This window comes from Paenibacillus etheri (assembly GCF_001012825.1).
Lineage (GTDB): Bacteria > Bacillota > Bacilli > Paenibacillales > Paenibacillaceae > Paenibacillus_AQ > Paenibacillus_AQ etheri.
Genome location: NZ_LCZJ02000033.1, coordinates 102,518 through 160,188, shown reverse-complemented (window position 1 = coordinate 160,188; position 57,671 = coordinate 102,518). Strand labels below are relative to the sequence as shown.

The window sequence follows — 57,671 nt, the reverse complement described above, 5'->3', positions numbered from 1 at the left end:
GCGTACCGTCATGTGCTTGAAGAAACTGGGGAAGTACTTCCGCAAACGAAGCTGGTCTTGTGTGAGCCTTTTATTCTAAATACCGGAGCTCCGGCAGAACAATGGGATGAATGGAAAGAGCGGATTACTCATTATCAGGGTGTTGTTAAGCAGCTTGCAGAGGAATTTAATGCTGTGTTTGTTCCTTTACAGGAAGTATTCGATACGGCTACTCGTAGAACTGAAGCAGCCTACTGGCTGTGGGACGGCGTTCACCCGACAGCAGCTGGGCATGATCTGATTGCTGGGGAATGGTTGAAGAGTGTAGAGAAAAGCGGTCTTTTAAGCCATTAAGGTACTAAGGATCTTCTTATCTATGTACCTACTGATTACTCAGCGGGTGCATAGATAAGAGATACGTGATAGTTATTCAGAAACTCGATCCATTCCTCAGAAGGCTTCTCGTCTGTAACGATATAATCCACTCTATCGAAACTGAATAATTTGATGAATGCAGTCCTGTCGAACTTAGAGTGGTCTGCGAGCAGAACTACTTTATTCGCCTGCTGTTGCATGAGAATCTTCAGTTCACTTTCTTCTTCATTCGAATCACTGAGCCCACCAGTCATGGACAATGCTTTGCAGCTGAAAATGGCCACATCCACATTATATTTTTGAATGGTCTGCGAGGCGGTATGTCCAACGAAGGAGCTAGTCTCGGGTCCTAGGATTCCACCTGTAGAAATTAGCTTTTGCCCGGAGTGTTGAAATTCGGATAATATAACCAGTGAGTTCGTAATAATCGTCAGATTGTTTTTCTCCTCAATAATTCTCCGCAAGGCTTCAAAAACTGTTGAACTTGTATCCGTCACCAAGCTATCCCCATCATTAATTAATTGGAGAACATGATCGGCTATCGTTCTTTTGGCCTCAATATTAACTTGATGCCTGCTCACATAGGGAGGGTCCTCATTCGTGTGGGCATTTAGGATCGCTCCGCCATAATTTTTCTTGGCAAGTCCTTCCTTGTCCAGTTTGTCCAGATCCCGCCGAATGGTCTCTTCCGAGACATTGAATTTTTGCGCCAGCTGAGCGACATGGACTTTCTTTTGTCTATACAGCTCATTAATGATTAGATCCCGCCGTTCAAATGCTTTCATCCGTTCACTCACCTCTATCATCATCTACTTTCTAGTTTACTACATTGTTGTATATTTCAAAAAAAAACCTCATATTCACATAATACCACAGTATATTATTATTAATACCACATAAAACCACATAATTTATCTATAAATATGTTGTTTTATGTTGACTAAAGCGTTTCCGTATTTTATGATGAAGGAGAAAAGGTCCATTAACGATGATACTAAGATGATCTTGAGGAGGAACAGCTGTGATCGAAAACTATCCGAAAATTGGTATCCGCCCGACCATTGATGGCAGAAGAAGAGGGGTTCGCGAATCGCTAGAAGCTCAAACCATGGGTATGGCACAGCGGGTAGCTAAGTTTATTGAAGAGAACTTATTTTATCCGGATGGCCGCCCCGTAGAGTGCATCATTGCCGATTCTACGATTGGTGGTGTGAAAGAAGCTGCTGCTGCGGCTCAGAAATTTGCTGGGGCTAACGTTGGCGTATCGATTACTGTGACCCCTTGCTGGTGTTATGGTTCTGAAACGATGGATATGGACGCCTCGATCCCGCATGCGGTTTGGGGATTTAACGGAACGGAACGCCCTGGCGCAGTATATCTAGCTGCTGTTCTCTCAGCTTATGCACAAAAAGGAATTCCGGCGTTTGGTATCTATGGTGAGGATGTTCAGGAGTCTAGCAGTGAGGAGATTCCAGCGGATGTGCAGACTAAATTGCTGCAGTTCGCCAAAGCTGGGTTGGCGGTTGCTCTAATGAGAGGGAAATCCTATTTATCTATGGGTTCTGTTTCGATGGGGATTGCTGGATCGATTGTAAATGAACAGTTCTTCCAAGAGTATCTGGGGATGCGCAATGAATATATTGATATGTCAGAATATGTGCGCCGCTTTGAAGAGGGAATTTATGATAAAGAGGAATATGAGCGAGCACTCGCGTGGACCAAAGAGAACTGTCAAGTTGGTGCCGATAATAATCCGAAGCATCTGCAAATAAGTGATGATGAGAAAGAGAAGCAGTGGGAGACATGTGTGAAAATGACATTGATCGCCCGTGATCTGATGATCGGCAATCCTGTTCTCGCTAAGCTGGGCTTTGAGGAAGAGGCCAACGGCCATAATGCGATTGTGGGTGGCTTCCAAGGGCAGCGCCAATGGACAGATCATTTCCCTAATGGGGATTTCATGGAGACGATACTGAATTCCTCCTTTGACTGGAACGGCAAGCGTACCCCTTATATCGTAGCGACAGAGAATGATAGCCTGAACGGAGTAACGATGCTGTTCAATTATTTGCTTACGAATACTGCACAAATCTTTGCGGATGTCCGAACCTATTGGAGTCCGGATGCAGTTAAGCGAGTAACAGGTCATCAATTGGAAGGTGAAGCAGCACACGGAATACTACATTTGATCAACTCAGGTTCGGCAGCACTTGATGGTACGGGTGAGCAGACGATAGACGGTAAACCTGTGATTAAACCTTTTTGGGAAATTTCGGAGGATGAGGTAGAAGCTTGTTTGAGCCATACCCAATTCCGCCCTGCTTCTCAAGAATATTTCCGTGGGGGCGGCTTCTCTACAGATTATTTAACCAAAGGCGGGATGCCAGTTACTATGGCACGTATGAACTTGGTTAAAGGGCTTGGACCTGTTCTTCAGCTTGTAGAGGGTTACACGGTAGAGCTGCCTGAAGATGTTCACCATACCCTGGATCAAAGAACGGATCCGACTTGGCCAACGACCTGGTTTGCGCCTAAGTTAACCAATAGTGGTTCATTCCAATCAGTGTATGATGTTATGAATAATTGGGGTGCAAATCATGGGGCTATTAGTTATGGGCATATTGGTGCGGATTTGATTACGCTGGCGTCTATTCTGCGCATTCCGGTCAGCATGCATAACGTTGAGGAATCACGTATTTTTAGACCTCGGGTGTGGTCGTTATTTGGTACTGAAGATCTGGAGGGAGCAGATTACAGAGCATGTCAGAACTTTGGACCCCTCTACTAAAATCTTCCTGTGAAGCAGGTGTGGTGAACAATGGGTGATACGATTAAGCTTCTAGCCATAGATCTCGGCGCCAGTTCTGGAAGAGTTATGCTGGGGATATATGATGGCGACAGGCTACAAATGGAAGAAATTCATCGGTTTGATAATACGCCGGTACAGATCAACGGGCACTTATATTGGGATATTCTGAGGCTCTTTCACGAAATGAAGCAAGGTGTCCAAAAAGCTTTTAGGCAACATGGAGAATTGACGTCTTTAAGTGTGGATACATGGGGAGTCGACTACGGGTTTATTGATAAAAAAGGAATGATGCTCTATTCCCCACATCATTACAGGGATCGGAGGATGGAGGCTCACCGTCTCAAATTGGAAGCGTTACTGTCACCGGCAGAGCAATTCCGTATGACCGGTAATCAGCCAAGCATGATTAATACAGTCTATCAGTTGTTCTCTGATCTTCAGGATGATGATTCTCTGATAGAGACCGCGGATACGATCTTGATGATGCCAGATCTATTTCATTATCTATTTTCTGGTATAAAAGCAGCAGAAAGCACGATCTGGAGTACAAGCGGCTTAATGGATGCTGTCACGGGAGAGCTCTCCTCTGAAGTATTTAGTAGGCTTGGGATTCCGAGTCGTTTATTTCCACATCAGGTCCATGCCGGAACGGTTATTGGTTCTATCCTACCGATTATTCAAGAGGAGCTTAGTGTAGGCCCGATGAAAGTGATCGCCGGTGCTTCACATGACACGGCTTCAGCAGTAGCTTCAATTCCTTATACTCGCAAGGATGAAGCAGCATTTATAAGTTGTGGTACGTGGTCATTGGTGGGGATGGAGACGCCTGAGCCGGTCATTTCGGAGAAAAGCTATGAATATGGTTTCACCAATGAACGTTGCTTCGGTAATTCTAATCGTTTGCTAAAAAACACAACAGGACTATGGATATTGCAAGAGCTCCAAAGGAATTGGGCGAAAGCAGGAGAGCAGCTTAGTCAAAGTGAAATGGTTGAACTAGCCAAGACGATTAATGGAGCACCAGCGATCATTGATCCGAATGACCAGCTCTTCAGCACACCTGGTGAGATGGTGCAGCGGATTAAGGAATATTGTGAGCGAACGGGGCAGCAGACCCCTAATGCGAAAGCTGAGATCATACGCGTTATTCTCGAGAGCCTTGCGCTATCATACTGTAGAACGATTGATGAAATGGAAGAGATCACCGGCAAGACAATCTCTATCATTCATATGGTTGGCGGTGGGATTCAAAATGAACTATTATGCCAGCTTACCGCAGATGCTACGGGTAGAGAGGTCATTGCGGGGCCTGTGGAGGCAAGTGGAATTGGCAATATCATTGTCCAACTGGCTGCTCTGGGGAAATTGGAAGCTTCCGAGGGGAAAGAGTTCGTGGCACGATCTTTTACCTTTAAGACATACCAGCCTTCTTTGGTGAAGAACTCTAAAAAATAGGATACGAGGAGAGAACTTATGGATACTTTGGAACAAAAACTACGTTTGCAGATTTGTGATATCGGCAGAAATTTGTTCAATAAAGATTTCATCGCCGCCAATGACGGGAATATTTCAGCACGGTTATCAGAGAATGAAATTCTCACTACTCCCAGAGCGGTGAGTAAGGGATATTTAGAGCCTCATATGATTGTAAAAGTGAATCTACAAGGTGAAGTTCTTGAAGCAGCCGAAGGATACAGACCCTCAACAGAAACTAAAATGCATTTGAGAATTTATAATGAGCTACCTGAGATGAATGGTGTGGTCCATGCACATCCACCGTATGCCACCGCTTTTGCCATTAAAGGTGAAGCGCTCGATAAAATGATGATGCCAGAGTCGGTTATCATGATTGGTGATATTCCATTAGCGGAATACGGAACACCTTCGACAGAAGAAATTCCGGATTCATTGATGCCTTTCCTTGGCAAGAAGACAGCAGTCCTGCTCGAAAATCACGGAGCACTTACTTGGGGAACAGATGTTATGGAGGCTTATCTGAACATGGAGAGACTCGAATATACAGCCAAGATCACCTTTATTACGCGTATGATTGACGGGGAGAGAGAGCTGCCACAGCATCGGATTGATGAGCTGGTTGCGTTGAGATCTTTTTATGGTAAGTAATGAGGTGCTTGGATGTTAAAAAAAATTCCTAAGCTACTATCTCCGGAACTGGTACGTGTGATGATGGAAATGGGTCATGGAGATGAGCTTGTACTGGCAGATGCTAATTATCCAGGGCACTCCTTGAACTCAAAAGTACTAAGATATGATGGCATTGGAATACCTGATCTACTAGACGCAATATTGGAACTGCTGCCGCTTGATCATTATGTGGAACATCAGGTGGCGTTTATGGCTGTGGTTGAGGGAGATCCTACGGTGCCGGTGATCTGGTCCACCTACGAGTCGATTATCGCCAAACATGACGCTGAAGCGACGGTTAAATATGAGGAGCGGTTTGATTTCTACAATCGTTCTAAGCAAAGCTACGCTATTGTAGTAACGGGTGAAGAAGCACTCTATGGAAATATTATTATCAAAAAAGGTGTAATTAAGGCCTGATGATCAGCGATTCTGCTTGCGGTATTGCAGAGGGGAGCACTTCGCGATGTGCTTAAACACCCGCCCGAAGTGGGCGATGCTGTCAAAGCCAGTATTTTCTGCAATGGCAGTGACTTTAGTGTTAGTGCTCTGCAAGAGTCGTTGCGCTTCCTTGATCCGAATGTAGTTTAGGTATTCAACAATGGTGAAGCCAGTGGTCTGTTTGAATAAACGACAAAGATAGGTGCTGCTGATGAAAAAAGTTTCGGATAGCTGCTCCAATGTAAGCTTTTCAACATAATGTGCCTGTAAATAATCGATAATTTCGTAGACTTTAAGCTGCTTCTCACTGCTCTCAGGAGCGATGGGCTCGCGGCTTATTTCTTGTACTCTGTTCATTTCAATAAATAACTAAGCCCTTAGAAGTGGTGCGGTGGAGTTCATTTTTGTTAATAAATATCAAATCACCTTTGCGTAAGGTATAAATCAAATTGTTGATATAATAGCTGCGTTCACCCGCAAGTAAATAATAAATTTCATAGGTATCGTGATAATGATTGGAATCCATGCTGAATGGTCCGGCTCTTTTGATTTGTTCAATGATAAATGGAGGTTGAAGCATCTGTTCCATTTTACATCTGCCCCTTTCAGATAATGAAGCTAATATATGCAAAGTTTTCGCTATATCTGCTAATAATCGCTTAGATTTGGATGTATTTTATACTATAGACTATAAGAAGAAACGGCATCTAAATCAATAGCGATGGAGTGATCCTTGTGTCGAAGAAGAAATATGTATTCGTAGGTACCGGCGGTCGAGCGGAGTTCTTCTATGGTGAGATAACTACGAATTATCGTGAAACTTCGGAAATTGTAGGCTTTTGCGATGTGAATGGGGCAAGAATGGATTATGCGAATCGATTACTGGAAGCGAAATATCAGTATCATGCGGTTCCTACTTATAAAGCTCATGAGTTCGATCGTATGATAGAAGAGACTAAGCCGGATATGGTTATCGTTACGAGTATTGACCGCACACATCACCTTTATATTATCCGGGCGATGGAGCTTGGCTGTGATGTGATTTCGGAGAAACCAATGACGGTGGATGAAGAGAAATGTCAGGAAATCCTTGAAGTGATTGAGCGGACGGGGAAAAAACTGCGCGTTACGTTCAATTACCGCTATGCCCCGCACAATACCAAAATCCGTGAGCTGATCATGGATGGGGCGATTGGAGAAGTGTTATCCGTCAATTTTGAGTGGCTGTTAAATACACAACATGGAGCGGATTACTTCCGCAGATGGCATCGGGATAAGCGTAATAGTGGAGGTCTATTGGTCCATAAATCAACACATCATTTCGATTTGATGAATTTCTGGTTGGGCTCTCGTCCAGACACGATCTATGCAATGGGAGATTTAAGGTTCTATGGCAGAGAGAATGCGGAGAAGCGCGGGGTGACCGAGTTTTATCAGCGTGCCCATGGTAGTAGTGCTGCGGAGAATGATCCTTTTGCCCTTCACCTTAAAGACAACAAGCAGCTTAAGCAGATGTATCTGGATGCCGAGCATGAAGATGGGTACCTGCGAGATCAAAGTGTATTCGGTGATAATATCAGCATTGAGGATACGATGGCAGTCATGGTCAAATACAAAAATAAGACGATTATGAACTATTCACTTAATGCTTATTTGCCTTGGGAAGGCTTCACTGTAGTATTTAACGGGACGAAGGGGCGGATGGAAGGTAAGGTTGTTGAACAGTCCTATGTAAACGCCGGGGGGAAGAAAGAAGATGAAGGGGCACTAAAGAACAAGAAAATCATGGTGTTTCCTCATTTTGAAGCACCCTATGAAGTGGAGATTGAAGAAGGCGTTGGGGGACATGGTGGAGGAGATCCGGTCATGCTGCGTGATATTTTTGAACGACCTGTGGAGGATCGGTTTAATCGTGCGGCTTCCCATGTGGATGGGGCTTTGTCTATTATGACGGGGATTGCGGCTAATCGTTCGATCGCTACTGGACTTCCGGTGAAGGTAGATCAGTTAATTAAATTATAGAAGGTTATGCAAAACAAGGCTGCCTCCAAAGTCATCCAAGATGACTAAGTGACAGCCTTGTTTTATTGTGACATCAGTAATTATTGTTTGACGACGTTAAAGCCATCTTTTTGCAATTGGGTCACAATGCCATCATCACCTAGCATATGCAGCGCTCCAACGATGACTAAGTAAGTCGCCTTCTTATCACTGTTCAAATAATCTTTAACGTGCTTCACCATGTTAGTATTTCGATCCGAAACGAGACCCTTATAGTATTCTGGCTCCTTAGCGACCGATTGTGTCATCGCTACGAGTGATTGTTCATCCCCCTGCCTCCACATTTGGGATAATGCATCCAGCGAAGCTGTTGCTGCAGCATTGTCCGTTTGCTTGAGGCTGTCGAGTGTATCGAGGAGAAGCTTTTCTTGTAACCCATCTGAGAATTGATTGAACATATTCAGCTGCAATTGCATATTTTCCAATTCAATAATAGGTTTACTCAGTTTGCCTGCTTTCTGTGTGAAATATAGGTCGATTCCCGTATCCGGTGTATAATCTGTTGTTTGCATTTTCAGGCTTGAGATGCCTTGAGTAACGACCCATGGTTTAAAGGAATCGAATGCATCTCCTGCAAGACCATTCGCTTTCAGAAGCGCAACAACTTTGTTATAGGTATCAGCGGATACGTGATCTTTGAGCTTGGTTCCATCTGTATAGGAACCTTTCTCCGTAAGGAACTTTTGAATCTCCGTTTGATCAACCTTGGTTAAGTCAACTTCGACCCCAAGATATTGAGATGCCTCAAAGGCAGCTTCAATTTCCGGGCGAAGCGGGTACATTTTGTCGTTAGCTACATGGATAGAGCCAAGCAGATAGACAGTGTTACCGTTGTTCTCCACTTTCCATAAGAATCCGGTGCTGCCTGCAGCCTGATTATTGGCTACAAAGGTGATGGTGCGCTGCGCCGGACTCCATTCTACCTTATAGCCGATCGTTTCTCCTATAAAGCGGACAGGTACATAGGTGACATTGTTGATGGTTTTAGGAGCCACCTCTAGTTTTTTCTTCTCCCCGTTTACCGTTGCTGTGGTGCTGCCGATAGTCAGTGAGAGGGCCAGTCCATTTTTGGTCCCCGTTACGGTTTGCGTCTTTTTATTCCAATTCATATTTACATTAAGCTTCTCTAGAAGTGGACGCATAGGAACCAAGGTAGTTCCTTTTTCTACAATTGGGTTAGCATTGCCTAACTTTACTTCTGTTCCATCAATCCACACGCCGACAGGCTTTTCAGCCGCATGGGCTGTGGTAAATACAGACATAACCATGAAAATGGATAAAAATAATGCACCTAGCTTTTTCATTAATAGGACACTCCGTTTCTTAAAAGAATGAAAGCAGTAAGTCACTTTCTGATTTTAACGTATTTTTCCATAAGTAGTTATATATTTTGTTACGTCGTACAAAAGTCAAAATAATGCACATCAAAGCAAAAATCGCCCCTATTAGATTCTGTTCACTCTCCTTATCATGAAACGTAAGAAACGAAGAGCCCGAAGGGAGTAAGAAACTTATGTGGAACAGTGCGATTGAAGATGCGATAGAGAAGGTACGTAAGAACATTGACCGATTCGGGGGCAGATTCCCTCATGTCAGCATGAATGGAACTTACCAGCTTAATACCAACGATGATTGGACCAATGGATTCTGGAGCGGCATGTTGTGGTTGTGCTATGAATATACGCAGGATGATAACTTTCGTATTGCGGCATCTCATACCGTAGAGGATTTCCGCCGCCGTTTCGCGGCAAAGACGGTGCTTGATCATCATGACATCGGATTTTTGTATTCGTTATCCTCCAAGGCCCAGTGGATTATAGATAAAGACGAATCTGCACGTCAGTTGACACTGCAGGCGGCAGACTTACTACTAAAGCGCTGGCGCACAGGCGGCGGTTATATTCAGGCTTGGGGACCTGTGGGAGATGCCCAGGAAGGTGGACGCATCATTATTGATTGTCTGTTGAATCTTCCCCTTTTGTACTGGGCGGAACAACAGACTGGTGATTCACTATACCGTCAGGTGGCGGTCATGCAGGCGGATAAAACGAAACGTTATCTGGTGCGGGGAGATGACAGCTCCTACCATACGTTTTTCTTCGACCAGATGACCGGAGAGCCGATTGGTGGTGCTACGCACCAGGGCTATACTAATGGATCAACCTGGACGCGCGGGCAGGCCTGGGGCGTCTACGGTTTTGCATTATCCTACCGCTATACTAAGGATCCGTTGTATTTGGAAACGTCCAAGCGGATGGCCCACTATTTTCTGGAGCATTTGCCACAGGATCATGTCGCTTACTGGGACTTTAATGCTCCAGTGTCTGCGGATACGTACCGGGATAGCTCGGCCTCTGCAATTGTTGCGGCTGGACTACTGGAACTGCTGGAGCTAATGGATGAGGAAGATCCCGAACGGGCTTATTTTCAGCAGGGATTAATACAGTCGATGACTTCACTTGTGCAGAACTATTCCACGATCGGTGAAGACGCAGAGGGACTGCTAAAGCACGGCTCTTACCATGTACGCGGCGGTCTGTCTCCGGATGATTTCATGATCTGGGGAGATTATTTCTATCTCGAAGCTTTACTGCGGCTGCAAAAAGGTAGCAAGGGGTACTGGTATGAACGCTGATGGAAAGCATACTTCCCCTTATGCCGTCTTTGCGCTGCTCGACCTTGAGTTACCCGCTCTAGCAGCGGTGAAGGATGCGCTCAGCCAAGCACGGCAGGACGAAGCGCTGACTGAATTGCATCGGTATATGACTAGTCGGAGCACGCCGGGCTGGCAGGCAGAGGACAGTCGGAAACAGCAGCATATCGACTATATACAGCAATATTGCGCAGATGAGCTGAAAGCCGTATTGAAGACAGCGGATGAAGTTGTGGAGCAGACGTTTCTCTTCCGCTTTCCCTGGGACATGGAACGCAGCCGCATTCCGGTTTCCTTTGAGGAAGAAATTGACTGGGGCTATGTTCCGGACAAGGATGTAGAATGGGCTTATATGCTGAATCGCCACCGCTATTGGGTGGCATTAGGACAAGCGTATGCGATAACAGGTCATGAGGATTATGCGAGAACACTTTGCTGTCAGCTTGAAGATTGGATGGACCGTAATCCTGTTCCAGACATGCCTACGAATGATCCGCTGACATGGCGCACAATTGAAGCGGGCCTTCGCTGTGCTAATTGGATCAAAGCGCTGTCCTATATACAGGATAGTCCGCTGCTTACACCGACGCTTCTGGCGAAAGTGATGATATCCCTTCATGAACACAGCGAATATTTAGCTTTATCATTTACGGGCTGGAAGAATATCAGCAACTGGGGGGTTCTGGAGACTTGTGGTTTGCTCCAAACCGCGCTCTACTTCCCTGAGTTCACTAGCGCCAAAAACTGGCGACAGCTCAGTGAGGAGAGACTGGGGGAGACGGCTCGAATCCAGATTATGGCGGACGGTATTCACTGGGAGCAATCGCCCACCTATCACCATGAGGTTCTGGTCTGTTTTCTCGACTGCATCCGCTTGTCCCGCATGAATGGACTGGAGCTACAGGATGAATTTCAGCAAAAGGTTCATCAAATGGCCGCGGCCTCCTTGTATTGGGCCAAACCGAATCATCGGCAGCCGATGCTCGGTGATAGCGATGACAGCGATGTCCGTTCGATTTTGACTTATGCGGGTTGGTTGTTCCAGGATTCTGTGCTCCGCTTTGGCGGATACGATCAAATGGATTATGACAATGCCTGGTTGTTCGGGATGAATGGAGTTGAAGGCTACGAGCAGCTGATTGCGGAGGAACCGCCTTACTTGTCGCGCTCTTTCACACATTCCGGCCATTATGTGATGCGAACGGGTTGGGACGAGCAGGACTTGTACCTATATTTCCACTGCGGACCGCTTGGGGGTGGACATGGTCACGCGGATCTGCTACATTTCGATCTGTATGCCTATGGGCGGGATATGCTTACCGACCTGGGCAGATACAACTATAGTGATCACACACCACTCAGAAAAGCATTAAAAGAAAGCGCTGCCCATAATACGACTACTGTTGACGGAATTGGATTTACCGAAATCACGGATACATGGTCCTTCTCCCAAATTGCGAAGCCGACAGGCAGCAAATGGATCAGCAATCCGGACTTTGATTATGTTGAGGGCAGCCATGATGGCTATCGACATTTGGATGATCCGGTACACCTGCTAAGGAGGATCATATTCATCAAGCCTTATTACTGGCTTCTGGTCGACAGCTTTAGCTGCCGTCAGGAGCATACGTTTTCCCAGCATTTTCATTTTGCACCCGGAGCGGTTCAGATGGAAGACGAGACATTCATTTGCCGTACAAAAAATGAGCAGGAAGCCAATCTTTGCATCATTCCCGTTAATGTTGAAGGACTTCAGGGCAAGATTGATGACGGGGTAATCTCCCGCGAATATAATCTGCTGGAACCCAATCAGCATGCCGTTTACTCCCGAACGGGAAAAGGAACGGTATCGATCATGCAGATGCTGTACCCGCAGCCTTCCGGTGAGCCGTTCTGTCCGTTGGCTCTACAGGTGCCGATTTACCGCCATACGGGTGAACCTGTGGATGCTGCGCAGGCGGAGGCATGCCGCATCAGCCTCCCTGAAAGAAATGAGGAGCATATTATCGTGATCAGCCACGAGGTTCCATCCAGTCACTTGGATTCCTATGTAGTGGAAGGTATACAAATTTTTGGTGAGGTAGTGCTTATTGTTTTCGCAAACGGACAAAAGAAAGTTACGGTAATCAGATAATGCATGTATACTGGACAACGGACTGATAGAATAAAAGAAAGAGCATGAGAGAGGCGCGGAGAAAACATGTTCAAATTCACTTACTATAGACGTATCCAGGTTTCATTTCTTTTGCTGATTTTTATCCCGCTGATTGCAGTATCGATTATCTCCTTTGTGCTAATTCGGGATACGATGGTAGAAAAACTGCAGCTCAGCAACGATAACTTCCTGAATGTTATGATTGACGAACTAAACAAGACCATTGATGATGTGACGTTTGCTTCTCATTTTATTGTAAACGATACCAATTTCCGTGCCAATCTGAAGGTCTTTGCAGATACCGAGCGGCTGAACAACTATCAGGATTACGTACATTTTACGCAAATTCAGGATGTGTTTTCGCTCATCAACTCTAAGCCGCTGAATAATAACATTCGCATGTATTTGGTCAACCGGAAAAACTTTGTAATCTCCTCTGGGACTGAGAATTTATCCGTGATTAATGCCAACATGGACAAGCTGATGGCGCGTGTTAATATTCACGAACCGGAGAGCTTGCAATGGCTTGGAATGGCTGACAGCGGTTCCGGTAAAAGCAGCAGCTACTATATTGCCAGAGTAATCTATGACAGCCGGGAGAAACAGAAGGTATCCGTGCTTCTCATTTCTATTCCCGAAGCCTATTTCAACAAGTTACTCGGGCCAGTCGAATTCGGCAAGCTGGCGTTGTTTGATTCCGTAGGAGGACTAATTGCCGGAAACTCCGAGCTAGCTCCAGATGGTAAGGAAGCGAGAGGAAGCGTGCGTACCGCTAGAGCCATTGACAAATCCAATTGGGAGCTGGTCTATGAAGCTTCTGAGAAAGAATGGTCAGGCCAGATTTCGCGAACTTTTTATAGTGGTATTGGCTTGGTGCTTCTCTTATTTATTGTCTTTTCGGCTACCTCCATGCTGATTGCCAAAAGATTGCATAGTCCGATCATGAAACTACAGCGCGTTGTGCGCCAGTTCGGAATGGGGAATCTTGATGTCAGGCTGGAGATCAGGGGCAAGGACGAAATCGCTGAGCTGGGGCAGACGTTGAATACCATGCTGGACCAACTGCAAGGATTGATTCACGACATCGAGGTGGAGCAGGAACAGAAGCGAGTGATGGAACTTGAGGCGCTGTTTATGCAGATCCGTCCCCACTTTTTGATCAACACACTAAATTCGATCAAATGTAGCCTTATTTTGGCCAAAGATAAGCTACATAGCGGGATCATTGATTCACTAATGAGTCTGCTCCGGGCCTATTTGAAGGTCAATGAACCGGCTACCTTGCGGGAAGAATGCAGACTGCTTGGTCATTATATCGACATCATGAAGATCCGCAACGAAATCCCTCTTGAACTGGAGGTCGATCTGGAAGCGGATACAGAGAAACTCATCGTTCCTAAGCTTATTCTGCAGCCTCTCGTTGAGAATGCCATCGTTCACGGTCTAGTTGACCACCCGGCACCGCGTATTGTCGTCCGTGCGCGAACGATTCCTGATGGGATTATGATTGAAGTTGAAGACAATGGCTGCGGTGCGGGGGCAGAAATTCTGGCGGGACTGAACCGCAGGTTGCTCTACAAGGACGATGAACAGGATGGGACTTATCAAAGGGTCGGTTTAATTAACGTGGTTCAAAGGCTGAGGCTGACCTATGGGCAGGATACCCGCTTGTCGCTGCATAATCTGCCGCAGGGTGGGGTGTCCGTTTCTCTGTATTTGCCGCAAGGCAATCATCAGGTTAATCTGTCGGAGAGAGAGAGGGATATTGATGTATAAAGTGATGCTCATAGATGATGATGTTCCTATGCTCAAGGTGCTTCAGCAGATGATTGACTGGGAGGCACATAGCTTGCAGATTGTCGGCAGCACCTATTCCAGTGCCAAGGCGTTATTAATGTTTGAGGAAGTGCAGCCCGACATCGTGATCACGGATATTGGCCTGCCGCAAAAGAACGGGATTGAGCTGGCCGATTGCTTTACCCGCATGAAGCCGGAGGTCAGAATTATTTTCCTGACCTGTCATGAAGATTTCCATTATGCTCAGCAGGCGGTAAAGCTGAAAGTGGATGACTATTTAATCAAGGACCAGCTTACGGACGAGCAACTGGAGAAAAGCCTAGCCAAGTCCGTACGCTTGCTTAAATCGAAGATCGGGTTAATTAAGCATGGAGAGACGGGATACAACAGCCAGCTCTTCCGGCAGAATCTGCTGCAAAGGGTGATCGGCGGCGCTCCGCCCGAAACCACGCTGGGCTATGCGGCGCAAATCGGCATATCCTGGACGTACCCGTGGTTCATGCTGGGCACGGTCAGTATTCACTTTTCCAGTTTCGAGAAGCGGTACAAGCAGAGCGAGTATCCACTTATTTTATATGCCATCTACAATATAGCCTTAGAGCTGTCGGAAGCATGTGAGGGGATTACGCCTTTTTTGGAGCAGAAGAATATTGTGATCCTGTATAATTACCGTGTGAATCTGGCGCAGAATGCCAGTCTTTATTTTCATGATTATTTACAGCGACTGTGTTCCGAGTGCTCCCATCTCCTTAAGATTCAACCGGGCATCATCGCAGTCACTGAGAAAATAGAGCTACAGGCGATCGGACAGATCCATCGGCAAATTGTCCAAGATAAGTGCGAGTTCTACTCGAGTGCGGATTACACAGTTCTGGATACTCTGCAAATCGCTACCCCTCGCTTTCAGCCTGCTCCCCAAGGATTTCTGGATAGTTATATCCCGCAGATGGAACGGGCCGTGATTAAAAATGACCTTGAAGCCATCCGTGGCATTCTTCAGGAAATCGCTAGGACTGCAAAAGCAATGGCTATCCATCCGGGTGATTTCGTCCGGGATTTGTCCTTTATGCTCCGCGGTATCGAGTTGATGTTCACTAGCCTAACGTTCGATGAGGATCTGTTCGTCTATCTCGTGCAAACCCGCACACTGGAGGATACGATGGAACTGGTGGAAAGAAAGCTTGTGCAGATTACAGGCAACAAGCAGCAGGTGGCAGGAGCTCCCCCGCAGGAGCCCAAGCTGCAGCTTATCCAGCAATTTATCGACCAGCATCTTGGAGATAACATTACCTCAATAGATATGGCACGTTATCTGTTTCTGGATCCTAGCTATTTCTCGCGTTATTTCAAACGCATGACAGGTCTGACCTTTACAGACTATGTACATCAGCACAAGATGAAGGTTGCGACCAAAATGCTGAAAATCTCCAGCCAGAACCTGGAATCGTTAGCCGTCGGCTTGGGATATTCGGACAGAACCTATTTTTCAAAAGTGTTTAAAAAATATGTGGGAACAACACCGAGCGAATATAAATCCAAACACTCGGTACGCTGAGAAGCGCAATTCTCTACGTACCGAATAGACCCGCCGCCCATTTAGGGCGGTTTTTTTGTTGTCGACGGACAAAGGTCAAAATCTTGCACATCTCGGGTCATAATCACTCCTTCATGCGGAGGGTGGATATATTACTATAATGACAAATCAAATTGTCGAGGTGATACAACGTGGAGGCTGCAAAACAACCTGTGCCAAAAATTCTGCAGGAAAAGCGGAAGTTCTGGACTCCGCAGCGGAAAGAGGCTTTGACCGGGTGGCTGTTTCTAGCTCCGGAAATTGTCGGAATGCTTTTTCTTAATGTATTTGCACTTGGATTCTCACTTTATTTAAGCTTCTCGAAATGGGATCTATTGTCGGGGGTTCAAGGGATCGAGTTTATCGGATTGGATAACTATATCAAAATGTTCCATGATCCGAGCATCATTCAAGCTTTGAAGAACAATGCTATTTATATGATTATGACCGTGCCGATACCGATTGCGATTGCTTTGGTACTGGCAGCATTGATTCAAAACAGTGTATTTCTCAAAAATTATTTCAAAGTTGCTTTCTTTATCCCTTATATTTCTTCGATTATTGCAATTGCCGCCGTATGGAGCGCATTGTTCCATCCATCTCTTGGACCGATCAATCAGTTCTTGATGGAGCTTGGAATTTCCAGTCCTCCGAAATGGCTGGTCGATCCTAAGACTTCACTGTTATCGATTGCCATTATCAGTTCTTGGGCGAGTCTGGGTTACACCATTATTATTTATATGGCCGGCTTGACGAATATTTCCGATGAAATCTACGAAGCTGCCGAAATAGACGGAGCCAGCGCACTGAAAAAATTCTTTGCCATCACGGTTCCGATGCTGCGTCCAACCACGTTCTTCCTGCTTATAACCATGCTGATTGGCTCGTTTAAGGTGTTCGACATCATCGCCTTTTTGACCGAAGGTGGCCCGAACAATTCTTCTACCGTGCTTGTGTTCAGGATCTATGAGGAAGGGTTCAAATACTACAACATGGGCTACGCTTCTGCAATTTCCTGGCTGCTATTCGCCGTCATAGGCTTGATCACCGCAGCTACTTGGAAAATGAGAAATGAAGAATAAAGGGGGGAGATTAACATGCAACTGATTAGAAAAAATATGTCCAGAGTGATCACTACCTGCATCATGGGGGCTTTGTCCATTGTATTTCTTATTCCGCTGATCTGGATGATTTCCGCGGCCTTTAAATATGAGAAAGATGTTATGCGCTTCCCGATCCAATGGATTCCCGAGAAGATCAATGTAGCGTATAATTTCAAGATGGTTTGGATGGGACGAGTACCGTTTTCTCATTTCTATTTAAATTCCTTTAAAGTTGCGATTATTACAACCTTAATTACACTTATCATTTCATCTATGTCGGCGTACGCCTTAACCAAAATCAAGTTCAAAGGACGAAATATGGTGTTTCTGGCGCTGCTGTCGTTCATGATTATACCTGACCAGGCCACACTGATTCCGCGTTTTCTGCTGATTCGCTGGTTCGGTCTTTATGATACTCATGCTGCAATCATTTTAATGAGTATGTTCTCCATCTACTTCACGTTCCTGCTGCGGCAATTTATGATAGGTGTCAGCGACGAATACATTGAAGCGGCGCGAATTGACGGTGCAGGCCATTTACGGATATTCTGGTCTATCATTATTCCGCTCTGTAAGCCGGTGCTCGCTACGGTGGCGATTATCAAATTTATCTGGACCTGGAATGATTACCAGAATCCGCTGATCTTCTTACTAAATAAGAATTTGTACACTATTCCACTCGGTATGACACTGTTCCGGGACGATTATTCGAACAACTATGCGATTATGATGACGGCAGCTGTTTCCGCGATCATCCCGCTCGTCATCGTGTTCATTGCCTTGCAAAAGCAAGTCATTAACGGAATCTCCCTTGGCGGCGTAAAGGGCTGACCCTGCGGGTGTGCGAATAGATAGTAAAAGTCAAAAATGTGATCCTACAACAGCAAAATTGTGCACTTGGCCAGTAAAGCGGATGCCTATAATAAGAAATGAACAAGGCACTATACTTAAAATTCAGTGCGGGGGGAAGTAAAATGAAAACAAAGAGCAAAAAAAGATTATCCGTTGTACTGGGCTCCATGCTGGCGGTTTCCTTAACGCTAAGCGCCTGTGGAAATACCGGAAACTCGGAAAAGAACGGGAATGCTGAAGCTAGTACGAATGCCGGGAACACCAAGGTGGACAAGCAAGTCGCCATCAAGTATTACAACTGGGATAATGAAGCCCAGTCGGCTGGCACCGATGCTATGCTGCAGGAATTTATGGATCAGAACCCAGGCATCAAGGTAGAGCATGTGGCACTCGTTCCCGGTGATTCCGTAGAAATGCTGAAGAAACTCGATTTCCTGATTTCTTCCGGCGAAGCGATTGACGTTATCCAAGTGCCAAGCCTTGGAGGCGTGCTTGAACGGGCTACACGGGGAGCACTTGCTCCACTGAATGAATTCTATGAGAAGGATAACCTCGTTCCCGAGGATGAATATTATGTCAACGCTAAGGTCGACAACAACTATTATGGGCTGCAATATACCAAGAGCAACAACTATGTGATGCTGAACAAAGATGCACTGGATGAAGCTGGGCTGCCTGTACCTACCTTTGGCTGGACATGGGATGACTACCGCGACTATGCCAAAAAACTGACCAAAGGCGAAGGCGTGGATAAACGTTACGGCACTTACTTCCACACCTGGGAGCTGTACATGAATGCTCCAGCCCAAACGATGATGAAAGACCCGCTCGTATATAGTGATGGAACGACCATTTTCTCGGATCCGTCATATAAATACTTCTTCCAGCTGCGTAAAGATATGGAGACTGCTGACAAATCTGCAAAATATTATGCGGACGCTCTAGCTGCCAAACTCAACTATCGTACCGAATTTTTTAACGAAGAAGCTGCTATGATCCTGACTGGTAACTGGACGATTGCTGATCCAGGCAACACCGAACAGTATCCGCATGAATTCAAGACGGCCTTTGCTCCGGTACCGGTGCCTCCTGCAGGATCGGAACCGAAAGAATATGAGGGCAAATACTTCACTAACGGCAATATGCTGGCGATGGGCACAACCTCGAAGAACAAAGAGGCTTCGTTCAAACTGATGAGATTTATGTCGACGGCTGTTAGCGATAACAGACCGGAATTCTCCGGGTATAAAAAAGCTGACAATGAAGCTTTATTGACCAAATTGGTTGCTGGAAAAGAAGAAATGTATGATATTGATTCTCTCAAATATACACTCTTCGATAGCGAAATTCAGTTCCTCGACGGTGCCCAGGTAATGACAACAGCAACCTCCGAGTTGACCAAAGTTATCAATGACGGCTTCAGCAAATTCATGCTTGGAGATGAATCGATTGATAAGGTGCAGAAATGGATGGTTGATGAAGCCACGAAAATTATCAACGAAAAAGGCGTTATCAAATAAATAGGCAATAAGCGAGGTATCCCAAGTTGGGGACGGGGCTTTGGAAGGTCATCAACCGGCTTTCCAAAGCCTTATTTATACAATGGGCTTACACAAAATATACGGGAGAGTATAAAAATAATGGATAGCATTTCTTCACAGAACAAGCCAGAAAAGCAAGCAGCACTACCTTCTAAGGAGCAGATGGACTGGCAGGACCTGGAGCTGGGGATGTTCTGCCATTTTGGAATGAATACGTTTTGCGATCAGGAGTGGGGAGAAGGCAGCGACTCACCTACGGTTTTCAATCCGCTTCATCTGGATGCCCGACAATGGGTTAGTACAGCTAAAGAAGCCGGATTCCGTTATTTTGTATTGACAGCTAAGCATCATGACGGCTTTTGCCTGTGGCCGACTGGAACAAGCACTTATTCTGTTGCCTCCAGTCCGTGGAAGGAAGGACGCGGCGATGTCGTCAAGGAGTGTGCGGACGCTTGCCGCGAACTTGGGGTTGGCTTTGGCATTTATTTATCTCCATGGGACAGACATGAGCCCTGTTATGCGGATAAAGAAGCGTACGATAATTTCTATGCCCTGCAATTGCAAGAGCTTCTTACGGGCTATGGTCCGCTTACGGAGATTTGGTTTGACGGTGCAGGATCTGAGGGCCGCAATTACGATTGGCAGCGGATTATGGATCTGATCAGGCGCCATCAGCCAAGTGCCATGGTGTTTAATATGGGGGCACCAACAATTCGCTGGGTTGGAAATGAGGATGGCGTTGCCCCTTATCCTTGCTGGAACACTGCGGATTCCGCGCGAGGTAGCATGTTCAGTGAAGCGCCGTCACACTGGCTTCCCGGAACGCCGGGCTGGGTGCCTGCGGAATGCGATGTGCCTATCCGTAAAGACCGCTGGTTCTGGCATCCTCAGGAGGAGCATTTGCTGCTGTCTCTGGAGCAGCTAATGGATATTTATTATCGTTCAGTCGGACATGGGGCGACCTTGCTGCTCAATGTGGCCCCTGATAACCGCGGGCTGCTTCCGGAGGCCGATGTGCAGCGACTGCTGGAATTCGGCAAGGAGATCGGGCGCAGATTCGGTAAGGCTCTAGCGGTAACAGCAGGCACCGGAGAGCTTGTTGAGCTGGAGATGCCTGCAGCCGCTGTGATTGATCACGCCGAGATTATGGAGGACATTGCTTACGGCGAGAGAGTGGAAGAGTATGTGCTGGAAGCATATAGCAATGGAGCGTGGCTGGAGTTGAAGCGCGGTAGTGCAATAGGTCATAAGAAAATAGACGCCTTTCCTCCGGTATGCGTAAAGAAAATACGGTTACGGGTGCCCGTAGCTACGGCAAGCCCCAAGATCAGACGACTTGCCGTCTACTACTGTGGGGAATCGTCAAAATAAATGTTAAAAAAAGGTGGTTGTAGATCATGAGCCTGCTCACTTGGAAGAACGGTCACTATTTGCTGGACGGACAGCCTTATCGTATCGTATCGGGAGCCATTCATTATTTTCGGGTTGTGCCTGAATACTGGAAAGACCGGCTGCTGAAATTGAAAGCCTGCGGATTCAATACCGTGGAGACCTATATTGCTTGGAATATGCACGAACCCAAGGAAGGAGAGTACGTATTTGATGGCATGGCCGATGTGGTCTCTTTTATCGAACTGGCTGGAGAGCTTGGGCTACATGTTATTGTCAGACCGAGTCCGTTCATCTGCGCGGAATGGGAATTCGGTGGTCTGCCGGGCTGGCTGCTGGCTTACAGTGAACTTCAGCTTCGCTGCTGTGACCCTCTCTATTTAAGCAAGGTGGACCGTTATTACGATGCGCTGATTCCTCGGCTGGTTCCGCTGCTCTCCACACATGGCGGGCCGATTCTGGCCGTCCAGGTAGAAAATGAATATGGCAGTTATGGCAATGACAGTAGTTACCTGAGGTATATGCGTAATGGACTCCTCAGCAGAGGGGTCGATGTCTTGCTCTTTACCTCTGACGGACCAACCGATGAAATGTTGCTCGGCGGAACACTGGAAGATGTGCATGCTACAGTTAATTTTGGCTCCTGTGCAGAGGAATCCTTCCGCAAATACCGGGAGTACCGATCTGAAGAGCCGCTGATGGTGATGGAATATTGGAACGGCTGGTTCGATCATTGGATGGAGGATCATCATGTGCGCGATGCCGAAGATGTAGCTGGCGTTCTGGATGATATCCTGACGCACGGCTCCTCACTCAATATGTACATGTTCCACGGCGGGACCAATTTTGGCTTCTATAATGGGGCGAATCATATCGTGGCCTACGAGCCGACGACTACAAGCTATGATTATGATGCCCCGCTCACGGAATGGGGAGATACGACGGCGAAATTTGAAGCTGTTCGGTCGGTACTAGGCAAACATGGATTTGCACCGACTTGTCCGCTCCCTGAGCCGATTTCGAAGATTTCCTACGGGAAAGTTGCCTTAATGGAAAGAGCGGAACTATTCACAGCTTCCAATCTGGAGAAGTTATCCGAGCCGGTGAACAGTGTGTGTGTGCAGCCGATGGAAAAGCTCGGACAATCCTATGGTTTTATATTGTACAGCACTTATGTGCAGGGACCACGGTCCAGGCAGAAGCTTTACATCGAGGGTGTGCGTGATCGGGCGCAGGTCTTCCTGGATGGACAGGTACTTGGGGTCATTGAACGCTGGAATCCACAGCCTCTTGAACTTTCCATTCCTGCCGGGGGGGGCGCAGCTGGATATTCTCGTCGAGAATATGGGTCGGATTAATTATGGGCCGCTCATTCGTGATCCGAAAGGAATTCTGGACGGGGTTCGAATCGATAACCAGCTGCAATATAACTGGATGATCCGTACACTGCCGTTAGAACCGGGAACGCTGGCTTCACTTGAGTATAAGGAGCAGACGGTGGAGAAGCAAGAAGCTGCGGCACTTTCAGGTTTGCCTGGATTCTACCGGGGCTGCTTTGAGGCGGAGGAAATTGGCGATACTTTTCTGCGGTTCGATGGATGGAATAAAGGGGTTGCCTGGATCAACGGATTTAACCTGGGCCGCTACTGGAACGCAGGACCGCAAAGGGCCCTATATATCCCCGGTCCATTGCTGCGCAAAGGTCGTAATGAACTGATTCTTTTTGAACTGCACGGCTGTTTGGAGACTTGCGAAATTGAGCTTGTGAATTGCCCTGATCTGGGAAGAACTTCGGCCGTCGACGATGCCGTGCTGAATTTTGTGCAGGAAGATAACTTGTAGACATTTTTAGCTTTAAACAATTCAAAGATTGGGGTGAACAAATGCGGAAATCAAGTCTGATTTTAGTGTTAGTTCTCATTGTTGATCTTTTTTCTTCATGTGCAGGAATTCATTACAACGCTGATGGTAAAGCCTCAGCGGCTGCGTCTAATCTCATACTTAACGGAAGTTTTGAAAATACAACGTCAACCCTGGATGCAACTTGGACAGGGGTTACAGACTCGGCTCCAGTGGGTTGGAGCTTATGGGTTCCTACCGGCAGCGGGAAGGGCACGAATAAAACAGCAAATATTAAGGTCGACGCCGGGACAGCGCATGATGGAACCCGGTCCATGCTGTTCGATGCCTTTTCCACAAGCAGGATTTCTATCAATCAGGGTGTAACTTCGGTTATCCCCGGTAAATCCTACAGACTTAAAGTCTGGTTGAAGACTGACAATGTCACCGGCCAGGGTGCCTACTTTAGAACACAGTATTATAATACCGCCAAAGTGGGGGATGGACCTTCCTCTCCTAAAATAACAGGCACGCATGACTGGACCCTGCAGCAAGTACTTCTAACTATGCCAGCCAATGCGACGAAGCTTGTCATCGAGCCTTTTTTGGAAACTGGAAAAGGAAAGCTATGGATAGATGATATCGTATTGGAGGAATATGCGGGACTTACGGGGATTGCGCTGGATCGTACGGCCTTCTCGATGGTCAAAGGGGACACGGTTGCATTACTGCCGACGTTATCCCCCACAACGGCGGCAGACAAAACGGTAGTATGGACTTCGAGCAATCCCGAAGCTGCGACGGTGGACGCTTTCGGCAATGTGACGGGGACAGGTGTTGGCTCTTCGACCATCAAGATCGCCACACCAGATGGTATCCTTGCAGCTGAATGCCTTGTGAATGTCGAATCCTCTGACACGATGCAGGCTTATAATAAACTGCGGCTGAAATGGTATGACCGACTAAGCGGTGGCCAATACGATGCGGAAGATCCTGACATAGCTGCTAGTATAAGCGCACAGGCAGCTTCGGCGGCTACACTATGGGAGCGTATGGACAAATCATCCGGACGTACCTTCCTGTGGAGCGATGCCGCAAGCACTACGGATTCGCAATTTATTACAAGCGCATACAACCGCTTGAAGACTATGGCATTGGCCTATTCTGTGGAGGGGTCTGAACTATACGGCAACAGTTTTTTTGCCGATGATATTGTAAGCGCAATCAATTGGATGTATACAAACCGCTACAATCCGGGCAAGAGCGCTTATGGGAACTGGTGGGACTGGGAAATCGGCACTCCGCAGGTTGTGAATGATCTTATGGTGCTGATGTATGACCATCTGACACCGCAGCAAATCAATCAATATCTTGCGGCTATTGATGCCTTCTGTCCGGATCCGAAAACAGGGGCCGTGCTTGGTGTCAAGGGCACGAAGATGACGGGTGCCAACCTGCTTGATAAAGCGCTTGTGGTCACGGTAAGGGGCGTTATAGGCAACAACAGTGCGAAGATCATTCAGGGCCGTGATTCCATCGGTTCAGAGTATGTATACACTACTCATGGAGACGGTGTATACAAGGACGGTTCACTCGTTCAGCATAATAATATTGCCTATACGGGAGGTTATGGTTCGGTCTGGCTCAAAGGAACCGCGGATATGTCCTATCTGCTGACTGATTCACCATGGCCGATAACGGACCCGAATGTACTGAACATTTACGAATGGGTGGCCCAGACTTACGAGCCGGTGATCTACAACGGTCAATTTATGGACCCGGTTAATGGAAGGGGCATTTCCAGAAAAGGGAGCGGCAGCGCTAGGGGGTTGATTGTCACCCTGCTGCGGATGGCTGAAACTGCACCGGAGAATGTTGCATTATCTATCAAGCAAGCGGCGAAAGCATGGATCTCAGCGAATATGGCAGCCGGCAATTATTATGACGGATTGCCGCTTTCCGATATAACAATTGTCAAGAAGCTGATGAATGACGGGAAGATCCATCCAAGAGGATCACTGATTAAGAATCAGGTATTCGCCGGTATGGATCGTGTTGTTCATTTACGCGAAGGCTACGGCTTCGGCCTGAGCCTGTTCTCCAATCGTATCTCGGCCTTTGAGAAAGGGAACAACGAGAATCTGAAAGGGTGGTATACGGGGATTGGGATGACCTATTTATACGATCAGGATCTTTCCCAATACCGTAATGACTTCTGGCCTACCGTCAATGCTTATCGCTTGTCTGGCACGACAACGGATGGATCGGGGCAAGGGATGGTGCCTGTGGAATGGAAAAGCTACATGAATCCGAAGACCTGGGTGGGAGGCTCTTCGCAGGAAGGTCTGTACGGTGCAGCAGGGATGGATTTCTCGCTATCTCAAGTGACGGGCAGCGACTTGCAGGGCAAGAAATCTTGGTTCATGTTCGATGATGAGATTGTGGCACTTGGTTCGGGAATCTCAAAAACAACTGCCGGGCCACAGTCTGTTGAGACGATTATCGATAACCGGATGCTGAACGAAGTGGGGAACAACAAACTTCTAATCAACGGAGCTGTAGAACCGTCACAGCTCGGATGGTCAGCGACATTGAAGAACGTTCAATGGGCCCATCTGGAGGGTAATGTGCCAGGTTCCGACGTCGGCTACTATTTCCCTGAAGCTCCAAGTATTCTGGCTCAACGTGAAGCCAGAACCGGCAGTTGGAAAGAGATCAATGCCACTCAATCCGATGTTCCCATTACGCGCAACTATTTAAGTCTGGCAGTTGAGCATGGAGATACGCCTACGAATGGCTCATACTCCTATGTTTTGTTGCCTAATCGTGACATTTCAGGTACTGAGAATTACAGTGGCAACCCAGATATCGAAGTGCTGCGCAATACAGAGGATGTGCATGCGGTCAGAGAGAAGAAGCTGGGCATAACCGCCGCTAATTTTTGGAATCCAGGAACGGTAGATTCCATCAAGGCGCTCAATCCGGCTTCCGTGATGATTCGGCAGATCGATCAGGGGCTTGTCGTTTCGGTGTCTGATCCTACACAATCGCAAAACCAATTGTCCCTGGAACTGGATATACCGGGGTTGACACTGCTCAACAAAGACAGCATGACGGAAGTGGTGCAGGCTTCGGGAAATACAGTTATAACGGTGGATGTGAAGAATTCCATAGGGGCAACGCATGTATTGAAATTTAATATTACTGAAGGAGAGGCTCCAAAAGACGAATATGACGAGCTTCGTGGAAGATGGGTGGAGTATTTGACCGGAGGGCAATCCTTCGATCCGAATAATCCGGACATTGCCAAGTCCATAAAGACTTTATCCGATAAGATCAGCAATCAGGAGCAAACTGGATTCTGGGATACGATGAACAAGCAAATGAACCGTACTTATTTATGGAGCGATAAGCCGGGCAGCACAGCGAATGCTTTTGATACGGCAGCCTCTTATAATCGGTTGAAGGATATGGCTATTGCCTTTTCGACAACCGGCTCACCATTGTACGAGAATATGCAGTTGAAATCAGATATACTGGACGGTTTAGACTTCCTATACGCGAATTGGTATAACGAAACCAAACTGGAGAAAGGCAATTGGTTCGAATGGGAGATCGGCATTCCGCTTGCATTGGGAGATACGATGGCCTTGATGTTCGAGTATTTATCAGCCGATCAGATTAACAAGTATACCAAAGCCATTGATAAGTTCTGTCCGGACCCAACCAAACGGACCAATCAACCCTCTTTGATGGAAACCGGCGCGAATCGGTTGGATAAAGCTCTGGCAGTGGTCCTGAGGGGCATTCACAATCGTGACAGCGGGAAGATCAAACAGGGGCGGGATGCCGTTAGCCAGGTATTGCCCTATGTAACCCGCGGAGACGGCTTTTATGAGGACGGCTCCTTTATCCAGCATAATAATATTGCTTATACCGGCAGTTATGGGGCTGTATTGCTTGGCGATATGATGAAAATGATGACTTTGCTGACAGGGTCCTCCTGGCCGCTGACTGATGCCAATCTGAAGAATGTATATAACTGGGTAACGGATTCTTATGAACCTCTTGTCTACAGAAAACAAATGATGGATATGGTGTTCGGCAGATCGATAGCCCGGGGGAACAGACAACTCGTGCCTTGGTCGCATATTCTGCGGCTGGCTTCCTCCGCGCCACCGGAGCAAGCGGCCCGATTTAAATCGATGGTGAAGTATTGGTTCGAAGCCGATACGGTAGTAGAAAGTTATTACGACGGTCTAAGAGTAGCCGATATTGTCCTGCTCCAGACGCTTATGAACGATCAAGAGGTGCAGTCATCGGGAGACCTTACTGTGCATAAGCAGTTTGCGGCTATGGACCGAATTGTCCACCACCGGCCTGGATATGCCCTTGGGATCAGCATGTCTTCGGCCCGAATTGCCAACTATGAAGCTGGAACTGAGAACCTGAAGGGCTGGTATACAGGCGAAGGCATGACCTATCTGTATAACCAGGATCTGAATCAATATGCAGATGCATTCTGGCCGACCGTGAACGCTTACCGTTTGCCTGGGGTTACATCGGATGGAGCAACACGCGGTGCAGCTAAGACTACATCCAAAACATGGGTGGGAGGATCATCTATAGACGGTCTTTACGGAGCGGCGGGCATGGATCTGGATCCGGATAACAGCACATTGTCCGGTAAAAAGTCCTGGTTCATGTTCGATGATGAAATCGTTGCGCTTGGGGCAGGCATTACAACCACGGATAACCGCAAGGTGGAGACAATCGTAGATAACCGGAAGCTCAAGGAGAGCGGTGACAATGTACTTACGATCAACGGCGACGTTAAGCCTTCTGCGCTGGGTTGGTCAGAGTCGATGAATCAGGTACATTGGGCACATCTGGAAGGAAATATTCCCGGCTCGGGGATCGGTTATTATTTCCCTGATGCACCAACGATAGACGGTCTGCGGGAGGCCCGGACTGGCGCTTGGAAGGATATTAATCAAGGGGGATCAACGGAGCCGATCACTAGAAATTATGCCAGCCTGTCAATTGCTCAGGGAACGAAGCCTGTGGATCAATCGTATTCGTACGTGCTGCTGCCGAATCAGGATGAAGCGGCGACAGCGCGTTATAGCGGCAATCCCGACATCGAAATTATTGCTAATACGGATAGTGTTCAAGCCGTAAAGGAACAGAAGCTGGGACTTACGGCTATGAACTTCTGGGTTCCGGGAATGATCGAATCCGTGCGTGCTAATCATCCAGCTTCCATCATCATCAAGGAGTCTGGAGATGAACTGACGATAGCTATTTCGGACCCGACCCAATCCCAATCTGTTGTGAAGGTGGATGTCGGTAAAGCCGCGCTGGAAGAACTAATGAAAGATCCAACCGTGACCGTAATGCAACTCTCACCGAGGATCGAACTGGCAATCGATACAAGCGGCTCCAAAGGGAAAAGCCATGTTATCAAGTTCAGGATTGATCCGAATGCCGAGCCCTCTGAGCCCTCTGATTCGGAACCGGACGAAGCGGCCAAAACGAAGTTGTATGTGACTGAAGATGCATATGTCAACGGAGGATCGAAAGCCGCAGTAAATTATAGTTCGGTGAATTACTTGCAAATCAGAAACGGCAGCGGGGACACGGACAGAAGAGCTTATCTGAAATTCGATCTGAGTCCATTTGTCGGCGAAGTGGGTTCAGTCAAGCTGAACGTATACGGAAAGACGAATGATGGGGCTGGCACATTGTCCGATATCGGTGTTTTTGGAATCAGTGATGATTCATGGACAGAGGCAACGCTGAATTACAATAATGCTCCGAAAATCGGCAATCAGGTCTCGCTACAGACCTTTTCCGGGCCAGAGCAGTGGCGGCAGTTCGATATCACCTCATGGGTTGGTTCGGAGTTTCCTTCCGATCCGGTTGTAAGCCTGGCTCTTAGACAGGTAGGCTATAATCTCGCCACAGACATAAGAAGCCGCAAGAATGAGAACGGCAGATATGCCGCCTATCTGGAAATCCTGCCAAAAGATACGACGCCTCCGGTCACGAAGGCCATCGTTCTTGGAGAGAGTGGAGAAGGGGGCACGTATAAGGGCAAAGTGAATATCATTTTCGATGCGACCGACCAATCCAATGGGGGAGCTGTCGGTTGGGGAGTTAAGCGGACGGAATACCGGCTCAACGGCGGTGCATGGAATACGGTCACTGAAAGCGTATATATCGAGAACCCAGGAACCTTCGGCATTGATTACCGTTCGGTAGACAAGGCTGGCAATGTGGAGCCATTCCGGCAGCTTCAGGTGAAGGTCATGGAGCCAACTGAAAGAGCTTCAGTGGCAATCAGCGGCCCGGAAATCCTGACTATCGGGGAGACCGGAACGGCGGTTACTTCGGTTGTATACAGCGATGGCAGCCATTATATAGTAACCGAAGGCATAATCTATGAAAGTAGCGATCCTAATGTTGCAAGTATAGGCGAAGATGGCCATATTGAAGCAAAAGGCCCAGGAATTTCGGTTATTTCGTCCGTATATGATAACATGACCGCTTCCTATCCGTTAAAAGTGTATGATTCGCTACCGGAGCTCGTCTCCATTTCGTTAAGTGGTCCGACATCCTTGGAAACAGGTCAGAGCGGTAAGGTAATCACAACGGCGGTATACAGCGACAATGTTCGCCATGTGGTAACCGAGGGTGTGATCTACGAGAGCAGTAACAGGAAGGTAGCCACAGTAACGGCAGCTGGGCAGCTGCAGGCGCTCGATCCGGGTATGACTGTGATTACTGCAAGTTACGGAGGACGGCAGAGCAGTCTGACGCTTCAGATTCTACAAGCGGAAGACACTTCTTCAACTGTTCCGAGTCCGCAACCACAAGTGCCTTCCGTACCGGAGGAAACGGCAGGGCGGCTGCAACTAAACGCAGCTTCGTTGAACGATCTTTCGGCAGCCATTGTCTACGAGGGTAAATTGAGAATGATAGTATTGCCGGGGATGGCAGCAGAAATGCTCAAGCAGAAGCCGCTTCGGGTAGAGGCTTCTAACTTCAATGTGATCCTTCCGGCAGCGGTGCTTCAACAATTGCGGGCTTTGATTCCTGCGGAGCAATTGGCCGGTAGCCAGATTATTCTGGAGGCTTCCGAAGTGAATGGGGAAGCGGCGCAGCGAATACTAGCTAGCGCGGAGCGGCAATCCGGTGCCGCGCTGAACCAGGCAGGGGAGTTCCTTCTCTTTAACCTGTATAGTGTTGCTGGAGACGGTACAAGGAGCATACTTCATCAATTTGTTGAGCCTGTTACATTGGAGCTTAACACTTACCCTGAGGCGAAAAGAAATTTGCTCGGCGGCTATTATCTGCCGAATTCCGGAAATATGGAGTATGCGGGCGGTTCCTGGCTGAAGGGCAAGGTGGCTCTACGCACCGAACACTTCGGCACATATGCCGTGCTGGAATACAACAAATCGTATGACGATGTTCCTTCTGGACATTGGGCGGCGGCGGTTGTGCAAGAGCTGTCGGCCAAACATCTGATTCAAGGTGTCGGACTTCGAAATTTCGAGCCGAACCGGTCAGTGACCCGTGCAGAATTTACAGCTATGCTGGTCCGCTTGCTAGGACTTGAAGGGAAATCATCTACAACATTTGCGGATGTATCTGCGGATCAGTGGTATGCGGAGGAAGTGGCGCAGGCTGTAGAGGCAGGGATAGTCCATGGGGTGAGTGAAACCCACTTTGCTCCGGAGGCCCTTATTTCCCGCCAAGAGATGGCGGTCATGGTGATGCGAGCCTACGAATATGTCAGCGGGAAAAAGGTGGAACCAAAGCCTGTAATCCAATTCGGTGACTTGCGTGCGGCTGCCCCATGGGCCCGAGAATCGATCATTTCTGCCCAAGCGCTTGGACTTATCCAGGGTCGAAGTGACCAGCAATTCGCTCCGGGAGGCTCAGCAACCCGAGCCGAAAGCGCAAGAGTTCTGCATAATCTGCTTGAAATCAAGAATGAAAAGTAACTTTTCGAAGCCAGGGCTTTGGGACGGTTCATTAGAACCATTCCAGAGCCCTTTTATCGTTAATAGAAATTTCCGAATACCTCATAAAATTTAGCCGATTGTAATGATGTTTCATTTCACCTTGGTTTGTGAATAATAGAGGATTGAATAGAAAGGAGCATTAGTGATGCAGGTGCATATAGATATTGTGCTTCGAACTATAGTTGCTATGATCATGCTGCTATTGATAGCTAAAATATTGGGTAAACAAACGATTTCTAGTTTGACGTTTCTCGATTTCGTGACAGGCATTATATTGGGATCGCTTGCTGCGAACTTGGCTTTTAATAAAGATCTGAAATCGTCATATATGATTGTGGCGCTCATTGTTATAACAGCTACGTCATTTCTGCTGTCTGTCATCGCTATAAAGAGTCGTAGAATGAGAAGTTGGATATCAGGGTCACCCACGGTACTTATCGAAAATGGGAAAATACTTGAAGAGAATATGAAAAAGGTAAGGTATTCACTGGACTCCTTGGATCAAGCACTGAGGGAGAAGGAGATTTTTAATCTAGAGGTAGTAGAGTACGCCGTATTAGAAGATAACGGAATGTTATCCGTCTTAAAGAAACAAGAGTATCAATATGTTACTCGAAAAGATTTGAAGCTTCTTTCGGTCTCTCAGAGCTTTCCCGTTGAGTTAATTATGGATGGCATTCTCATTGAAGAAAATCTTGAGAATAATGCTTTAACCAAAGAATGGTTGGAGAACGAGTTAAGACGGAAGGGGAAACGGATCTCCGACGTGTTTTACGGGGTGAGAGGAACGCAGAAGCAGCTCGTATTTGATTATTATGAAGACAAGATAAACAAACCCATTGATAAAGAATAGTGAATATTCATATTGGAGATTGACGGATCGCTGAAGACCGCTCTATAATGTTTGTATAATTATTAATTAGTTAATAAAAATATAAACGTTGAAGGGCGGTATTTATTCATGGCAGAGCGCGCAATCCTTAACACAGACATTCGCAAAGGTACGATAAACAAAAATATTTATGGACACTTCTCTGAGCATCTGGGACGTTGTATTTATGAAGGCATCTGGGTTGGAGAAGATTCACCGATTCCTAACACTAACGGTATTCGTAATGATGTTGTGAAAGCGCTTAAAGAAATTCGGATTCCAGTGCTTCGCTGGCCAGGTGGATGTTTCGCAGATGAATATCATTGGAAAGATGGTATTGGTGATCGCGAAGTTCGTAAACGGATGATCAATACTCATTGGGGCGGAACGGTTGAGAACAATCATTTTGGTACACATGAATTTATGAAATTATGTGAGATGCTGGAATGTGAACCTTATATCAATGGTAATGTGGGAAGTGGTACGGTTCAAGAGATGTCCGAATGGGTAGAGTATTTAACCTTTGGCGGTGTCTCACCGATGTCTGAGCTTCGCCAGCAGAACGGTCATCAAGAGCCTTGGGCTGTGACTTATTTTGGCGTTGGTAATGAGAACTGGGGCTGCGGCGGGAATATGCGTCCAGAATATTATGCAGATCTTTATCGCCAATATCAGACGTATGTTCGCAATTATGGGGACAACCGGATTCACCGGATTGCTTGTGGTCCAAACGTGGATGATTATCACTGGATGGAAGTTCTGATGCGTGAAGCTACACGCTTTATGGACTCGATTACCCTTCATTATTATACGATTCCTGGTCCAGCTTGGGAGAATAAAGGGGCAGCAACTGGCTTTGAGACTGGTGAATGGTTTAGCACTTTAGAGAAGGCCCTTCGCATGGATGAGCTGATTACTAAACATGGCGTTATTATGGACAAATATGACCCAGATAAAAGAGTAGGCCTTATCGTAGACGAATGGGGAACTTGGTATGATGTTGAGCCAGGTACGAACCCGGGATTCTTATATCAACAAAATTCGATTCGGGATGCTCTTGTAGCTGGCGTGACTCTGAATATTTTCCATAAACACAGTGACCGGGTACGGATGGCAAATATTGCGCAGACCATTAACGTGCTTCAAGCGGTGATTTTAACCGAAGGAGAAAAAATGCTGCTAACGCCTACCTATCATGTATTCAATATGTTTAAAGTCCATCAGGATGCTGAGTTGCTGGATTTAACAATCGATAGTGGGACTTATAGCTTTGAAGGGCGCGAGATTCCTGAAGTATCTGCTTCAGCTTCTGTAACAGATGCTGGAATCATTCATGTCAGTCTTTGCAACTTGAATCACGCTGCATCAGCTACTGTACCCCTCGAGCTACGTGGTCTTTCCGGGCAGAAGGTAGAAGTGAAGGGCACTACGCTCACAGGTAACAAGATAGATGCTCATAATACATTTAGTCAGCCAGATGCTGTTGTACCGCAAGCTTTTACAGCCTTTACACTTGAAGGCGATCTTCTTAATGTAGAGCTGGCTCCAATGTCAGTAACTGTGCTGGAGATTACGCCGAAGGCATAAGGTGGTGTTATCATGTCAACAACATCTGCATGCAAGGGGTGTCACGACGATTATAAGGTTACCGAAGCACAGATAGAGCGGATCCTGTCATCATCCATGTTTAAGACAGAGCTTTGTGTTCCAGATGAGGTTTATGCTGAACGGATTTCTCTTTGCGGGACTTGTCCTATGCTGCATGAGGGTGTGACTTGCGTCGCTTGTGGCTGCATTATTCCTGTTGTAGCTAAGCTTAAGGAACGTGGCTGTCCACTGCCTGGCAGCGGATTATGGGGACCCTTCATTTAACATGAAATAAGGTAAAATAAGAGCCGCATTCGACTCTCCAATGGGAGATGAATGCGGCTTTATTCATGGGTATCTGTGTAGAACAGCTCAACGATTAGATCATCATTATAGTTGCCAAAGCCTTTGCCAAAAAGAGTAATGCCGCCAATATGCTCGGCCTCCTCATCGACGGAAAGCTTGAAAGTCCATTGCTTGTTGCGGATGTTCACTTGATCCAGCGTAACGTCGGATAGTTTCAGGCCGTCCATAAACGTGCCTTTAGGTGTGATGCGCAGCTGTTTAAGTAGGCCGTATTGGTTTGTGAGTGCTGGCCACCAAGCCGGCGTGTATTTGCCGCGTCTATCTCCGTAGTCACCGGGACTTGTCCAGAATCCAAGCTGTACTCCGTTCAGTGTGAAAGTGATGTCGGAGGGCCAATTATTATTAATCGAAGGCGCTTCGGAGGCGATTTCCATCGTAATGATTAATTCCTCGGGCTGTTGACTGGAGAGAAGGAAGTTAGGAATTTTATATTCGATATATCCTTTACCAAACCAGAGAATGCCAGCATTCATACGTTCGAGATCCCAGAAATAACGGGGATCATCAAAGCTGCCAATCACCTGCTCCGTAGTGGCAAGACCGCAAGTAGGCTCGATTAGGAAGTCTGAATAATGTCCAACAGGAATTTCCTTGCGGTAGCTTTTACGCTCATTGATTTGTCTGCCTGGAAAGGTGATTTCGGCACTTTCAGCAGCAAGTGTACAGATCTTTTGCAGACCACTTCGTCCAGGTGCCATATGTGTCTGGATAAGTCCTGCAGCTTCCAGCTTACGTACATGCATAGTCATAATGGCACTGCTCAAATTTACCGCTGCGGCCAATTCCTTGACATTCATTGGATTCTCGGCAAGCAAGCGCAGCAAGTGCAGACGAACTGAACTGGCTAAAGCTTCGTAGACGGGAAGGGATTCTTCCGACAGGTCAAGTTTCATAGATGGCCTCCAATTTAGTTCAAGACGTATAGTTAATGATTATATTATTTAAATGCTTGTTTTACAATACGAAGGTGAGAAGTTTTCTAAACGTCTTTCACATGGAGAGCATGATTCGAGAAAAAAAGAACGGAGCCGAGGCTCCGCTCTCTTTCCAAATGTTGATTCTCTTAATTTACAATCGAGTTATATTCGGTCAGTATTTCGTCTGATTTGAGTGCTCTGCTGAAAATCTTCAGTTCATCAATCATTCCCTTAAAAGGTACGTCCCAATAGTTTACGCCTAGAGCGAACACACCATTCTTGTTCTTAAACACATTCGGGAAGCCCTCACCAGAGAATTGCTCAACTCCATCGAGGAATACCTTCACGGTACCGTTGTTGACCGTAAACGCTACATAAGTCCATTTATTTTCTGGTATCTTCATAGCGGAAACAGCATCATACCATGCCTCGCCAGACCATAGCAGTGTTTTACCTCCGCCGTTCTGTGGAACGAAGCTAATCCAGCTGTTTATCGAAGCAGCACCGAAGAAAGTTGTCGTTGCATCAGTAAGCTGCTCAGGATTTAACCACATAGATATAGTATAGGTATTGCTGTCAATTAATCCATTAGGTAACCGGATACCGGAAACACCGTTAAATATAGCGGCTTGATCAGTGATACCGTTTCCGTAAGTGATGTTACCTACAGTTGGAGCCTCGATTTTTATCCCCGTAATCTGGCCAGTACCTACCAATTGGAGGGAGTCATCAAGGTTTCCATTAAAAGCATAATAGGCTACTTTTCCATCCGTAACTTTTACCTTATAGTCTGCTGAAACACCACTACCATCAGTCGCAGTGGCAGTAATCACTGCTTCGCCACCTACCGTTAGTGCTGTTACGGTTCCGGTTGTAGCATCAACAGAAACGGCGCTAGGATCACTGGAACTCCAAGTTAGTTTTTTATTTCCGGCATTGGTAGGCATTATTTTTACTTGAGGAGTAAAGGTATTCCCCACAGCCACATCCATTTCAGCATCACTGATGGTTATCGTACTTACTTTAACATTGCTGTCAGGCTGACCGTGTACTAGCAAGTCTACAGCTTCTGCAGAAAGTGCATTTTCGTAGATACGCAGATTATCGATCAATCCTTTGTATGGGATATCCCAATAGTTTACACCTAAGGAGAATACCGCATCCTCGCTGTCAAAAACATCCGTAAATCCTTTTCCTGTGTACTTCAATTCTCCATTAACATACAGTTTCACAGCTCCAGCATCGTAAGTGAAAGCTATATGCGACCATTGGTTAACTGGAATCTGCATGCCTGCTTCTGCATCGTGGAAGGTTTGGCTACCAAACCACATCCGGGTTGTAGCTCCACCGTTTCCATAAGGCAATAGGCTAATCCAATTCGTATCTGTTGTAGCACCAAAGAAGGCAGTGGTGAATGGAGACAATTCTTGTGGGTTAAGCCACATGCCTATTGTGTAGGTGTTGCCTTTAATCAAACTATTTGGCAGGCGAATACCTGAGTTACCGTCGAATTTAGCTGCAAGACCAACTTCACCTGTCTCATAGGTGATGTTCCCACCAGTATTGTTAATCCGATTGCCGGTAATTGTACCCTTATCAGTACGATCTCCGTTCTCTGAAAGATCTCCTTCAAAATCATACGCTGCCACCAAACCGTCTTCCAGTATATTTCCAGTCAGTTCCATTACAACGATAGTAAAGGTCTTAGTTGCAGTAGACTCACCCAGCGCAATCGTAGCAGTAAGTTCAATCGTTGCGTTTCCGAGTCCTTTTTCAGGACGAACTACTGAACCATTGTTTCCAACCACGGCTTCATTGGAAGATGACCATGTAATTACTGTTCCTCTTACAGCTTCAGTTGGGAGCGTAAGATCTTTGTATACCTTACTTGTGTTGCCCAGACTTAAATTATCTTTAACATTGGATACAATTTGATCAGTGCTCAGCAGTTCAATTTGGCTACCCCAGACAGTAACACCTTTATTGGACATGGCTGTGAAAGTCATAACATTGCTCTGGCGGGAAGAATCCCATTGCTTCACGAATACACCTTTGTAGAGATTTTGTACGTTAGCTCCGTTTTCAGTTTCATTGAGAAGTAGGTCTGCATAATACTCTTCTTTTAGCTCCCAAGTACCGGTTACGGATCCTGTAATGGTTCCATCACTGCGCAGTTCGATATCTGTTGTTGATTTGACTTTAGCGGAAGTATCTTTCCCGTGATTCACAAACTGATAGGCTCCAACAACATTTTCCTGCTTAACAGCTGTGATAGTTTCACCTGTGTAACGATGAGGTGAAGTGACTGGCCATCCGTCTTCATTCGTGAACATTTGATGCACACGAAGCTCATGTGTTTCACCGCGTTGCGGGAAACGAGTATGGAAGAAGTTGAAGATTTTACCGGTCTCTTCGTCGTAATTCACTGAATTATGACCTGATGCTACATAGCCGTAGGTTTGCAAGTCAGGGTCACTATTCAGATTCGTGAACATGAAGTTTCCGAGTACTTTGTTGCCGATCGCTGAATGATCATTGCTCGTTTCCAGCACTGCGCTTTGTCCGGCAGCATCCACATAAGGGCCATCCGGATTCGCTGAACGGAATTGACGCATGTTGTAACCACCGTCGGACGCTAGTCCTCCATAAGTTACATACAAGAAGTAGTAACCTGTATTTTTGTCGTAAACGATATACGGACCTTCACCCGATTTGGTCATACCGCCAGAAATATGGGTACCGAAATACCGGTCGATTAAACGTCCATCAGCGGTCGTTCCATCTTTACCCGGATATTTAGGCTCGCCGGTAGCTGGATCGATTTCTAGAATAAATATGCCGCCTGACCATGATCCATAAGTCATCCACAGCTTGCCATCTTTATCGTAGAACAAGGTAGGGTCAATTGCGTTTGTATATGTTTTGTTCTTATAAGAACCACCTGCGTCAAACCAATCGGGGTTGACGCCTTCTAATGTTCCGTTATCAATAAGTTTCTGAATATTAGTGTTTATCCATTTTTTATTGATCTTGCTGTTAGTATCGTAATCTTCTTCCTTGGTGAAACCGGAATAAATTACGGTATTTCCGTAGGTGTAAGGACCTTCAATATTTTGCGAAGTGGCAAAACCAATCGCTGAGCGGATGTAAGTGGAAGAAGCACTGTAATACATCATATAAGCGCCAGTGGTTCCGTCCGCATTCTTATAATCCTCATTCCAGAAAACGTCTGGAGCCCATATGGAGAATCCGCCTTTACTGTCAGAATCGTTCTCTCCAGCCCATTCAAAGGATTCTGCCAGATTGGCGGAAAGATCACCAAAGAGTACGTTGCCCGGTGTTGTATAACCATTTGTGAAATGAGTCCAGTTCAGCAGATCGTCCGATTTGGCCGCATCGATATGGGACCCAAACACGTAATACGTTCCTTTGTCTACAGCCACCGACGGATCATGTACAGAAACATTGGTGAGTGCTGGTGCCGTAACTGACGGACCCGGCGTAGTAGTAGGAGTCGGTATAGCCGTTGGAACTGGTGTAACAACAGCGCCGTCGTCCGATCCGGCAGAACCTGAACCTCCAGAACCAGACGTTACCGTAGCTGTCGGAGTAGGTGTTTCAAATTTGATTTGGTGACTATATTTACTGTCAAAGCCAACCTTCCCAGTGCCTTGGATAGTAATCATATCGTTTATGCCAAGGATAAGATTCTTGATTGCTGCACCTGCATCTACACGCAGCTTGGCTAATTGGTTCATTCTAACTTCAGTAATATTGCCTGCAGCTAGATGTAGTGTAGGCACTCCTGACGCTTGAACCTCTGCAGAATCAAAGTTTCCTCTCAGCCTGATGATTGAATCGTTCGGGAGCGTATTCTCGATAACAACCCGACCGAAGCCTGCTCCTGTCAAAGAAATATCTTCCTCAAGTGTTACACCGGAATGTACACGTACGTTTGGTACGGCACTCGTTCCTTTAGTAACGACGCGGAATTTCCCATTATACTTATCTACGATCATGTCGGCTGCATTAGAGTTGCTAAGTATGATACTATTTTCGCCGCCGCCAGATACGTATACTGTTCCTTTAACGGTGACGTTATTCAGCGTAATATCGCCTTCTGCAATACCTTCGGTAAGGTACAGGTTTCCGGAGATGGTGGAGTTGTTCAACGCAACACCCGGGCTACTAATAACCATATTCCGAGTAGTGATACCTGTATAACTCCCACTCTTAGAAGTGATTTCCCCGGCTAACTTCTCAATCATGCGCAGTGCTTCTGCTCTTGTTACTGCTTTTTCACCTTTAAAGCTGCCGTCACTATAGCCATTCAAATAACCGTCACCAAATAAAGATAATACGGCTTCTTGGCTCCATGAAGGTAAAGCTTCAACGTCTTTTGGTGCAGAGGTATTTGCAGAAGAATTAAGCTGGAATAGTCTATGCAGCATAACCGCGGCTTCTTGACGACTTACTACCTGTGTTGGTCGGAAAGTGCCGTCGCTATATCCTGATACATATCCTGCAGCCGAAGCTTTCTGTATATCGCTGTAATAAGCGCCTGACTCCAATACATCCGTGAAGGCAATTTCTGATTTTCCCTGCAAATTAAAGACCCGATTGATCAATGTGACCCATTCAGCACGGGTGATCTCTTGATTCGGTTTGTAAACTCCATTTCCATACCCTGAAATCAAGCCCTTATCCACCCAGGATTGAAAATCTTTCTGTGCCCAGTGGCCCGAATAATCGACAGCCTGTTGTTGCGTGGATAGTGCGATTGTTTTGGAATCGCTTGCAGAAGCCGCTGAAATAAAAGGTGCAGGTACTAGCAGCGTGAGTGCAAGAAGTGAAGCGGTTAGTCTACGAGTTGTTTTCCTCAAATTCATGATCCTCCGATTCTATTGATTAGAGATTGCGGCGGTACAAAAAATGTAAAACGCTTACAATAGAACTACTAAAAAAACGTTTTTCACAAATGGGAATGGATTTGTTTTATATTTATACAAACCATAATGTGGAAAACGGTTTATGTTGATCTCATTTTAAGCATGATATTAGCATATAGTCAAATAGAAATTTAGGAAATAATAAATCTATTTATGTTTTTATTAACAAAAGGGAGTTGGATTTGGATAGCAGATTAAAAGTACTGGAGATTACCACTGGAGTTGTGGAAAGTGAAATAAGGTGGGGGATGAGGGCGATAAGAGATGGATAGGAGAAAGTGATAACTGGTTCATATCACATTACAGATAGGGGGGAGCTAAGGAAGAATAAATACTAATTAGTTGTTCGCCCCCATGAAAGAACCAACCTTGATACATGTATATACTAGAAGATTTTAAAGGTAATACATTTTGAACATGATATCTTGATCATGATTTCCGAATTTTTTTCCGAAAATTGTTGCGCCTCCAACATGTTTTGCATCTTCCTTCACTTCAATCCGAAAGGTCCATCGGTCACAGGTCGTATCTAAATCCTCGATCGAAACGGAAGACATAGGGTCACCGTCAATGTATGTTCCATTGTGATTAGTGATTCTAATCGTTTTTAGTAATCCATACTGGTTAATATTGTGCGGCCACCATTCAGGTGTGAATTTACCCCTTGCATCAGCGAAATCCCCCGGGCTTGTCCAAGTACCTAATTCCAAACCATTCAAGGAAAAGGTGATGTCTGAAGGCCATACGTCATTGGCAAATGGAAATTCGGAAGAAAGCTCTAAGCTAATTTCAAATTGCTGTAGGGTTTCATCTTTTTTTAGGAAATTGGCAATATTGTATTGAACATAACCTTGGGTAAACCATAGGATCTCTGCATCGACTCTTTTAGAATCCATGAAATACTTAGGTTCGTCTACTCTACCAATGAACTCTTTTTCTGTGGCAAGTCCGCATGTAGGCTTCAGATCATAATCCGTATAATGACCAATCGGCACCGAAGTCTCATAGGAGGCAAAGGAATGAAAGATTTTCTTAGGGAAGTTAATCTCAATATGATCGACTCTAAGAATTGAAATTTTTTGCATTCCTGATTTACCAGGAACTTTTTCTGTTTTTATGATTCCTGCGTCTTCTAACTTTTTAATGTGTTTTGTTACGATGGGACTGCTTATTTTAAGTTCTTCTGCCAAATCTTTGATGTTCATCTTATTTTTGGAGAGCAACTGAATGATTTTTATTCTTACTTCACTGGCCAAGGCTTCGTAAACAATGAGAGAGGACTTGTCTATTTCCAATTGCATTTTATCCACTTCTTTCAAAGTAATTTCATATACTGTAAAGTTTATTAATCTCTATATAAAGTAACACGAAAGGTAACTGAAGTAAATAATATATCGATTTCACATCCACTTAATGAACCAAAAGGTTAATTAAGTTTCAAAAAAATCTATTAAGTTTATTTAAAAGTTATTGACTACGCTTTCAAAGCGACTGTATACTAATCTTAAGTTAATCGTTTCCAACAAAGTTAACGTGAATGATTATCTTAACATTACAGCTGCAGGGGGAGAGAGTAATGAAAAAGAAATTCGGAGTAGTATTAGCAACGGTTATGATGTTAACGACAGTGTTAGCAGGATGTGGTGGTAAAGATGATAGTAGTAAGACGATTACGTTCTGGACACCACTGACCGGTGATGATGGTGCTTATATGGATCAAATCGTTAAAGACTACAATGCAACGAATCCAGAGATTAAAGTGAAGCACGTTATTACAGCTGATATGTACACAAAAATTTCTACCGTTTTGGCTTCCAGCAAAGGTGTTCCTGATTTAGCAATTATCCACGCTGACCGTGTTCCTGGGTTTGTTAAGCAAGGTGTCTTAGAATCAATGCAAGATACCGTATTGCCAGCACAACCTGAACTAAAAGCTGAGAATTACTTACCACAAGCTTGGAACACTGGTAATATCGACGGAACACAATACACAGTACCTCTTGATATCCACAGTAACGTAATGTATTACAATAAAGATTTGCTCAAGAAATATAATGCTGAATCTTTCTTGGATGATAACGTTGTTACGATTGATGAAATGCTTTCCTTACAAGGTAAATTGGATGAAGGCGACTATGTAGTTAATGATGCCTTGCTCGGATGGGTTATTCTGGCTCAAATTCAAAACTTGGGTGGAGATATTCAGGCAGATGGCAAACCGGCTGTTAACTCCCCAGTATTTAAACAAGCCTTTGAAGACGTTAAGAAAATTGCTGATGCTGGCTTGATGACTCCATTTGGTGAAGACGGTTACTTGATGTTCCAATCCCAAAACGTACTCTTCTCCACAGACGGAACTTGGAGTTCTACAGCACATGCTGGAGTTGAAGGCTTGAACTTTGGTGTGACTAACATTTATTCTCCAACCGCTGATAAATTCACGAATAGATCCTCTTCTCACTTGTTCGCTATGCTCAAGAACGACAAGAGAACAGACGAAAAAGAAGTGGGTATTGCTAACTTCTTGGAATATGTACGTACAAACTCAATGGAATGGGCCAAAGCTGGTCAAAACGTAGCAAGTAACGTAGTTAACCAAAGTCCGGAATACCAAAGTTACATGCAATCCTTCTTTACTTCTAATGAAAAAGAAATTGAATCCCTTTACATTTACACATATGAGTACTATCCATACATTGCAGAAGCAGTAGATACTTATTGCGCAGATATCGTCCGCGGTAACGTTGATCTAGATGAAACCTTGGCAACCATGCAGAAGTTCGTAGAAGATAAGATCGCAGAAAGCAGCAGTGCAGCGAAATAAAGCGAAATAGAATAGATTGTACGAAGTAATGTGCCATCAAGTGGTGCATTACTTTGTGTAAAAGGAGAAATGAATTCCTATGAAAAAGAAAATAAATTGGGCACCTGCCTTCTTTGTAGGTCCGCATGTCATTTTGTTTGCTGTCTTCATTTTACTGCCAACGATTTATGGGATTTATGCTTCCTTTACAAAGTGGAATCTAATGAGTGACCCGGTATGGGTCGGTTTTGATAATTATAAGGCGATTCTTTTTGATGGCAAATCAACGTTTCATACTCAATTTTTCAGAGGTCTGAAAAATACGTTGATCTTTGTAGGTCTCTCTGTTCCATTATTAATAGTTATCCCATTAATGGTTGCTGTTGCACTAGAACATAAAAAAGTTAAAATGAAGAGCTTAATTCAATCTATTCTCTATATTCCGGGCTTGATTTCGATTTCTGCGGCCGCGCTAATCTGGCTTTTGATCTTTAATAAACAACTGGGGATCACGGGAAATCTGTTTGGATCACAAATTGCTTGGCCTGCAAATCAGCCGTATGCGTGGATTATTATCATTGTAATCACACTATGGGGTGGGATTGGGGGCAACATGATTATTTATCGTGCTTCCTTAAGCGGAGTTGCGCAAGAGTTATATGAATCAGCCGAGCTTGATGGTGCGGGTTCAATTAAAAGATTCACAAGTATCACCTTGCCATCTATTCGTTTTCCATTAATTTATACCTTTGTTATGACAACTGCGGGTGCCTTCAATGTATTCGGCCAACCGTTAATGATGACCGATGGCGGGCCTCGACAAAGTACACACGTCCTCATGATGTATATTCGTCAATTAGCTTTCGGTAATGGTGAATCCATCGCAGGGATGGCATCCGCTATGGCAGTGTTATTGGGGTTAGTGATCTTGGTAATCTCAGCACTGCAATATTATGTAATGAACCGAAATGCTACTTAGGGTTCTCTGAAACTAATTGATTAACAAGGAAATGGAAAAGGTAGGTGTACCAAAATGTCAAATCAGGCGGTAAATGGCCTAGATAATCGTCCAGTTGTAAATAGACCAGGCAAAGTAAAAGGATCCTCCAATATCAGCATTTCAAAATATGTATCCTATACATTTCTAATTATTCTTTGTGTAATTTGGATCATTCCTGTTATATTCGGAATTTCTACGTCTTTTAGATCACAAACGGAAGTGGTTTCCTCGGGTTTTAGACTATTTCCTGAAACATGGGTCTTTGAGAACTATGTTACGATTCTGAACAATACTTCTACAGCTCCGATTCTGCGTTGGTTAGGCAATTCATTGTTTATCGCGACATCCCACACTATTCTGGTGGTTATTGTGATTTCGATTACAGGCTTTGGTTATACTCGTATTAACTTTAAAGGAAGGGACACACTGTTCTTTACTTTGTTAGGGATTTCCTTCTTCCCCGGAGTTGTTAACTTGATTCCTTCTTATAAAATTATTGATTCCTTTGGTTGGGTGAATACTTCCTGGGCAATGATCATTCCTGGTCTTGCGGGTATGGGGAATATCTTCTTGGTCAGACAGTTTATGAACGGTATCCCAAAAGAATTAGATGAGTCTGCAAAAGTTGATGGTGCTAGTGATTTTAGAATTTTTGCGCAAATTATATTACCGTTAGTGAAGCCGATTTTGATTGTTTGTGGATTGTTCTCCTTTACGGGATCTTGGAATGACTTCCTCTGGCCGGTTATCGTATACACAGATGTAGACAAAATGCCGGTTACAGCTGGTTTGCTCTTGCTACAAGATATCTATGGAAACTATCGTATGATCGGACAATTAATGGGGTCGGCGATCTTGGCGATCATTCCAACCTTACTGCTATTTATATTTGCTCAAAAATACTTCGTTCAATCTATTAACTTGAATTCAGGTATTAAAGGGTAGATCAAATGAACATAAACTTAAATACACCTTGCCTTCTTACAAGGAAGGGTGTGTTTTGGTCACCCATAAAATTAAAAATAAAGAGAGATATAGGAGTTGTCATCATGAGAGAATTCAAAGCGAAAAATCCACTTATTGAGCAAAGAGCAGATCCATGGATTTATAAACATACTGATGGTTATTATTATTTCATAGCTTCGGTTCCGGAGTTTGATAGAATCGAGCTTCGCCGTTCTGAATCCATTCAGGGATTAGCAGAGGCTGAGGGCAAGACGATTTGGGTTAAGCATGAAACTGGCTTAATGAGCGCCAATATTTGGGCGCCTGAGATTCACTATATTGGTGGGAAATGGTACGTGTATTTTGCAGCTGCACATACCTCCGATACGAAAGATGGCTTGTTTGATCATCGTATGTTTGCCATAGAAAATTCATCCGTAAATCCTTTGGAAGGTGAGTGGGTGGAAAAGGGCCAAATCAAAACGAAATGGGAATCCTTTGCCTTGGATGCAACCACTTTTGAACACAGAGGGGTCAGATACTACGTTTGGGCACAAAAGGATCCTGATGTTCCTGGTAATTCTAATATGTATATCTCTGAAATGGAGAATCCTTGGACATTAAAAGGAGAGCAGGTGTGCATCACCACGCCTGAATATGAATGGGAAAAAATCGGATTCTTGGTGAATGAGGGTGCGGCGGTTCTTAAGCGCAATGGACGTATTTTCATGACTTTCTCGGCAAGTGCAACAGATCATAACTACTGTATGGGATTGTTAACCGCTGATGAGAATAGTGATTTAATGGATCCGAAATCATGGGTCAAAACACCAGAACCCGTGTTTACGACTTCTGAAGAAAACGGTCAATATGGTCCGGGACATAATAGCTTTACAGTCTCAGAGGATGGCACACAGGATATCCTAGTGTTCCATGCCAGAAGCTATAAGGAGATTGTAGGAGACCCATTATATGATCCTAATCGTCACGCGCGTGTGCAAGTGATCCAGTGGAATGAAGATGGAACGCCAAACTTTGGTGTCCCTAGACCGGATACGAATCACAAGCATAAACGCCTTCGGCGTCTAAATTCTTATATTTTAAAATAATGCTTCTCTAGTGTGAAGGAGCTTATTATATTCTTCTATTTATTAAAGGGGACGCTTCAGTAGCCACATGCTATTGGAGCGCCTCTTTTCTTATAATGGAAGATCCCGTCGTCTGAACAGTTCGATCCCTATGGCAAAAGCGAGAATACCGATCAACAGTAACCAACTAGAAACCTGAACAATTTCCACGTTTCCTTGAACGATTTTGCCAGGCTGATAGAAGGAGAATAAGGTTAGGTAACGTAACCCCTCCAGTTTATCGCTTATTTTACCGAGCAGATCTAGAGTGAAGAATCCAAAAGTGATAGCGCCGGAAATTCCAAGCGCTTTTTTCTCATCATTACATACCGAAGATATAAGAAAAGTAAGTCCCCCAACGGCAAAGAACAATAAAAAGGCCACGGTATTCAATTGAACAAATCGGCCACTGTTAAATTCAAATTCACTGCCGAGAAACCATGCTTTGCCTAATAATCCTGCTAGTGTGGTTACACCCATAATCAGGAGCAAAGCTGTTGTGAGTACAAGCGCCTGCGTGGTAGCTACTTTTCTCCGCGTAGTTGGTGCTATGAGCAGATAAGCCATAGAGCCACGATCCACGAGTCGAGCCATGAGCTGCGTTGACATTTGTACACATACAATGGATAGAATCAGTACCAGAATAAGCCCGTAATATTCCCCTGAGATAAAAGCTTCAGCACTGGTGAATCCGCTATTTAACCCAAAAGCTTTACCCACACCTTCCGGCATAGCTTTAATGAGGTCATCAATGGCTTGTGTACTTCCGGCGATCCCTGGATATAGCCAGATCATAAACAGAATATAGAAGGCAGAACCGAAGGCGTAATTCATAATGCCTTTGAGGTTCACCCTCATCATTTCTTTATAGAGTGGAAGATTCATTGCACGGCCCCCTCACGGTCATAATAGTCCATGAAAATGTCCTCTAGATTCTGCGTGAACACATCCATACTGCGGATATTATATTTACCGGTCTCCTGAATGAATCGATCGTAATTGCCTTGAACGGCAATGCGGACCATATTCCCTTCATGAGCTTCCACTTGTAGACCGGAGGCGGCAAATTGTTCTGCATCTTCGCGATTCGCGAAAACAACCTCAAACAGCTTCCGCTGCATCGATTGCAATTCGTGGATATTTTTCACAGTGATGATACGTCCGTCTTTAATGATTGCAGCTCGGTCACAGGTACGCTCAATTTCTTGAAAGCTGTGAGAGGACATTAGAAATGTGGTTCCGGCTGCTTTTTCCTCTAATACGAGATCTATAAATACCTTTTGCATAAGCGGGTCGAGTCCCGAGGTGGGTTCATCCAGAATAATAACTTCAGGATTGTGCATAAAAGCTGCGACAATACCGACTTTTTGCTTCATTCCCTTTGACATTTTGCGGATCGGAGTTGCGGCGTCAAATTGCAGTCTTTCAATCAGGTGGTCGCGTTTGGTAGTGTTCCTCATCCCTTGCATACCAGACATGAACTTAAGGAAGGAGATGCCCGTCATCCCGTCAAAAAAGTTGATTTCACCGGGTAGATAGCCGATATGCTTCTGGACTGTGCCTTGTGCTTTCCATACATCGAGTCCATGAATGCTCGCATATCCTTGATCCGGCAACATAAATCCCATGATATGTCTTATGGTCGTAGATTTACCCGCGCCATTAGGTCCCAGAAACCCAAATACCTCACCTTTATTAACGGTAAACGTAACATCTTCGATTCCTTTGCCATTCGAAAAACGTTTGGTTAAGCCTTCAACTACAAGCATGCCGCCACCCCCACTGCAAAATAATGAACTATTACTAATTGGATATTTCATATGTTATATTATTCCTAGTGAATAACGAAGTCAATCTAATTATGAAATAATTAATCCTAAATATTTCATTAAATTTAAATGAGCGCTCTATATAATGAAGTTAAGGGTGGATAGCATGAACGGATTTGAGAAAAGAGCAGCACAGAAAAAACTTAAAATTATGAAGACTACTATGGAGATGCTCAAGAGCTGGGAACCCAAACGTCTCCGGATCGCAGACATCGCGAAAGAAGCAGGGGTCTCACAGGTAACGATTTATAATTATTTTGGCAGTAAGGAGGCACTGCTTAGTGAGTCCTTTAAGGACTTTATAGAGAAGGCCATTCGTGAATTTGAAGATTACATTCATGGAGCGCATTCTCTAAAAGAGATCATTGAATACATTATGACGATGGAGAGAGAAACCTACAGTTCATTGTCTCCCGTGACTGTAAAGGAGCTCATGATTGAGGACCAGGAAATGTTTCATTATATTGAAGAACGGTATACGAACGACGTTTTACCATTGATGGTCAAGATGGTGGAGGATGGAAAAGCGCGAGGAGAAATTTCAAATAAAGTGTCCACCAAAGGGATACTTTCATTTATAGGAATGTATATGCGAAGTTCAGGAGAAATGCTGGATGAAGCCAGCAAACAAGAAGATATAGATGCTTTCCTTGAGGAAGCCATCCATCTCTTCTTCTATGGCATTTGCGGGCGTGAGCAGGAGTAGCGTAAGGTTTGCAACCTGTTCCCTCTAATTCATCATGGAAAGAGCGGATTCCCTGTCATCCCTACCCACAGCTCGGATTGTTCAAGATGGGCTGCAAGCTGAAGCAGTAAATCTTCCCGGCCTTTAGCAGCCATTACCTGTACCCCCATCGGCAGACCCTCTCGCGACAGATGGACGGGAACGCTCATAGCTGGCTGACCCGTCAAATTGGCGAGCTGGGTGAACGGTGTGTAGGTTAGGCTTGGTTTAAACATAGCGTAAATCATTCGCTCTTGTTCCTCTTTCGGCAACTCATGTACATGCAGCAATTTTTCGATTTCAGCAGAGCTATGCGTTAACTCGCCAATCTTAGGAGCTGAATCTGCATTTGTTGGTGTGATATACAGATCGTAGCGGTTAAGCAGACCTGCCATTTGAGCGGCTGCAATATCCCATTCATCCAGACTATGCACAAATTCTGCCGCAGAGACTTTTCTTCCGGCTTCCCCAAGGACCCAAGTAACGATATCGACTTCACTGGAAGAAATGGAACGTCCCATCATTTTTTCCAGCGATACGAACATCGCTGCCACTTCCCCGGTATTCATCGTATAGTAATTCTCCATCAGCCTTACACCATTTACTGGACTCAGCTTTTCTTCAACTTCATACCCCTCAGCTTCGAGCCATTTCACAGTCTTGAGCACAGCAATTACTGCTTCATTCGTTACAGGAGTACCTACTGGAGATGCTGTTGTGAACGCTATGCGTAGTTTTCGCTGTGTTGGCTTGAATAGATCATCCAGATAGACGCCCGGATATAGCGGTGTTTGAAAAGCAGCCTCTGGCTGCACAACCTGTAGTAGATCCAGCATAGCCGCACTATCACGTACGGACCTTGTCAATGCAAAATCAATAGAAGCTCCTTGCCATTGACGGCCTACACCTGGTCCTACTGGGGTGCGTCCACGGGTTGGCTTCAGTCCGAACAAGCCGGTGAAGGAGGCAGGGATACGGATCGAGCCGCCGCCATCACTAGCTCCCGCTGCCGGAACAATACCAGAAGCTACCGCAGCTGCTGCGCCACCACTCGAACCTCCAGGGGAATATTCGGGATTCCACGGATTACGTGCCGGGCCGTGAATGACGTTCTCGGTTATATTTTTGAGGCCGAATTCTGGCGTATTCGTATGTCCAAGCGGAATAAAACCGCTGTTTCTGATTCGTGCTACGTAGTTCGAGTCGCGTCTAGCAATATTGTCTTTCATTAGCATGGCACCCGAAGTAAGCGGTTCTCCAGCGATAGCTTGGGAGATATCCTTGAGCAGAAAAGGAACGCCAGCAAACGGGCGAGAGCTATCATGAACAGGCATTTCGTCAGCTTCCTTAAGAGCAGCTTCTCTACGAGTGCGTACAACCGCATTAAGGACTGGATTGACTTCATCTAGCCGAGCGAAGGCGGCTTCGATAAGCTCACGAGGGGAGACTTCACGTGCTTTGACAAGCGAAGCAAGCCCTAGAGCATCATATGTAGAATAAGAAAAGGACATGATAGGTAACCTCTTTCGAATAGGCAGGAACTGCCTGTATTTTAAATATAACGATTTAACAGTTATCGTCGGTAAAGGACGACAAAGCCCATTCTTCTTATCTCATTATACATCTCGCTAGTAATGATTTGAAAATAGAGCTGACATCTATCAATTCTTTTTTATGCCCGATTAGGCTATACTTAGTATTAAATGGATCTTATGGGGTGTACTAATGAACGAAGATAAATATCAGAATGTGGATGGACTAAGGGAAGCTTTTCAGCAATTTTCCAGGATGAACTGGCGTAAAACTACGGTCTGGGGATTGAAGCCTAGTGAGGTTCGGATGTTGGTCTCTTTAAAGCTTGGCAAGGAACGGGAAGGGAAGAAGGGCCAGACGGTTTCAGATATCAGCAAGTTTCTTAAAGTCACTTCTCCTACGGTTACACAGATGGTCAATAGCCTGATTGCACAGGGATATGTAGTACGTTCTGCCGATGCTCAGGATCGCCGAATCAGTGAGATCACGCTTACGGAAAAAGGAGAGCATTTGGCCGAAATGGCCGTGACGAAATCCCGAAATACCTTTAAAGGTATGATTGATTATATGGGCAAAGATAAGACAGATTCGTTAATGGAGCTGTTAAACGAAGTCTATGATTATTTCGAAGAATTGAACGATCAACCAACCGAATCCTAATCCTTCACATAAAAAAGAGATGCCGCACAGCCTAAGCTGTTTACGGACATCTCTAATGTATATTTATTTGTGATTAATGTGCAGCAGGTACAGACTTTTCAAGGTTTTTGCTTTCGCTTTTCCCCTCTGCAGTTACCTCTATTTTTTTCTCGCCACTTCGTAATGGAATCTCTTTAAGGAACAGGACAAGCAGTGCTGCGACTACTAACAGTGCCGTGCCGCTTAAGAATACAACCGTCAAGGAATCGCTTAGTGCGTTCCGCAGCATCTCAATCAATTGATTGAAGAGCGGCTGGATCTGCTCTGGCAGCGTTGCGTGCAGTTCCTTCAGTTTAGGCTGATCTAGCAGCATTTGCGGGTTCATAAATGCGGAAAGCTGCTTAGCGGATTCAGGGTCAAGTTTGGTTAAATCCGGACTCTTGCCAGAGGATACCACTGCCTCTAGTTTATTCGTTAATGAAGTGTTCATGATGGTACCCATAATAGCGATACCGATGGTTCCACCTAAATTACGGAACAAAGTATTTGTAGCAGTAGCAACTCCTAGCATGGAAGGAGCTACAGCATTTTGCACGGTTAAGGTAAATACAGGCATCGATAGTCCTAAACCAATCCCGAAGACAATCATGCTGACTACTGCCATAGCTATGTTGCTCATAAAGGCCATTATGATCATGGCTACAACCATAAATGGCATACCCATCAGTGCATAACGCTTGTATTTACCTGATTTGGAGATCCATCTTCCCACAAGCGTACTAAGTACAATCATTGCTAATGACATCGGCATATTAATGAATCCGGAGTTGGTCGGGGAGACACCTTCTACACCTTGGACAAAGAATGGCAGATAGATCATTGCGCCCATCATACCGGCATTCATCAGGAAGCCGACAACCATAGAGATGGTTACGATGGAATTCTTAAATAAGGATAATGGCAATACTGGACTTTTAGCTTTTCGTTCAATCAGAATCAGAATAATAACTCCGAGAATAGATGCCCCGAACAAGCTGAGAATCTCTGGTGAACCCCATTCATATTTTGTACCCGCCCATGAAAAGCCGAGCAAGAGGGCAACAATGGTAAGGGAAAGGAAAATGGAACCTAAGTAGTCAATGGATTCTGAGGTGGAGCGTGCAGTTTTAGGGAACATTTTCCAAATCATAAAGAAAGCCACGATACCGAAAGGCAAGAAGATCCAGAAGATCCATTTCCAAGCCATGTGATCCACCATGAAGCCTCCAAGGGTAGGACCAATTACGCTAGAGAATCCAAATATGGCCATCATAATTCCAGTCCACTTGGCTCTCTCTCTAGGAGCGAACAAATCACCTACGGCAGTTACGGTAGCCGACATTAGAATCCCGCCGCCAAGACCTTGAATCCCGCGATAAGTGATCATTTGGAAAATATCTGTCGACAATCCGGACAGGAAAGCACCTATAATAAAAATAACGATCCCCGCTAAGAGGAATGGCTTTCTTCCATAGATATCGGATAATTTACCGACAAGTACGGTAGCGATTGTAGAGGTGAGCATATAGATGGTGATTACCCAAGTATAATGTTCAATGCCTCCTAACATTGCAATAATTCGGGGCATTGCAGTACCCACAATGGTCTGGTTGATTGCTGCGAAAAACATAGCCGCCATTAAAGCAATCATAATTGTAACTTTTTTCTTTTGCGTGAGATGCTCCAGAGCTGTTCCTCTCCTTTAACTTCTATATATTGTAGTTTGGGAATTCACGTCTTAATAATTAGGTAGCCAAACTATCATTTATGTATAATACACAAATTCATCATTTAGCACAACTGTTTAATTATTTAATTTTTATGGAAACAGAATGTGATTTGGACTTGATTTTTTGGAAATAGGTAAGTAATCTAATTAGATTGAGTTAAATTGGAGGTGCCCTATGGATACTCAAAATAGCCAAGAGCAAAAGCTAATCATAGCCTTTGAGAATATTAAACGTTTGACCTCTCGTCCGTCCTCGAAGGAGGCTATTTCGTATAGAGAATTTATGATGATGTATGTCATAAACAATTTAATGAAGCGAAAGAAGCTTTCAGACGAAGTTGAAGAGCAGCAGGGAGTCATGATTTCCAGATTAAGCGACTTGCTCCAAATTAGCAGACCTACTGCGACACAAATGGTTAATAGTTTGGAGGAGAAGGGTTACGTGGTGCGAACAACGTCCGATACCGATCGGCGGGTTGTATATATTGGTCTGACGAATAAAGGGGAGAAGATTTATGATTCCCAGATGGCTACTTTTTCAGGTATTCTAAGTGAAGTTACGGAAAAAGTAGGTAAGAAAGAGATCGACCAGTTGATTTTTCTGTGTGATCGTTTTCAAGAAGCGGTGCATGAAGTCAGAAGCCGCCAGCTTTTTACTCAATCGGATGAAGATCCGCTCGTTATGGATTCCGTATAGCGAACATAACCAAAAGATATTTCGGTGCCTTTGGCCGGAACGTCTTTTTTTTAATTATAAGAAAGTATAAGTTTCACGATATACTTTATCCTTATAATTCTCGCATAAACGCTCACCGTCCTTTAAAGGACGCCGAAGGCGTTTTAGCTTGCAGCATCCAGAGCAAGGAGGAATTACAATCAGAATACTAGCGATTAGCGACATTCACGGAAGCTATTCCGAATTCAACGCATTGTTAAAAAAGGTAAACTATCGTCCATCCGAGGACAAGCTTATCCTGATGGGAGATTATGTGGATAGAGGTCCCAATAGTAAAGGGATTGTGGATCAAGTCATGACTCTGAAGCGGGAATGGGGCGTCACAGTTCTAAAAGGCAATCATGATAAAATGGCCTATGATGCGCTCACCAGCGAATTTGATAAACTGGATACCCATTGGCTTAGCAACGGCGGATTGTATACATTGATGAGCTATTGTGAGGCAGATTCGGTCTTTTTTAATAAGGATTTTGGCTGGAACGATTATATGTTACTGAAAGAAGAGATTAGACAGAAATACAAGCATCATTTGGATTTTCTAAGTTCATTGCCACTTTATCATGAGACAGAAGAGCATATCTTTGTCCACGCAGGGATTAATCCATTAATAGAGGATTGGAAGCGGCAGGAGCCGTACGATTTCATTTGGATCAGAGAATCATTTTATACGAATCCGGTAGTTAGTACTAACAAAACGGTTATTTTCGGTCATACCTCGACGATGGATCTACATGATTCTGAAGAAATCTGGTTTAGTCCGCAGGGGGATAAGATTGGTGTAGATGGTGGATGCGCATATGGTCAACGTCTGAACTGCTTGGAGATTTCTGGAGGGGAATACATCACACATTTTGTTCGGAATGGGAAGAAGCCTTGAGCGGTCTCTCTTTTTTATATAGATCTTCTTACATAAGTCATGAAATGAACTTAAGAAATTGTAGAATAGCACTGATTTAAATGCCAACTATGTATAAAATAAAGAGAGTAGGGGGTGTCATAGGTGAATGCAAACAACAAATATCATATCCTCATGCAAGGGACCATCAGCAATAATGTGAGCGAAACCTGCAAGGAGTTTGGCATATCCCGGACGATCTATTATCAGTGGTGTAAAGCTTACCAAGAGCAGGGGATGGATGGACTGGCAGAGAAGGAACGAAAGCCGGTAATGCCTAATAAAGTGGATAAACGAACGGAAAGATTGATCTTACAATACGTTGCTAAATTCCCAGAGGATGGGCCTAAGCGTATCTTTTATGAACTGCAAGATGAGGGTGTGAACATAGGGGAGTCAGGGATTTATAATGTGCTGCGTCGAAATGGACTTAGCAAGAGACTAGAGCGTGAGGCTTACGCCAAAGAAGTCAAAGCGAAGAAGAGGAACGGCGCGCAAGCGGCTAACAGCAGAGGGTGTAAAGAGAAACCAAAACCTCTGGACTATAAGATGAAGAATCCGGAAAATGCTCATCCCGGGTATATGTGCCAACAGAGTATTAGCTATATGGGAGTGTTCCCAAGGGTAGGAAAGGTGTATCAATATGCGGTCTACGATGCCTATTCCAGATTAGGCTTAGTTAAGCTTTATAATCGGAAGTCCGCCATTCATTTTATCGATTTTATGGATTTGAAGGTCATCCCATTGATGAAGACCTTAGAATTCCAAATTAATAATCTGGTTACGAACAAGAGTCGTGAATTTACTACAAACTGGGATAGAGGTAAACATAAATACAGCGATTTTTTACATAAGAATAACATAAATCAAGTAGCTATAACTGCAGATCAGACAGAAGTGTTTCAGCCCTTACAGCAATTTGTAGCGGTGTTGACGAAAGAATTTTACCAGCAGGCTTGGTTGGATGCCTCGATAGATTCCTTTGAGATACTGGAAAAGCGCTTACACGAATATTTGAGGCTCTATAATTTCAACAGGGTAATCACAGACGGACCTAATCAAGGTAAAATACCATCAGATGTTGCACTTGAGTATACGGGTCAGCGTGAGACCTTGCCATTATGGTTATTTACAAGGAGATAACAGATGATGACTAATATGAAGCATGAAGACAGGATAGGGATCATCGGTGCAGGAATTTCTGGGGTTACCGCTGCCTACCAACTAGCGAAAAAAGGATATACCCATATTACTCTCCTTGAGAAGTCAGACCGTGTAGGTGGCAAGTGCCACTCCATTGAATACAAAGGGAAAACTTATGAAATGGGGACACTGATTGGCTTGCCAACCTATAAACATACGATAGAACTTATGAGAGAGTTTGATCTTATGGATAAGGGACCACTATTGGAACGAGGTTTTTTTGATACAAATGGGCGGAAGACTTCTCAAATTCCCATGGACCAGATCCAGGTGTTTACACAAGAATTCAAACGGTTGCCAGATATTTTGAAACGTTATAAGTCACTACAAGAACCGGGTTTTCTCCACTTACCAGCAGATCTATGTCAGCCTTTTTCAGAATGGTGTACGGAGAATGAGCTAACTGTTATTGGGCAGGTGTATATGCATTACTTCAATACCTTTGGTTTTGGGAGTATTCAAGATGTGCCGGCAGCTTATGTGTTGAAATTTCTTACTTATGATAATTTATTATCCTTTATTGAGATCACACACATGATAACCTGGCCTAAGGGAGTCACTGAACTCATTAGAAGAATGGCCGACCAAGTAGAGGATCTGCGTCTGACTTGTGAAGTGCTACATATAGAGCAAGAGATAAACAGTCAGGTGCGTGTGGAAACAAGCCAGGATATTTTTTATTTTGACAAGGTTATTTATACAGCTTCCTTAGAGCATCTGGGCGATATGATTCACTTATCTTCGGTAGACAGAGCATTGTTTGAGGGCATAATCTATGAACGATTTCGGGTATATGCCTACAGAGTGAAGGGGTTACCGGAGCTTTCTGGATATATCCCCTGCAATATGAATCCTGAACGCAAGGGACATATGATGGCATGGTATTACAGGTGGGCAGATATGGGAACAACGGATCTAGTTACGGTTTATGTAGCGGAGAATGATGAGATGACAGATCTAGAGATGCGGGAAAAGGTAGAAAATAAACTTCGCGAGCTTGGCGGCGAGAACATCCGTCTGTATATGATGAAGCGCTGGAAGCAGTTCCCCCATGTGGATTCTAATGCGATCCGGGAAGGTTTTTATGAACGGCTTGATCAGATGCAGGGAAGAGATAAGATCTATTATGCTGGAGAAATCATGAATTTTCCCACACTGGAGAACTGTATCGTATATTCGAAATACTTGGTTGAAAGATTCTTTTAAAAATATGTGAGTAGTAAGCCTTGTCCACAAAGAAATTTGTCGACAAGGTTTTTTTTACATTGCATAAAGTATATATTTTGGGCCCCCCGCAAAGTACCTGAGTAAGAATTGAAGCAAAACTCCACTTTGCGGGGATATTTTACGTTCGAGTTAGGTTTACAGTGTGTAGTTCTGTAGACATATTTCCCAAAGGATTCCCTTAGTTCGGGTAGGTCCTTTGATGAATTCCAGTCCTATTGATGTGTAAACTCAACTCCAAATGAGACTATGAAAACCTTGATATATCAAGGTTTTGAGTGGTTTGATCGTTCGAAGTGGGATGGGATATATTGGACTCAAGACATAGCTTATATACAAATATGAAGGAGGAATACATTATGTTTTTATTCGAATCGATTCCCTGGTACTCTGCTCTAATGTGGTTAGTGGTACTTGCAGGATTAATGATTTTCAACGAAATAGCTCGAAAGAGCAAGTGGTTTTCAATCATTCTGTTTATAATTGTCCCTATAGTTCTTACCGTAGCGGTTTGGCCAAATACGGCAGGCGAAGGCTCCAGTACTGGAACATGGTTTCACTGGGTAAAAGTATATTCTGCCTTGGCAGGATGTTTAGGGTTCATGGCTATCCGTTATGTTAAAGGTTGGGACAAGAACAAATATATATTAATGTTCCCGGCTATTATCCTTGCAGTTAACATTCTTGAAGCAGTTATCCGTGATTTCCAAGTGTACAGTTTGCAAGGTATGGTAGATGGCGTAATGATGGTTGGTGGTCCTTGGAACATTATGAACGGGATCGCAGGTATTCTGAACATTATTACGATTTCTGGTTGGATGGGTATTGTTATTAGTAAAGACAAGAGTAAGGATATGTTGTGGCCGGACCAGCTTTGGTTCTGGATCATTGCTTATGATATTTGGAACTTTGCCTATGTATATAACGCAGTTTCTGACCATTCCTTCTATGCAGGCGCAGCTCTTCTGATCTCTTGTACCATTCCAGCGTTCTTCTTCAAAAAAGGAGCATGGCTACAGCACCGTGCACAAACCTTGGCGATTTGGATGATGTTTACGATGTCTTTCCCAGCGTTTGTTGGCGATTCAAAGTTCTCCGTACAATCTACTCACAGCGAAACGGCACTTTGGGTTGTAAGTGCATTATCTTTAGCAGCTAATATTGCAGTGTTTGTCTATCACTTCTATAAAATTATCAAACATAAACGCAATCCACTTAAAGTGGAAGTATATACAGATTTAGCACCTTATAAGGCGATTGCCGAGAGTGCGAAATAATAGAAAGCTTAATAGCTTCTTTAAGAATCCGCGCCTAGCGCGGTTTTTTTTATGGAATAGAATTTATAAAATTTCGAGATTGCGGAGAAATGTGAAACGAATTTATGGGAGGGCCCATATTCAACTGGTGGCCATGGGGAGCCCTGTTTTTAATTAAGCACACGCCTCTTTGGGATGTATAACGGGCCGAGCGGACCTTATAGCCTTCGAAATGCATGTTTTAGTCGAGCTTACGGTCAAATGTATGCGAAAAACTGAACACAATGTGCTGATGGTAACGTAAGCGAGCCAAATGTATGCGAAAAACCGAATACAATGTGCCGCCAGTAACGTAAACGAGCCAAATGTATGCGAAAAACCGAATACAATGTGCCGACGGTAACGTAAACGAGCCAAATGTATGCGAAAAACCAAATACAATGTGCCGACGGTAACGTAAACGAGCCAAATGTATGCGAAAAACCGAATACAATGTGCTGCCAGTAACGTAAGCGAGCCAAATGTATGCGAAAAACCGAATACAATGTGCCGAC

At 45.0% G+C, this 57,671-nt stretch carries 40 protein-coding genes and 1 pseudogene (1 of these 41 cut by a window edge); 30 read left to right on the top strand and 11 right to left on the bottom strand.

Features of this window, described 5'->3' with window-relative positions:
- On the top strand, positions 1-333 hold the 3' end of the coding sequence (locus UQ64_RS20390; RefSeq protein WP_060625314.1) for an SGNH/GDSL hydrolase family protein. Its footprint begins 336 nt before the window's first position; the window shows 333 of its 669 coding nt (coding positions 337-669); the start codon falls outside the window, past its left edge; the stop codon is at positions 331-333.
- A gap of 35 nt (positions 334-368) precedes the next feature.
- Here UQ64_RS20390 and UQ64_RS20385 read toward each other — a convergent pair whose 3' ends face one another.
- The gene (locus UQ64_RS20385; RefSeq protein WP_060625313.1) at positions 369-1,139 is read right to left on the bottom strand and encodes a DeoR/GlpR family DNA-binding transcription regulator; all 771 of its coding nucleotides are present in this window, start codon (positions 1,137-1,139) and stop codon (positions 369-371) included.
- A gap of 239 nt (positions 1,140-1,378) precedes the next feature.
- Here UQ64_RS20385 and UQ64_RS20380 point away from each other — a divergent pair, with 239 nt between their 5' ends.
- From UQ64_RS20380 to fucU, 4 genes are read left to right on the top strand one after another with little or no spacing between them, the layout of a single operon-like run.
- Positions 1,379-3,142: an L-fucose isomerase gene (locus UQ64_RS20380; RefSeq protein ID WP_425339612.1), complete on the top strand. Its 1,764-nt coding sequence runs from the start codon at positions 1,379-1,381 to the stop codon at positions 3,140-3,142.
- Between the two features lie 30 nt (positions 3,143-3,172).
- On the top strand, positions 3,173-4,618 hold the full coding sequence (locus UQ64_RS20375) for a rhamnulokinase (RefSeq protein WP_060625311.1): 1,446 nt from the start codon (positions 3,173-3,175) through the stop codon (positions 4,616-4,618).
- A gap of 18 nt (positions 4,619-4,636) precedes the next feature.
- Entirely contained in the window at positions 4,637-5,287 is a 651-nt protein-coding gene (locus UQ64_RS20370; protein ID WP_060625310.1) for a class II aldolase/adducin family protein, read from the top strand.
- Positions 5,288-5,299: 12 nt separating this feature from the next.
- Complete coding sequence (fucU, locus tag UQ64_RS20365) at positions 5,300-5,728, top strand: L-fucose mutarotase (protein WP_060625309.1); 429 nt, start codon at positions 5,300-5,302, stop codon at positions 5,726-5,728.
- A 3-nt stretch (positions 5,729-5,731) separates the two neighbouring features.
- Here fucU and UQ64_RS32950 read toward each other — a convergent pair whose 3' ends face one another.
- Together UQ64_RS32950 and UQ64_RS32945 are read right to left on the bottom strand one after the other, a co-directional pair.
- Complete coding sequence (locus tag UQ64_RS32950) at positions 5,732-6,106, bottom strand: helix-turn-helix domain-containing protein (protein ID WP_060625308.1); 375 nt, start codon at positions 6,104-6,106, stop codon at positions 5,732-5,734.
- A gap of 1 nt (position 6,107) precedes the next feature.
- A complete protein-coding gene (locus tag UQ64_RS32945) occupies positions 6,108-6,338 on the bottom strand; it encodes a cupin domain-containing protein (RefSeq protein WP_060625307.1) in 231 nt (76 codons plus the stop codon).
- Between the two features lie 146 nt (positions 6,339-6,484).
- Between UQ64_RS32945 and UQ64_RS20350 the strand changes: the two genes are divergently transcribed.
- Positions 6,485-7,771, top strand: a complete 1,287-nt coding sequence (locus tag UQ64_RS20350) for a Gfo/Idh/MocA family protein (RefSeq protein ID WP_060625306.1) — start codon at positions 6,485-6,487, stop codon at positions 7,769-7,771.
- 80 nt (positions 7,772-7,851) lie between these two features.
- Here UQ64_RS20350 and UQ64_RS20345 read toward each other — a convergent pair whose 3' ends face one another.
- The gene (locus UQ64_RS20345; RefSeq protein ID WP_060625305.1) at positions 7,852-9,114 is read right to left on the bottom strand and encodes a TraB/GumN family protein; all 1,263 of its coding nucleotides are present in this window, start codon (positions 9,112-9,114) and stop codon (positions 7,852-7,854) included.
- A 209-nt stretch (positions 9,115-9,323) separates the two neighbouring features.
- On the opposite strand from UQ64_RS20345, the gene UQ64_RS20340 reads away from it, so the two are divergent.
- From UQ64_RS20340 to UQ64_RS20280, 13 genes and pseudogenes are all read left to right on the top strand, one after another.
- Entirely contained in the window at positions 9,324-10,445 is a 1,122-nt protein-coding gene (locus tag UQ64_RS20340) for a glycoside hydrolase family 88 protein (RefSeq protein ID WP_060625304.1), read from the top strand.
- Positions 10,435-12,597, top strand: a complete 2,163-nt coding sequence (locus tag UQ64_RS20335) for an alginate lyase family protein (RefSeq protein ID WP_060625303.1) — start codon at positions 10,435-10,437, stop codon at positions 12,595-12,597. The genes UQ64_RS20340 and UQ64_RS20335 overlap by 11 nt, the downstream gene beginning before the upstream one ends.
- A 66-nt stretch (positions 12,598-12,663) precedes the next feature.
- A complete protein-coding gene (locus UQ64_RS20330) occupies positions 12,664-14,394 on the top strand; it encodes a sensor histidine kinase (RefSeq protein WP_060625302.1) in 1,731 nt (576 codons plus the stop codon).
- Positions 14,387-15,970: a response regulator transcription factor gene (locus UQ64_RS20325; protein ID WP_060625301.1), complete on the top strand. Its 1,584-nt coding sequence runs from the start codon at positions 14,387-14,389 to the stop codon at positions 15,968-15,970. Before UQ64_RS20330 ends, UQ64_RS20325 begins: the two co-directional genes overlap by 8 nt.
- Before the next feature lie 170 nt (positions 15,971-16,140).
- Positions 16,141-17,070, top strand: coding sequence for a carbohydrate ABC transporter permease (locus UQ64_RS20320; protein WP_042125419.1), 930 nt, complete (start codon positions 16,141-16,143; stop codon positions 17,068-17,070).
- Positions 17,071-17,085: 15 nt separating this feature from the next.
- Positions 17,086-17,922 (top strand): carbohydrate ABC transporter permease, encoded by an 837-nt coding sequence (locus UQ64_RS20315; RefSeq protein ID WP_042186014.1) that lies wholly within the window; start codon positions 17,086-17,088, stop codon positions 17,920-17,922.
- Positions 17,923-18,065: 143 nt separating this feature from the next.
- Positions 18,066-19,463 (top strand): ABC transporter substrate-binding protein, encoded by a 1,398-nt coding sequence (locus UQ64_RS20310; RefSeq protein ID WP_060625300.1) that lies wholly within the window; start codon positions 18,066-18,068, stop codon positions 19,461-19,463.
- A 120-nt stretch (positions 19,464-19,583) separates the two neighbouring features.
- Positions 19,584-20,855 (top strand): alpha-L-fucosidase, encoded by a 1,272-nt coding sequence (locus tag UQ64_RS20305; RefSeq protein ID WP_060625299.1) that lies wholly within the window; start codon positions 19,584-19,586, stop codon positions 20,853-20,855.
- Between the two features lie 26 nt (positions 20,856-20,881).
- Positions 20,882-22,715 (top strand): annotated as a pseudogene (locus UQ64_RS20300) (glycoside hydrolase family 35 protein).
- A gap of 41 nt (positions 22,716-22,756) precedes the next feature.
- Positions 22,757-30,724 (top strand): polysaccharide lyase family 8 super-sandwich domain-containing protein, encoded by a 7,968-nt coding sequence (locus UQ64_RS20295; protein WP_060625298.1) that lies wholly within the window; start codon positions 22,757-22,759, stop codon positions 30,722-30,724.
- A 166-nt stretch (positions 30,725-30,890) separates the two neighbouring features.
- Entirely contained in the window at positions 30,891-31,598 is a 708-nt protein-coding gene (locus tag UQ64_RS20290; protein WP_060625297.1) for a DUF421 domain-containing protein, read from the top strand.
- A 108-nt stretch (positions 31,599-31,706) separates the two neighbouring features.
- Positions 31,707-33,203 carry an alpha-N-arabinofuranosidase gene (locus UQ64_RS20285; RefSeq protein WP_060625296.1) on the top strand — a complete coding sequence of 499 codons (1,497 nt, stop codon included), beginning with the start codon at positions 31,707-31,709 and terminating at the stop codon, positions 33,201-33,203.
- A gap of 12 nt (positions 33,204-33,215) precedes the next feature.
- Positions 33,216-33,488, top strand: a complete 273-nt coding sequence (locus UQ64_RS20280) for a DUF6171 family protein (RefSeq protein WP_060625295.1) — start codon at positions 33,216-33,218, stop codon at positions 33,486-33,488.
- 59 nt (positions 33,489-33,547) lie between these two features.
- On the opposite strand, the gene UQ64_RS20275 is transcribed toward UQ64_RS20280, so the two are convergent.
- The 3 genes from UQ64_RS20275 to UQ64_RS20265 form a co-directional block, all read right to left on the bottom strand.
- On the bottom strand, positions 33,548-34,462 hold the full coding sequence (locus UQ64_RS20275; protein WP_060625294.1) for an ArsR/SmtB family transcription factor: 915 nt from the start codon (positions 34,460-34,462) through the stop codon (positions 33,548-33,550).
- A gap of 170 nt (positions 34,463-34,632) precedes the next feature.
- Entirely contained in the window at positions 34,633-39,369 is a 4,737-nt protein-coding gene (locus UQ64_RS30235; RefSeq protein WP_167348507.1) for a LamG-like jellyroll fold domain-containing protein, read from the bottom strand.
- Positions 39,370-39,830: 461 nt separating this feature from the next.
- Positions 39,831-40,736: an ArsR/SmtB family transcription factor gene (locus UQ64_RS20265; protein WP_060625293.1), complete on the bottom strand. Its 906-nt coding sequence runs from the start codon at positions 40,734-40,736 to the stop codon at positions 39,831-39,833.
- Between the two features lie 275 nt (positions 40,737-41,011).
- On the opposite strand from UQ64_RS20265, the gene UQ64_RS20260 reads away from it, so the two are divergent.
- The 4 genes from UQ64_RS20260 to UQ64_RS20245 all read left to right on the top strand — a co-directional run bounded on the left by UQ64_RS20260 (position 41,012) and on the right by UQ64_RS20245 (position 45,292).
- Positions 41,012-42,259, top strand: a complete 1,248-nt coding sequence (locus UQ64_RS20260; protein ID WP_060625292.1) for an extracellular solute-binding protein — start codon at positions 41,012-41,014, stop codon at positions 42,257-42,259.
- A gap of 79 nt (positions 42,260-42,338) precedes the next feature.
- Positions 42,339-43,217: a carbohydrate ABC transporter permease gene (locus tag UQ64_RS20255; RefSeq protein WP_042186039.1), complete on the top strand. Its 879-nt coding sequence runs from the start codon at positions 42,339-42,341 to the stop codon at positions 43,215-43,217.
- 54 nt (positions 43,218-43,271) lie between these two features.
- Positions 43,272-44,183, top strand: a complete 912-nt coding sequence (locus UQ64_RS20250; RefSeq protein WP_060625291.1) for a carbohydrate ABC transporter permease — start codon at positions 43,272-43,274, stop codon at positions 44,181-44,183.
- Positions 44,184-44,287: 104 nt separating this feature from the next.
- Positions 44,288-45,292 (top strand): glycoside hydrolase family 43 protein, encoded by a 1,005-nt coding sequence (locus UQ64_RS20245; RefSeq protein ID WP_082651221.1) that lies wholly within the window; start codon positions 44,288-44,290, stop codon positions 45,290-45,292.
- A 90-nt stretch (positions 45,293-45,382) separates the two neighbouring features.
- On the opposite strand, the gene UQ64_RS20240 is transcribed toward UQ64_RS20245, so the two are convergent.
- Together UQ64_RS20240 and UQ64_RS20235 are read right to left on the bottom strand one after the other, a co-directional pair.
- Positions 45,383-46,195 (bottom strand): ABC transporter permease subunit, encoded by an 813-nt coding sequence (locus tag UQ64_RS20240; RefSeq protein WP_060625290.1) that lies wholly within the window; start codon positions 46,193-46,195, stop codon positions 45,383-45,385.
- Entirely contained in the window at positions 46,192-47,079 is an 888-nt protein-coding gene (locus tag UQ64_RS20235; RefSeq protein ID WP_060625289.1) for an ABC transporter ATP-binding protein, read from the bottom strand. Before UQ64_RS20235 ends, UQ64_RS20240 begins: the two co-directional genes overlap by 4 nt.
- A 166-nt stretch (positions 47,080-47,245) precedes the next feature.
- Between UQ64_RS20235 and UQ64_RS20230 the strand changes: the two genes are divergently transcribed.
- A complete protein-coding gene (locus UQ64_RS20230) occupies positions 47,246-47,845 on the top strand; it encodes a TetR/AcrR family transcriptional regulator (RefSeq protein ID WP_060625288.1) in 600 nt (199 codons plus the stop codon).
- A 32-nt stretch (positions 47,846-47,877) separates the two neighbouring features.
- Here UQ64_RS20230 and UQ64_RS20225 read toward each other — a convergent pair whose 3' ends face one another.
- Positions 47,878-49,374: an amidase gene (locus tag UQ64_RS20225; protein ID WP_060625287.1), complete on the bottom strand. Its 1,497-nt coding sequence runs from the start codon at positions 49,372-49,374 to the stop codon at positions 47,878-47,880.
- A gap of 214 nt (positions 49,375-49,588) precedes the next feature.
- Between UQ64_RS20225 and UQ64_RS20220 the strand changes: the two genes are divergently transcribed.
- The gene (locus UQ64_RS20220; RefSeq protein WP_060625286.1) at positions 49,589-50,056 is read left to right on the top strand and encodes a MarR family winged helix-turn-helix transcriptional regulator; all 468 of its coding nucleotides are present in this window, start codon (positions 49,589-49,591) and stop codon (positions 50,054-50,056) included.
- 73 nt (positions 50,057-50,129) lie between these two features.
- Here UQ64_RS20220 and UQ64_RS20215 read toward each other — a convergent pair whose 3' ends face one another.
- Entirely contained in the window at positions 50,130-51,761 is a 1,632-nt protein-coding gene (locus UQ64_RS20215) for an MDR family MFS transporter (RefSeq protein ID WP_060625285.1), read from the bottom strand.
- Between the two features lie 217 nt (positions 51,762-51,978).
- Here UQ64_RS20215 and UQ64_RS20210 point away from each other — a divergent pair, with 217 nt between their 5' ends.
- The 5 genes from UQ64_RS20210 (at position 51,979) to UQ64_RS20190 (ending at position 57,138) form a co-directional block, all read left to right on the top strand.
- A complete protein-coding gene (locus UQ64_RS20210) occupies positions 51,979-52,500 on the top strand; it encodes a MarR family winged helix-turn-helix transcriptional regulator (RefSeq protein ID WP_060625284.1) in 522 nt (173 codons plus the stop codon).
- Positions 52,501-52,648: 148 nt separating this feature from the next.
- On the top strand, positions 52,649-53,416 hold the full coding sequence (locus UQ64_RS20205; protein WP_245238118.1) for a metallophosphoesterase family protein: 768 nt from the start codon (positions 52,649-52,651) through the stop codon (positions 53,414-53,416).
- Between the two features lie 123 nt (positions 53,417-53,539).
- Positions 53,540-54,577 (top strand): helix-turn-helix domain-containing protein, encoded by a 1,038-nt coding sequence (locus tag UQ64_RS20200; protein WP_060625283.1) that lies wholly within the window; start codon positions 53,540-53,542, stop codon positions 54,575-54,577.
- 3 nt (positions 54,578-54,580) lie between these two features.
- Complete coding sequence (locus tag UQ64_RS20195; RefSeq protein ID WP_060625282.1) at positions 54,581-55,843, top strand: FAD-dependent oxidoreductase; 1,263 nt, start codon at positions 54,581-54,583, stop codon at positions 55,841-55,843.
- 377 nt (positions 55,844-56,220) lie between these two features.
- Positions 56,221-57,138 (top strand): DUF5692 family protein, encoded by a 918-nt coding sequence (locus UQ64_RS20190; RefSeq protein WP_060625281.1) that lies wholly within the window; start codon positions 56,221-56,223, stop codon positions 57,136-57,138.
- The last annotated feature ends 533 nt before the right edge of the window (positions 57,139-57,671 follow it).

What these genes read in the sequence shown, in the direction of transcription:
- UQ64_RS20385 (WP_060625313.1), bottom strand. Translation starts at nt 1,139, where the DNA reads ATGAAAGCATTTGAACGGCGGGATCTAATCATTAATGAGCTGTATAGA.
- UQ64_RS20375 (WP_060625311.1), top strand. Translation starts at nt 3,173, where the DNA reads ATGGGTGATACGATTAAGCTTCTAGCCATAGATCTCGGCGCCAGTTCT.
- UQ64_RS20370 (WP_060625310.1), top strand. Translation starts at nt 4,637, where the DNA reads ATGGATACTTTGGAACAAAAACTACGTTTGCAGATTTGTGATATCGGC.
- fucU (WP_060625309.1), top strand. Translation starts at nt 5,300, where the DNA reads ATGTTAAAAAAAATTCCTAAGCTACTATCTCCGGAACTGGTACGTGTG.
- UQ64_RS32950 (WP_060625308.1), bottom strand. Translation starts at nt 6,106, where the DNA reads ATGAACAGAGTACAAGAAATAAGCCGCGAGCCCATCGCTCCTGAGAGC.
- UQ64_RS32945 (WP_060625307.1), bottom strand. Translation starts at nt 6,338, where the DNA reads ATGGAACAGATGCTTCAACCTCCATTTATCATTGAACAAATCAAAAGA.
- UQ64_RS20345 (WP_060625305.1), bottom strand. Translation starts at nt 9,114, where the DNA reads ATGAAAAAGCTAGGTGCATTATTTTTATCCATTTTCATGGTTATGTCT.
- UQ64_RS20340 (WP_060625304.1), top strand. Translation starts at nt 9,324, where the DNA reads ATGTGGAACAGTGCGATTGAAGATGCGATAGAGAAGGTACGTAAGAAC.
- UQ64_RS20335 (WP_060625303.1), top strand. Translation starts at nt 10,435, where the DNA reads ATGAACGCTGATGGAAAGCATACTTCCCCTTATGCCGTCTTTGCGCTG.
- UQ64_RS20330 (WP_060625302.1), top strand. Translation starts at nt 12,664, where the DNA reads ATGTTCAAATTCACTTACTATAGACGTATCCAGGTTTCATTTCTTTTG.
- UQ64_RS20325 (WP_060625301.1), top strand. Translation starts at nt 14,387, where the DNA reads ATGTATAAAGTGATGCTCATAGATGATGATGTTCCTATGCTCAAGGTG.
- UQ64_RS20315 (WP_042186014.1), top strand. Translation starts at nt 17,086, where the DNA reads ATGCAACTGATTAGAAAAAATATGTCCAGAGTGATCACTACCTGCATC.
- UQ64_RS20310 (WP_060625300.1), top strand. Translation starts at nt 18,066, where the DNA reads ATGAAAACAAAGAGCAAAAAAAGATTATCCGTTGTACTGGGCTCCATG.
- UQ64_RS20305 (WP_060625299.1), top strand. Translation starts at nt 19,584, where the DNA reads ATGGATAGCATTTCTTCACAGAACAAGCCAGAAAAGCAAGCAGCACTA.
- UQ64_RS20295 (WP_060625298.1), top strand. Translation starts at nt 22,757, where the DNA reads ATGCGGAAATCAAGTCTGATTTTAGTGTTAGTTCTCATTGTTGATCTT.
- UQ64_RS20290 (WP_060625297.1), top strand. Translation starts at nt 30,891, where the DNA reads ATGCAGGTGCATATAGATATTGTGCTTCGAACTATAGTTGCTATGATC.
- UQ64_RS20285 (WP_060625296.1), top strand. Translation starts at nt 31,707, where the DNA reads ATGGCAGAGCGCGCAATCCTTAACACAGACATTCGCAAAGGTACGATA.
- UQ64_RS20280 (WP_060625295.1), top strand. Translation starts at nt 33,216, where the DNA reads ATGTCAACAACATCTGCATGCAAGGGGTGTCACGACGATTATAAGGTT.
- UQ64_RS20275 (WP_060625294.1), bottom strand. Translation starts at nt 34,462, where the DNA reads ATGAAACTTGACCTGTCGGAAGAATCCCTTCCCGTCTACGAAGCTTTA.
- UQ64_RS20265 (WP_060625293.1), bottom strand. Translation starts at nt 40,736, where the DNA reads ATGCAATTGGAAATAGACAAGTCCTCTCTCATTGTTTACGAAGCCTTG.
- UQ64_RS20260 (WP_060625292.1), top strand. Translation starts at nt 41,012, where the DNA reads ATGAAAAAGAAATTCGGAGTAGTATTAGCAACGGTTATGATGTTAACG.
- UQ64_RS20255 (WP_042186039.1), top strand. Translation starts at nt 42,339, where the DNA reads ATGAAAAAGAAAATAAATTGGGCACCTGCCTTCTTTGTAGGTCCGCAT.
- UQ64_RS20250 (WP_060625291.1), top strand. Translation starts at nt 43,272, where the DNA reads ATGTCAAATCAGGCGGTAAATGGCCTAGATAATCGTCCAGTTGTAAAT.
- UQ64_RS20245 (WP_082651221.1), top strand. Translation starts at nt 44,288, where the DNA reads ATGAGAGAATTCAAAGCGAAAAATCCACTTATTGAGCAAAGAGCAGAT.
- UQ64_RS20240 (WP_060625290.1), bottom strand. Translation starts at nt 46,195, where the DNA reads ATGAATCTTCCACTCTATAAAGAAATGATGAGGGTGAACCTCAAAGGC.
- UQ64_RS20235 (WP_060625289.1), bottom strand. Translation starts at nt 47,079, where the DNA reads ATGCTTGTAGTTGAAGGCTTAACCAAACGTTTTTCGAATGGCAAAGGA.
- UQ64_RS20230 (WP_060625288.1), top strand. Translation starts at nt 47,246, where the DNA reads ATGAACGGATTTGAGAAAAGAGCAGCACAGAAAAAACTTAAAATTATG.
- UQ64_RS20225 (WP_060625287.1), bottom strand. Translation starts at nt 49,374, where the DNA reads ATGTCCTTTTCTTATTCTACATATGATGCTCTAGGGCTTGCTTCGCTT.
- UQ64_RS20220 (WP_060625286.1), top strand. Translation starts at nt 49,589, where the DNA reads ATGAACGAAGATAAATATCAGAATGTGGATGGACTAAGGGAAGCTTTT.
- UQ64_RS20210 (WP_060625284.1), top strand. Translation starts at nt 51,979, where the DNA reads ATGGATACTCAAAATAGCCAAGAGCAAAAGCTAATCATAGCCTTTGAG.
- UQ64_RS20195 (WP_060625282.1), top strand. Translation starts at nt 54,581, where the DNA reads ATGATGACTAATATGAAGCATGAAGACAGGATAGGGATCATCGGTGCA.
- UQ64_RS20190 (WP_060625281.1), top strand. Translation starts at nt 56,221, where the DNA reads ATGTTTTTATTCGAATCGATTCCCTGGTACTCTGCTCTAATGTGGTTA.